Here is a 57,671-nt window from a genome sequence, read left to right as displayed (position 1 = left end):
CAGAAGGTAATAATTGCCTAAAAGATTGAATACCATAAAACAATCCTGTATTTGTAGCTCCTTGTATTATAATATTGTTAGTAGTTGAAGACAATAGATATCCTTCCCTTCCTATTTCATTTTCAAGTTTAGGATTTAAAATTAATGTAATTCCATTCCCTTTTTCTTTAAATTTAATTTTCTTTTGAAAACCTTTTTGAAGAATTGCTGATAAAAACAGAGCATTATTTTCACTTGCCTGGTTGAATATAATTTTTGTTTTATTGTTAAGTTTAAAAAATCCATCAGAGACTGAGACCTCCATTGGTCGAGGAATAATATTTATTTGAGCATTTACAGTTCTTATCAAAAGGAATAAAAATAGAGTGGTTAATTTAATGTTTAATGTATTCATATTTTTAAGTTATACTATTTAGTTATTATCATAAACTAGAAAAAACAAGTCTTCCTGACTTTATTGTTTTTAAAATATTTAAGGTTTTTCCTTCTTTTTTAAAAATAACTAGATCGGCAGGGTACTTATTTTGCAATAAATTAGTAGAATAGCCTACTATAGATTCAGTAGGCTTTATAGAAGCCAAGTTCCAAGCTTCATGAAGCGACAATATCTCTTTGTTTACTAATTGATTAACACACCAAAGTAAAGATTGAGCAGAACCTGCAAGCATTTTTGGACTATTTTTCATAAACAATCGCCCATTTGAATCTAAGATAACATCACCTCCAATATGGGCTTTATAAGTTCCAGGTAAAAGACCTGCATATGAGGTTGCATCACTAACTAAAATACTTTTACTTGATTTGGCTCTTAAAAAAACTTTTAGTAGAGCATCCGGCAAATGAAAACCATCAGCAATCAAGGATGACCACAATGAATCAGACGCTAATTGTTCTATAACATAATTAGAATGCCGTGGCAACATAGCATGTGAAGCATTTCCTAAATGAGTTGACATACTTGCACCCGCTTCAATAGCCTCATTTATTTGCTTTGTTGTTGCTGCGGTATGGCCTATAGAAACAACAACGTTGTTATGTACACAACTTTTTATAAACTCAGTAGATTCTGGCCATTCTGGAGACAACGTAATAATTTTTATTCTATTACCAGAAGCTTTTTGCCATTTTGAAAACAAATCCCAATTAGGAGCCTTAATAAAGTCTTTTGAGTGTGCTCCTCTTGGCCCATCTTCAAGAGATATAAACGGACCTTCAAGATGAATACCAGAAATACAGTCATCCACTTCAGGAAAAGTATTACAAGCTTCTGCAATGATATTTAATAAAGATTCAATAGCGTTATCACTATTTGTAATAACAGTAGGGAAATAACTTGTTACTCCTTGTTTTAAAAGTTGTTGTGTCACCTTTTTAACCTCAGAGATTGTTAACCCTTTTGTATTGAAATCTATACCGTTGAAGCCATTAATTTGCAAATCTACTAAACCAGGAGCTATATAATACAATTCCTCTGAACTTGCATGACATTCCGATATGAGATTTATATAACCTTTATCTATGTGAACACTTATAGGGTTGTTCGTTCTATAATCTAATCCTTCAATCTTCATTTTTAAGCATTTGAACTTTTAATTAAGTTTTGATGTAAATCCTTTACTTTTTGCGGTACACCTCCTCTATTAAAAAACCCTATAACAATAAAAAGAATTAAAGAAGCTAGTATTGGAGCCCCTAATTCTAGAGCTAGAGATTTTTGCTCAACACCTTTTAAGATAGCAAATACAGCTAAACCACCAATTATGGAACCAATAGCTGCTTTACTTCCACTTTTTTGGAATATAGGTAAAAGACCAAGTATCATTGGAACTGACATTGGTCCTAATAACGCTGCAAACCAAGTCACTATTAAACCGAAAACTCCACCAAATTTACTGGCGTTCAATCCTACAATTATAGTTATTAAAGTAAAACAAAAAGTGGTTATCCTGGCTAGTTTTAATTCTCTTTTTTTAGAAAGGTTACGGAATTTAGGAAATAGCTTAGGTAAAATATCTCGACAAATAACAGAAGAAATAGTATTTGAATCTGATGAAGTCATGGATAAAGTATTTGCAAACATCGAAGCAAGTACAAGACCTAATAAACCGGCAGGTAAAAATTTGCGTGCCATTAATCCATAAGACAATGTTGGGTCTTCTAAATTACTAAAAAACAATGGGGCCGCAAACATTGGATATAATAATATTAACGGCCAAATTAAGTATAAAATTGAAGATAAAACTCCCGCTTTTTTTGCCACATTTGGTGATGAAGATGATATAAATCTTGTCGCTAAATTCCAAGTACCACCACTGTAACTAAAAAAATTAATCAATAGCATTGTAAAAGCAAAAGCAACAGTATATGGATCATTAAAAAAATTAGCATTTCCCTCAGGTAATTTTTCCCACATGGTGAAAATACTAGCCGCCCCATCATCTAAATTCATTAGAATAATAACAAACATTGTTATTCCTGCTAGAAGTTGAACGAGAAACTGGGCGAAATCATTCCATACATCTGCCCATAACCCCCCAATGGTAATATAAATAAGCGAAACAACACCTACCAGTATAATTCCGAATGATATTGAAGTACCACTAAAAACATTTAATAAAACAGCAATTGCAGCTAATTTACCTCCTGTGTCAAAAACTTTAATGATTGAACCTACCCAAGCAATAAGTTGCTGTGTTGGTAAATTGTATCTAACTAGTAAGTATTCTGTAGGAGATTGTATGTTCGCAAATTTTCTTAACCTAGCCCATTTAGGAGCGATATAAAAAGCTGCAAGTAAAGTAGCTATAGAAACAGTAAAGGCCCACCAAACATACAATGTAAAACCATGAGTGTAAGCAATACCAGCATATGCAACAAAAACTGCTCCACTGTAACCAGAAACATGGTGAGAAACTCCAGACAGCCACCAAGGTAATTTACCTCCTGCGGTATAAAAATCAGCAGAGTTTTTTACTCGTGCATACGCCCATAACCCAATTGAAATAAGCATTAAGAAATAAAAAGATAAAACTAACCAATCAAGTAATTGCATAAATATCTAAATTAGATGTAAATTAATATAAAATACTATAATAAACTTCATATTACTATTTTTTTGATTAATAGAGAATTAGCTTATCTAAAATAAAGGCTAACAAGTTATATAATATGTAATTGTATAAACGTTGTAAACAAAAATAATTAAATTAAAATAGTTATGCAAACGTTTGCATAACTATTTTAATTTAATAAAGTATTAGTGAACATTTTTTTTTAATTTGCATTATTAAAATTTATAACTTATACTTTTGCAATCGTTATATCTAATAAAAGTGTTAAATACTAATTTTTTAGATGCAAACGTTTGTATATATTGTTATGAAAAATCGTAGAATTACATTAAAAGACTTAGCAAAAGATTTAAATCTATCTGCATCAACTATATCTAGAGCCTTAGACAACCATCCTGCCATTAGCGATGCAACAAAGAAAAAAGTAAGACAAAAAGCAGAAGAATTAGGTTTTATACCTAATTCAATAGCTTCGAGCTTTAGAACAAAAAAAACAAAATCAATTGGTATAATTGTTCCTAGGATTGATATTCATTTCCATTCATTAGTAATTAGTGGAATAGAAAATTATGCATATAAAAACGGATATAATGTTACTATTTTTCAATCAAAAGATTCTTTAAAAAGAGAAAAAGAGATTACCAAAATATTACAAAACAGAATGGTAGATGGCATAATAATTTGTTTAAGTATTGAAACAGAAAAATGCGATCACTTTAAAAAATTTAATAAATTAGGAGTTCCAATGGTTTTTTACGACAGAGTTCCTACAGATTTTGATGCTAATAAAGTAGTAATTAATGACTTTGAATCAGCCTTTACAGCAACAGAACATTTAATAAAAAAAGGATGTAAAAGAATTGGACACATTGCAGGAAATCAAAAAACCAATATATTTAAAGCTAGGCTTGAAGGATTTAAGGCCGCATTAGAAAAGTATAAGTTACCAATAGATAAAAATTTAATTCTATACACAAAAAATTTAGGCTATGAAGAAGGTGTTACTTGTGCAAAAAAATATTTACAGCTTCCCAAATTACCTGATGGTGTTTTTTGTGCTAATGACTATACCGCAGTAAGTGTTATTCAAGTATTTAGAAAACAAGGTATAAAAATTCCACATGACGCAGCAATTGTCGGTTTTAGTAATTATCCTATTTCTAAAATAATTGAACCTAATTTAACAACGGTTAACGATTGTGCTTTTCAAATGGGAGAATCATCTGCCAAATTATTAATTAGACACATTGAAGACAAAGATGATTTTATAAACTCAGAATCTATAACAATTAGAACTGAATTAATAGTCAGAGAATCAACAAAATAAAAACAATATTTAAACAAACTCGGTTTACTTTAATTTAGTTAACCTATTGTACAAAACTTGCATTTGTTTTGTTCTTAAATAATTTTGCTCCGCTAATTCAGAATCATAAAGAAATCCCTTATTTAATTTTATAAATCTTTTATCAAGATCTTTGGCTTGTTCTAATAATTGATTTAAAACTTCAATTAATTTTGGAACCTCAGAACTTACAAAGTCTTTAGAGTTATATACAGATTCAACCTCTTTAAAGGTTAAGTAATGCATTCTTAAATCTGCCATTAATTTAAAATGATTAAATTCTTCTATATTTTTTTTAGGATTTATTAGAACTAGTTGATCTCTTACCTTTCCAAAAGTATTTTTCATTATGGCAATACTTGAACTTCTATCCGGTTTTCCATTTGTGATCAACTCTTTAGGAAAAAATATAAACTCAAGTAACTTTTGAGCATCTTGTTTATTAAGTTCAAATTGCCTTTTAGCATATTTTAAAACAAATTCTTCAGGCTCAATTGGAGTCTTTGATTTTAATGCCTCAGCATAACTGGTAATTAAGATATTAAAACCAGATAGAGGATATGTATTTCTTATTTGAACCATATCAACCACATCGTAATTAACATCCCAAGTAAAACCATATAAACCAGATGTAGACCAAGATGTCATAATAATACCTTCGTATCCAGCTTTTCTTGCATAAGGAATAAATTCTTTTTGATTTTTAAAATGCGTAGCCCAATCGGTAATAAACCAATTGTCAGGATGAGATCTTATGGCTGGTGAACCCCAAAACGTAAAACCTAACTTTTGTAAATTAGGAATATCTCCAAAATGATTAATTTTCCAACCATAATTCCAATCCACAAAAATAGTTTCTTTTGGCAATTCAGCTGCCGCTTCAGGATGTTTTAGAATAATGTCTGCCCACATGACAGGTTTTTTTCCTAAAGAAATAACAATATCTGCAATCATTTTCATGTGATCTACAAATAGTTTTGATTTACCTACTTCAGCAACTTTCTTTTTACATTTTTCACAATGTCCTAATAAATAAGTTTCATCACCTCCAATATGTATATAATCTGAATTATGAGTACCAACCAAGTCGGTAAATAAATCAGTAAATAAAGCAACATTATCAGTAACTTCCATAGGGCATAACTGAGAAATATCTTTTCTATCTTCTTTTAAATTACTATATCTAGGATTTCGTAAGATATATTCCACATGTCCTAAAGTTTGTTGAAGAGGTATTACATCAATTCCAATACTTTCACAGTGAGAAATAATTTTTTTCACTTCCTCTCTTGTAAATGAATATTTATTAGAAATAGGTACATGTTTTTTAAATGGGTAAGTACCCTCCCATTCTAACACCAACGTATTCATTCCAATTTCGGCAAGTTTATCTGCAAATTCCATTATTGCTTTTGGCGTCATTACTTGAATTCGTAAGTCTAAATGAAATCCTTTTATTTTGAAATCACCTTGACTAATTTTTGCTTTTTGCTGTGCTTCAATATGAGATGACTTAAACATTATAACAAATAACAGTAAAATTAAACTTACTAAACCCTTATAATTCATATTAATATTTTTAATGTTATTAAAACGCATAGTGGATATTAAGATATTGATTTAATTGAAATAAACATTATGAAATGAAATAATTTACACCTTTTCAAGCTTCAAAGTTTCCATATATGCATCACTATCAAAATAAAATTTACAATTTTTATGTGTTGTAAGAATAGATGCAGGACATGATGTAGATATTGGTCCAGTGAGCGTATTTTTTACAGCTAAACTTTTATTTTTTCCTATAACAATACAAAACAAATTATTACCTTTTAAAAGTGTTGGTATTGTTAATGTAATTGCTGTTTTTGGAACATCATCTAAAGACTTAAAACATCCATCATGTACTTGTTGGGTACGACAAGCTTTGTCTAATTGAACCACCTTGACTACTTCTGGGTCATTAAAATCAGCCACAGGAGGATCATTAAAAGCAATATGACCATTTTCTCCAATACCTAAACACACAATATCTATGGGTTCTTTTTCCAATAAATATGCATATCTATTTAATTCATTTGCGACACCGTTTTGAACATTAATTATATTTTTACTTTTAATATTTACTTTTGAAAACAGATGATTTTCAAGATAAGCTGAAAATAACTCTGGAGCATTAGAATTTAATCCAATATACTCATCCATATGAAAAGCAATTACTCTACTCCAATCAATACTATTTGACTTGGATAAATAATCCAACATCGTATCTTGAGAAGGAGCTGCTGCAAAAACTATTCGTACAGAACTTTGTTTGCTTAATAAATTTACAATGCACGCCTCTATGGCTTTTCCTGCTGCATGTCCAGTAGTTTTTTTATCAGAAAAAACATTAACATCTTGCTTTATATCAGACATTATTATAACTTTTTATTAATTAATTTGTAAAAACAGGATTTTAAATTATTGTGAGTTTATAGTATTTCAACATGATCAATAATCATTTCTGCTGACTGTTTATTGCTTGGACTATTACCCCTAAATAACCAAAGATTTATTTTTAATCGTTCATCATTTAATGGCGGAATATTATCGCCAGTGTACGTCCAAGTATTGATTATTTTACTTTCTTCAGGGTCTAATGTATGCCCCTTATAACTACCAAATTCTATTTTATCTGATTGCCAATCAAAAAAATGAGTTGATAGGTTACTATTTAAACTCATATCAAAACGAGTCTTGTTTCCTGTTATGTAAGAAGGTTGTATTGCGTATTGTGAGTTTTTATCATTTGTATTTGACCATCTAGAAAATTCTATATCAATTTCTTCTTCATCATTTTTATAAGTAAATAAACCAGCAACAACATTTTCATCTAATAAATCTACCCTACTAGACAAATAAAACACATATTTTTTATATCCCTGAGAATGACGTAAAGTAATGCCTGAACAATACCAATTACCACCTCTTTCAACTATTTTTAAGTGCAACTTTCCTTCATTATCTACCCAAACATTGTCTTCAGAATCAGAAAAAAGATTAGGTCCTGGTCCTTGTTTTTCTTCTTTTGAAGTCCGTACAACCCATTCATATCCAGAAAATTTAATAATTCTGGTTGTAGTAATTGGTGTTTCATCATCGTCTCCATTAGAATCGTCACAAGACCCTACTACAAATATTGAACATAATAGAAGGTAAAAAAATGGTGAATTTATTGGTAAAGTCATAAAAAATTTCCCTACTGGATTGTTATATTAACATCAAAACTATCTACTGTAGCCCCAACTTTGTCAGCGGCCGATAAAACAATTATATCTGAAGATCCTGAACCATTACTTATAAAAATAAGATTTTTAACATCTATATCTTCTTGTGTAAATGTGTCACCTGTTTGCAATATACTTGCACCTCTAACCAACCAACCATACTCTGGTGCTTGTTCTATAGTAAAAGTAATATCTTCAGGTGCAGAACCTGTAACTCTTAAAACATTATTATCAAAAGCAAATGTTTCTCCGCTGTCTACTGAAAAACCAGTATTAGCTTCTGTTACCAGAACACTGTTTTTAGATGAAAGTCGGGCAATAAGCATTGGAGGGTTAAAACCTAAGACATTTTCTTTAGAATAAAATTCGTCTGTTTCATTACTTCCTGATTCACCATCAAGCATAAATGATACTTTTCCGTTGTGTGACAAATTTTTATAATAATCAATTAAATCAAATTCGAAAGAGCTTAATTTAGCTGTTGTTATACTAGCTATAGGATCTTCTGTTGGAAAGGTAGCATTATCAAAAGTTAAACTAAGTTCACTCCATAAAGTATCTTTTACCTCATAAACATTAAAATCAACTTCTTTACCATGTGTAAATTTAATTGGTAACTCTAACTTAAAATCGATAATTACACCTTCTTGACTTAACTGATTTAAATCAAACATTAAAAATCCTTTTCTATCATAAAGTCCATTACCCGAAACATTTTTAACTTTAATTAGAACATCAGTACCAAAATTTCTTCCAGATTGGCTGCCTCCATTAACATATGTATCATGTATTGGAAAAATTGTATCCATAGTAACGGATGGGTCAGGCTCATTGTTACTAGTTGTAAGAGCTGAAAAATAAACAATTGAAGACAAAACGTGAATTACACCTGTAGTTGATTTTAAATTGGATGTAACTATTTCCCATTGTTTACTAGTACCTTCATTTACAATTCCAGTAAATTGACTATTATGCGACAAATAAATTGTTTGACCATTTTCAGTAGTATATGGTAACGGATTATTACGCTCCATTAAATCAGGATCATCAAAAGAAACATAAGCATTTACAATGTGATATTTTAGTACATTTCGTAATATTGGCACAGGAACTTCTGATAAACTTTCATACGAATTATCTTGTAAATACTTTTCAAAAGCCTCATTGGTAGGAGCAATAAAAGTTTTATCAGCACCGCTATCGTAAAAACTCTGAGTGTTTGTAATAAGTATAGCTTCTTCTAATAAATTTAAAGAGTCATGTTTTTGAATATACTCCCATGCCGTAATACCTAATTCAGCATTTGAATTTGATTTGGTGTATGAAAAATCATCTTGTATTTCACAATTGTAAAAAAGAGTTACAATCATTAAAACAAAAACTAGAATATATTGATGTCTAATAATTTTTTTGTTTTTCATTTTTTTGGATTTAAAAATTTAGAATAATTCTAATTATAGAATGGATTTTGTACTAACTTAGGGTTTTTGTTAAGAGCATCTTCATGAAGTGGCCATACCAAATTTGCTTCATCACTTAATCCGTTTATTGGATTCATAACTTCTATAGCTTTCCCTGTTCGTACTAAATCAAACCAACGATGTCCTTCAAAAGATAGTTCAATTAATCTTTCATGTAATATTGCAGATTCCACATCTCCATACATATCAATTGCTTCTGTTTCACTTAATGCTTCAATACCTGCTCTAGTTCTAATTAAGTTAAGTAGCCTAATTGCTTCGTCTACCTCATTAAGTTTATTGTGAGCTTCTGCTTTTAAGAGAATAATATCTGCTAAACGCAAAAGCACAATATTATTAGATGATGGTTCTGGACTTTCATCATTAAAACCTTCTCCAAAGAATTTCCATATTTTTTTAGGATTTTCTTTTGTTGTATCATATATTAAGTTTTTCCTTAAATCATTATCTTCAAATGCATCTCTAAATGATTCACTAGGAAAATAATCACTATCAGAGCCTACCGCATAAAGTGTTCTTAGTCCATTCGTTTGTGTTTCATCATAACCAATTTCAAAAATGCTCTCATTAGAATAACCTGAAGTAAAGATTTTAGACCAATCATCTATTGATACTAATGAATATAAATTATTATCTAAAACCTCTTCTGCACTAGCTATTGCATTTTCGTAATCTTTTTGCCACATATAAACATGTGTTAATAGTGCATTTGCTGCTCCTTGAGTAAATAATATTCTTGTATCTTCTCCAGAAAAAGTTTCTCTACAATTTTCTGAAGCAAAAATTAAATCTGCTATTACTTGATTTAACACCTCATCTTTATTTGTTTTCTCAATAAAAAATTCCTGCTCAACACTTTCATAAGGTTCTGTAATTAATGGAACATCTCCCCATACTCGTACAGCATAAAAATAAGATAATGCTCTTAAAGCTCTGGCTTGAGCTATTAATTGTAAGCTAAATTCACTTTCAGTCTCAAACACTTCTGGAATATATTTTATAGCATAATTAGCTCGGCTAATAGTTTCATAAATATTATTCCATCTTGCAGATGTTATTGTTTTACTTAATGTGTTCTGTTGTAAAGCCAATGGGTCTCCTGAATGATTGGTATTAACTGCATCAGCTCTCCCTTCTCCCCAATACGAAAAGTTAACTCTAAAGGTAGACTGAACAGCATCATAAATACCATAAACCCCGGCTTGAGCATCGGCTGATGTCTGGTAGAAACCTTGAGCAGAAAAACTACTAACAGGGTCATTTTCTAAAATATCATCTGAACAAGACAGTGCAAATAATACAACTAATCCGGTAATAATTTTCTTAAAATTTTTCATGTTTTTAATTTTTAAAATCCAATATTCAAACCTAACATTACTGTACGACTTTGAGGGTATGACCCTTCGTCTATACCTTCTCTTAATCCGCTATAGGAATTAACATCAGGATCAAATCCGGTGTAATGCGTCCAAGTAATCAAGTTAAGAGCGGAAGCATAAACCTCTAATTTTCTAAGGCCTAATTTTGTAACAACACTATTAGGTATGTTATAGCTAAGATTAATATTTTTAAGTTTTATATAAGAACCATCCTCAACCCAACGACTTTGAATTCTACTATCTGACTGCAAAGGATCGTCTCTAACTGGCTTTGGAAAATCAGTCACATCTCCCTGCTCTCTCCATCTATCTAAAGCATCAGTTGACAGGTTATTATATCTAACAACTGAATTTCTTTGGTGATTAATTTCACTATAGATATCATTACCATATGAGAATTGGAAGAAAACACTTAAACTAAGTCCTTTGTAAGAAAAATTATTTGTTATTCCACCAAAGAAATCTGGTGTAGCATCTCCTATTACTTGCCTATCATCTTCATTGATAATATGATCTCCATTTATATCATCCCAAATAGGATCACCTCCTTTATAAACTTGTCCAAGAGCTCCATTAGTTACTCCATTAACATTGTCTTCATCTCTAGAATATACACCATTAAATTTCCAGCCGTAAAATGTACCAATTGGCAAACCTTCTTTTAAAATATGATAGTTACCATTTTGGATAAAACCATTAGTTAATAAATCGTCTGGCAAGTCAGTTATTTTATTTTTATTTGAACTAATATTAAAGCTTGTATTCCATTTGAAATCACCAACAAGATTTCTAGAATTTAAAGAAAACTCAATTCCTTTATTTTCAATACTACCAATATTTTGTGTTACATACGCAAAACCTGTTGTTCTTGGTATAGGTACATTATAAAGTAAATCTTCAGTTCTTTTTAAATAAACATCTGCGTTAAATGTTATTCTATTATTTAAGAGAGCAATATCTAAACCAGCATTATATTGAGTTGTTGTCTCCCATGACAACCCTGAGTTCGGCATAACTGAAGGTGCTGCACCCGAATTATCTAAATAATTAGCACCTACAACAAATTCACCTTGAGAAGTGTAATTACCTATTGCCTCATTACCAGTTTGACCAATACTAAATCTTAATTTTGCATCATTTACAATACTTAAATTTTCAAATAAGGGTTCTTCAGAAAAACGCCATCCTACAGATGCTGATGGGAAATAACCAAAACGCTTGTCCTTACCAAATCTTGAAGATCCGTCTGCTCTTAAATTAGCTTCGAACAGATATTTTTCTTTAAAATTATAAGAGATTCTTCCGAAATAAGATAACATTGAGTGCTCTGTAACAATATTTACCTCTTGGTTAGAGATTGTACCCGCCCCATTTAAGGTTGTTATATTATCACTAGCAAAAAACATACCGTCTAAACCAGTTCTTTCATATTTCCATTTTTGAAAACTCATACCTGCAAGTGCAGACAAATTATGGTTTTTATTTAATGATGTATTATAACTTAAAAAAGTTTCATTACCCCAAGTTAAATTGTTAATAGCACGCACTGAACCGCTATTATAACCCTCTCTATAATCGAGTGTGGAAGGAATAAATTCATCTTCTTTCATAGAAATATAATCCAAATTAAGATTACTTCTTAATTTTAATCCATCTAGTATTTCGTACTCAAAGTATTGACTTCCAATAATTCGATTATTCTGGTTTGTTCGTGTAGCCAACTCAGCAAGACCAACAGGGTTTCTCCTACCAAATTGATATCCATTATAAGAACCATCAGGCAAATACATTGCAAAAATTGGAGGACGAACTAGCAGCTCACGAATTATGCTTAAATTATTGGTACCTCCTGCATTTATTCTATTATTTAAACCATGAGTATAAGAAATACTTTGCCCGAAAGTTAATTTATCAGATGCTTTATAATCAACATTTAATCTAGATGTTACCCTTTTATAATTTGAGTTCAAAATAATACCATCCTGATTTAGAAACGAAGAACTCCAAGCATATTTAATATCTTCCGAACCACCTCTTACAGCCAAGTTTACTTTATATTGAGGTGCTGTTCTAAGCAATTCTTTTTGCCAATTAACATCTCCGTTATTTTTAGGATTTAATGAATCTAAAACAATACCATTTGGTGTAGTTGGATTGTCCATATTCATATAAGAATCAATAATAACTTGCCTATATTGAGAAGCATTTAACACACTAAGTGTTCTAGTAATTTCACTAACACCAGTATTAACATTTACATCTATTTGTGCTTTACCTGCAGCCCCTCTTTTAGTAGTTATCATAATTACTCCATTGGCAGCACGCGAACCATATATTGCTGTTGACGCCGCATCTTTAAGAATTTCTACAGATTCAATATCACCAGGATTTATATCTGCTAACGGGTTCAATCCAAAATTTTCAGTGCCGTTTAAAGAAGAAAGCATACTTGATTCTACAGGTACACCATCTATTACATAAAGAGGAGAGTTACCAGAATTTAAAGATGAATTACCTCTCACTTTTATAGACATCCCTCCACCAGGAGCTCCTGAATTAGAGATTACCTGAACACCAGCTGCCCTACCTTGCAAAACAGAAATAGGATCTTGCAAACTTGATTTATCAATATCTTCACTTTTTACAGAAACAACAGACCCTGTAATGTTAATTTTCTTTTTAACCCCATAAGCAACCACAACTACCTCATCCAATTCATCAGTTAAAGATTCAAGCCTAACATCTATACTGTTTTCAGTTTCAACTATAATCTCTTTCTGTTTATAGCCAATATAAGAAAACACTAAAACATCACCAGGAGAAACATTCTCAAAACTATAAGTTCCGTCCATTTCAGAAGTAACACCTCTAACAGAACCTTTAAGAACTATACTAACCCCGAATAAAGGTTCTCCAGTAGCTCCATCAGTAACTTTTCCAGAAACATCTTTACTTTGTGAAAAAGCTGTGGTAACCGAAAAAAGAAATATTAAGGAGAAAAAAAATGACACATTTACAGTTGTCTTTTTTCTAAAAATCGCGAAGGAATTTTCAATTTGTTTTTTCATAAATTAAAATTTACAGGAGTATCTATTTCTTACAAAGATAAATATATTTTTTATTTATGCAAACGTTTGCGTTAAAAATCAAATTTTACCAATCTATAATTCATTGAATTTATGAGTGTTTAAATCTAATAGTGATTGCTAAATTTTATCAACACAAAAAGAAACACTTATTTCATGCAAACGATTGAATGCCTGTTTAAAAAAAGAGTAACTGACTAAAGAGTCAAAATAAACAAAACACATTAATGAATTTATTATAATATTCTGGTCACAATTAACAATAAAGATTTAATTTTATCATATATCACCAAAGTAGACCTTAAAACAACAGAACATAATTGACTTAACAATAATAATTACACCTAAGAACTCACTATATTATATTAACAAAAGTAACTTTTTGAAAACTCTATTTTATTCTTGAAATTTGTATATTTGTCACCCGCGAAGAGAGAAATCTCATTAACTGAAAAGCACAATATGCAATACAAAAGAATTCTATTAAAATTAAGTGGAGAAGCCTTAATGGGTGATAAACAATTTGGAATTGACTCTGCAAGGTTAACTCAATATGCCCAGGACATAAAAGCCGCTGTGGACCAAGGTATCGAAGTAGCAATAGTAATTGGTGGTGGAAATATATTTAGGGGCTTATCCGCTGCAGGAAATGGAATGGATAGAGTTCAGGGAGATTACATGGGCATGCTAGCAACGGTAATTAATGGGTTAGCCTTACAAAGTGCACTGGAAGATATTGATATTCAAACACGTTTATTAACAGCAATAAAAATGGAACAAATTGCTGAACCCTACATAAAACGAAGAGCTGTAAGACACTTAGAAAAAGGAAGAGTTGTTATTTTTGGAGCAGGGACTGGCAACCCATACTTTACAACTGATACCGCTGCTGTTTTAAGGGCTATTGAAATTGATTCTGATGTAATTCTAAAAGGCACTCGTGTTGATGGTGTATACACTTCAGATCCTGAAAAAAACACCAATGCAGTTAAGTTTGAAAATATTACATTTAAAGATGTTATGAACAAAGGCCTAAAAGTAATGGACATGACAGCTTTTACCTTAAGTGAAGAAAATGAATTGCCAATTATTATATTTGATATGAATAAAGAAGGCAATTTAATGAAATTACTTTCTGGAGAAAATATTGGAACAAAAGTTGATATAGAAATTTAGAATTGTTTAGTTATGAACGAAGAATTACAATTTATCATTGATACTGCCAAAGAGCAAATGGAGAATGCAGTAGAACATCTGAATAAAGAATTAGCAAACATAAGAGCAGGTAAAGCTTCTCCCGTTATGCTTAGAAGTGTTATGGTTGATTACTACGGTTCTCAAACGCCTTTAAACCAAGTAGCCAATATTAATACCCCAGATGCCCGTACACTGAGTGTGCAACCATGGGAAAAAGGAATGTTGCAAGAAATTGAAAAAGGCATAATGCTTGCAAATTTAGGGTTCAACCCGATGAATAATGGTGAAAATATTATTATCAATGTTCCAGTATTAACAGAAGAACGTCGTAAAAGCTTAGCAAAACAAGCTAAAGCCGAAACTGAAAATGACAAAATTAGTATCAGAAATGCTCGAAGAGATGCCAATCATGAAATAAAAAAATTAGACATTTCTGAAGATTTAGAAAAAACTGCAATTGCAGATATTCAAGAATTAACGGATAAGTATATTAAAATTGTTGATAACCTTTATGAGGTGAAAGAAAAAGAGATTATGACAATTTAACTTACTGTCGTAAAAAATAAAAAAGCACTTCCTTTATACGAAGTGCTTTTTTTTTTACAAATTAGCTGTTTTTGAAAACTTTAAGATTTAAAACCGAACAATTTCTGAGAGTTTTCTTCAATGCCGTTAATAAATTATTACCTTTGCTCGCATTATAAATTTACATACTTTTTTAATGACATTTTGGGCCTATATTTCTCGTTTTATTATTAAAGGAAGAATTCCAATATTAATAGTTCTCGCTGTTATTACATATTTGCTGGCAACGCAAATGAAAAATATTCGTTTTTCTCATACCGAAGCCAATTTACTCCCAAAAAATCACGAAGTTAATTTAGAGTATAATAAATTTTTAAAAATCTTTGGAGAAGAAGGCAATTTAATAATCTTAGCTACTAAGGATTCTACAATTTTTACTGCAGAAAAGTTTAATAATTGGAATGCTCTTTCAAAACAGTTAGATACCTTACCTCAAATTGATTTTACAGTATCAATAGGCGATGTTAAAAAATTATATAAAGACACAGAAAATCAACGTTTTGACGTTAAACCTATTTACAACAATAAACCAACTAGTGATAAAGAAGTAAAAGAAATAAAAAAAGACCTTTTCGAAAATTTACCTTTTTTTGATAATTTTCTGTTTAATAAAAATACTGGAACTATTAGAACAGTTATCTATGTAAAAAAAGATATCGTAAATACAGCAGAGCGTGAAAAATTTATTTTAAAAGTTTTAAATCCTGCAATAGAAAAGTTTGAACAAGATAACAATATTGATGTAAAGGTATCAGGTATGCCATACATCAGAACAATGAATTCAAAGAGCATAACTGATGAAATTGGTATTTTTGTTATTCTGGCTCTTGCAGTAACTTCAATTCTTTTCTTTTTCTTTTTTAGATCACACAGAGCTACTCTAATTACTATGCTTGTAGTTAGCATTGGCGTAGTTTGGGCTTTTGGTTTTATAGGATTATTTGGTTATGAAATTACTGTACTAACAGCACTAATTCCTCCTCTTATTATTGTAATAGGTGTTCCTAATTGTATATTCCTAATTAATAAATATCAGCAAGAAATTCGAGAACACGGCAATCAAGCAAAGTCTTTACAACGTGTAATTTCCAAAATTGGTAATGCTACATTAATGACTAATGTTACAACAGCTTCTGGTTTTGCCACTTTTATATTTACTAAAAGTAAATTACTAAATGAATTTGGTATTATCGCTTCAGTAAATATACTTGCCATTTTTATTCTGTCTTTATTAATAATTCCTATTATATATAGTTTTTTACCCAAACCAAAATATAAACACTTAAAACATCTGGAAAAACGCTGGGTAGACAAAATCGTAAGTTGGATGGAACGTACTGTTCGTCATAAACGCATCACCGTTTTTATTACTACAGTTGTAATAATTATTTTTAGTATTATAGGTGTTTATATGATTCGTGTATCAGGCAGTTTAATTGAAGATATGCCCAAAGGAAAACCTTTCTATAAAGACATCGTATTTTTTGAAAAAGAATTTGGCGGTATTATGCCTTTGGAAATCATTATTGATACCAAACGAAAAAAAGGAGTAATGAAACTTTCTACACTAAAACGAATGGATGAACTTGTAGAGATTATAGATGAAATCCCAGAACTTTCTCCTACGGTTTCTATACTAAATGTAGTTAAGTATTCTAAACAAGCTTATTATAATGGTAATCCTAAATACTATCAGTTACCAACGTCACAAGAACAAAATTTTATATTATCATACGCAAAAAACTCTAATTCCAATGCTGATTTATTAAATAATTTTGTTGATTCTACCGGACAATATGCTAGAATAACTACCTTTATGAAAGATATTGGCACGGATAAAATGGAACGAATTGAAGAACGCTTACAAGCTAGAATTGATAAAGTTTTACCTGCAGAAAAATATACGGTAACCATAACAGGAAAAGCATTAGTATTTTTAAAAGGTACTAATTACCTAATTAGAAATTTAGTCGTATCATTATCTTTGGCAATTCTTATTATTTCTATTTTTATGGCTTGGATGTTTAAATCATTTAAAATGATTGTAATATCATTACTTCCAAACATTTTACCACTGTTAGTTACCGCTGGTCTTATGGGATATTTAGGTGTACCTATAAAACCTTCAACCATTTTAGTTTTTAGTATCGCTTTCGGAATTTCTGTCGATGATACTATACATTTTTTAGCAAAATACAGACAAGAATTACAAGCCAATAACTGGAAAATAAAAAAATCCGTTTTTAACGCTTTACGAGAAACCGGAATTAGTATGTTCTACACTTCCATTGTTTTATTTTTTGGATTTTTAGTATTTATCGTATCCAGCTTTGGAGGTACCATTGCTCTTGGTGGACTGGTTTCTGTAACATTATTATTTGCTATGGTATCTAATTTATTATTACTTCCTTCGTTATTATTAGCATTAGAAAATCGCATTGCAAATAAAAAAGAGTTTAAAAAGCCACCTATTCAAATTTTAACCGATGAAGAAGGTGACGACATCACTCAAAATTTAAAAGAAAAAAATTAAATTATCATGAAGGGAATTATTTTAGCAGGAGGAAGCGGTACTAGGTTACATCCACTAACATTAGCAGTAAGCAAACAGTTAATGCCTATTTACGACAAGCCCATGATATATTATCCATTATCTACGCTTATGTTAGCAGGCATCAAAGATATTTTAATTATTTCTACACCTCATGACTTACCGTTATTTGAAAGATTATTAGGAGATGGTAAACAATTAGGTTGTAATTTTCAATACAAAGTTCAAGAAGTTCCAAATGGTTTGGCTCAAGCATTTGTTATCGGCAAAGAATTTATAGGAAATGATAGCGTGGCCTTAGTTTTAGGTGATAACATTTTTTATGGAACAGGATTTCATAAAGCGTTAATGGATGCTACAAAAAATGAAGGAGGAACCATTTTTGCCTACCATGTTAATGATCCAAAACGCTATGGTGTTGTAGAATTTGACAGTAATAATAAAGCTCTTTCTATAGAAGAAAAACCAGAGCATCCAAAATCTAATTTTGCCGTTCCTGGAATTTATTTTTATGACAACAGTGTTGTAGATATTGCTCAAAAATTAAAACCCTCGGCACGAGGAGAATACGAAATAACTGACGTAAATAAGGTTTATTTAAAACAAAATAATTTAAATGTAAGTATCCTTAACAGAGGAACTGCATGGTTAGATACAGGCACCTTTCAATCCTTAATGCAAGCCCAACAATTTGTACAAGTTATTGAGGAGAGACAAGGCTTAAAAATAGGTTGCATTGAAGAAGTTGCCTATAAAAAAAGATTTATTTCTGCCAACCAGCTCAAGAAAATAGCTGAACCTCTTTTAAAAAGTGGTTATGGAGAATATTTAATGAATATTCTTACTCATAAGCAACACGATTAAATTAATTTTTACTTCATTCTAATTTCTAAAATCTATCGTTATCTTTGCATCTCATTAATTTTTAAGAAAATGCAAAAGAGTATTGCTGAGTTATTACAAGAAGAAACATTTTTACAAGAAGTAACAGTTAAAGGTTGGGTTCGCACATTCAGAGCAAATAGATTTATTGCGTTAAATGACGGCTCTACAATAAATAACATTCAATGCGTAGTAGATTTTGAAAATACGGATGAAAACATCCTAAAACGTATTACTACTGGTGCTGCAATTAGCATCTCTGGTATATTAAAAGAAAGTCTAGGTAAAGGACAACGTATTGAAATTGAAGTAAAAAATATTGAAATTTTAGGAGATTCTAATCCTGAAGAATATCCTATTCAACCAAAAAAACATAGTTTCGAGTTTTTACGTGAAAATGCTCACCTAAGAGTAAGAACTAATACATTTAGTGCTGTAATGCGTGTACGTTCTGCACTATCTTTTGCTGTTCATAAATACTTCACTGAAAACGGATTCTATAATTTCCATGCTCCAATAATTACCGGATCTGACGCCGAAGGTGCAGGAGAAATGTTTAGGGTAACCACTATGAATCCTGAAAAAATACAAAAGGACGAAAATGGAAATGTAGATTATACTAGAGATTTTTTTGGAAAAGAAACTAATTTAACCGTATCTGGTCAATTAGAAGCAGAAACCTATGCAATGGCATTAGGTAAAGTATATACTTTTGGTCCTACTTTTAGAGCAGAAAATTCAAATACTACTCGTCATTTAGCTGAATTTTGGATGATTGAACCAGAAATGGCATTCTATGATTTAGATGCTAATATGGATTTAGCTGAAGATTTTATAAAAAACGTTATTAAATATGTTTTAGAAAACTGTAAAGACGATTTAGAATTTTTAGACCAACGTTATACAAAAGAAGAACAATCTAAACCGCAACAACAACGTAGTGAAATGACACTACTTGAAAAGTTGAATTTTGTTGTTGACAACAATTTTAAACGTGTTACTTATACAGAAGCAATTGATATTTTAAGAAATTGTAAACCTAACAAAAAGAAAAAATTTCAATTTATTATTAATGAATGGGGAGCAGACTTACAAAGTGAACATGAAAGATATCTGGTTGAAAAACATTTTAAATGTCCAGTTATACTTTTTGATTACCCTGCAAACATAAAAGCATTTTATATGCGTTTAAATGATGATGGTAAAACTGTTAGGGCCATGGATGTACTATTTCCTGGTATTGGAGAAATTGTAGGTGGTTCACAGCGTGAAGAACGTTTAGATGTGCTTAAAGAAAAAATTAAAACTCTAGGTATTGACGAAAAGGAATTGTGGTGGTATTTAGATTTACGTAAATTTGGAACAGCTGTCCATTCAGGTTTCGGACTTGGTTTTGAACGTTTGGTACAATTTACAACGGGTATGGGTAATATAAGAGATGTTATTCCGTTTCCTAGAACACCACAGAATGCCGAATTTTAAATTTAAATCGAGTTTTACTTAAATTAAATATATGAAAAAAACAATCTTTGTCATTACACTATTCAGTTCCATTATTGGTTTCTCACAAGAAGAAGTAATTGAAGTAATAGAAGTGGAAGAAACCGTTATAGAAAGTACTGATGTTGAAAACGTAAATCAGTACTATCAAAAAAATACAGCTGATATTGTGACTGGCGAAATAGATAATAGTCTTTTAATTTTTAAAGGTAAAAACTCGTCAAAATATGGTCTGAAAGATAAAGCTGGTAACGTTTTAGTAAAACCAATTTTCTATTCAATTAATTCTTACGGCTCTACAAGAGATAGAATAAAAGCTTCCCTAGGCTACAACGAACAAGGTGTTATAGATTCTAAAGGAAATATATTAATCCCTTTTGAATACTCTAATTTATATTACAATAGTAATTACAATATTTACACAGCTAGCAAAAATGGTAAATATTATCTTTTTGATTATTATGGCAATAAGCTATTGAAAGAATCTTATGATGAAATTACTATTGAAGACATTTATTTTAAAGTTAAAGAGAATGGTTTTTATGGTATTCTTAGTAGTGATGGCGAAGTGCTTTTACCCATAAAATACGACCAAATAAATTATTACCAACAATACAATTGGTTTTTAGTAAGTAAAAATGGAGTAGATAATATAATCTATAGTGATGGTAAAAAGGTTTTTGGAAATAAATATACTTCAACCTCTAAATTAGATTACTACTTTAAATATATTTTAGTCGAAAAAAATGGAAAATTCGGTATTATTGATAAAAATGGTAATAGCATTACCCCTATTACGTTTGATGCTATAGATAAAAATTATAATGGCAATTTTTTTATTATAAAGCAAAATGGGAAATGGGGTTTATACAACATTATATTTAAGAAATATTTAATTAAACCTGCCTACGATGCCATAAAATTGCTATCAAACAATTATTATTTACTAACATCAGGTACAAAAAAAACATTTATTGATATTCTTTATAATAAACAATTTGACTTTACACCTTATGATGAAGTAAACAGTTACATTACTAAAAACGTAACAGTAGTTAAAATAAACGATTTAAGAGGAGCTGTAAACACCGAATCTGGAAAATTAATGATTCCCGCAAAGTATAAATATTTAGACTTAAACTCAAATTATATAAAAGGAAATTTACCAGATAGTAGATTTTCTGATATATATAATTATAAAGGCGATCTTATTTATAGTAACGTTAGTTTTATTCAGAATTTGAATTACAATTATAATTATAATAAAATAACTTCAAATGGTATGATGGGCTTAATGTATAAAGGTACAAAGTTTATACCTACAGAATATGATCAAATTAAAGATTACAATAAATCTATATTTGTTCTTGCAAAAAAAGACAACAAAACTGCTTTAATTAGTTTAATTGATGGTAGTTTTTTAATACCTTTAAGTCCAAATACTATAAACATAGATAATAATATAATTACTTATAAAAATAAAAAATACAATATTAGATTAAACAAACTAGTTGAAATAAAATAATCAATGTTAAAACAGAGTCTTCAATATAAATTATTACAAAAATTATCTCCACAGCAAATTCAGCTGATGAAGATGATTCAATTGCCTACGCAAGCTTTTGAACAAAAAGTAAAACAAGAAATTGAAGAAAACCCTGCATTAAATAGTGGTAAAGATGAAGGCGATGAATATGATAGCGATCTACAAAATGATGATTACGACGATACAGGAACTGAAACCATTGAAACAGATATAAACATTGACGAGTATTTGAGTGATGATGAAATGCCCAGTTATAAATTACGAAGTAATAACTACAGTAGTGATGATGATGAGAAAAGCATTCCTTATGCCGCTGGAACTTCATTCAACCAATTTTTAACCAACCAACTTAATACCTTTAGACTTAATGATCAAGAATATCAAATTGCAGAATTCTTGGTGGGTAGTATTGATGAAAGTGGTTATATTAGAAGAGACATAGATGATATTGTAGATGATTTAGCTTTTTCTGAAAATATATTTACAGAAGCCTCAGAAGTTAAAAGAATGTTAGGTTATGTTCAAAGGTTAGACCCTGCTGGAGTTGGAGCTCAAAGCTTAGAAGAATGCTTATTAATTCAACTAAAACGTAAATCTGTAACAAAAGAAAGAGCTCTTGCTATAAAAATACTAGAAAATGCCTTTGAGCATTTTGTAAAAAAACATTACAAAAAATTAATTCAAAAATTTGATATTACCGAGAGCGAACTGAAAGGAGCTATAGATGAAATAGAAAAATTAAACCCAAAACCAGGAGGCTCTTATGCTAATAATAATAAAATAGTAGAGCAAATAGTTCCAGATTTTTCTATACGCATTATTGAAGGAGAACTTGATTTAACATTAAATTCAAGAAACGCCCCTGAATTGCATATTTCTAACGAATATAACAATATGTTAAAAGGGTATGCTGCATCTAAAAACAAATCTAAGTCACAAAAGGATGCAGTTCAATTTATTAAACAGAAACTAGATGCAGCCAAATGGTTTATTGATGCTATTAAACAGCGACAACAAACACTTTTACTCACTATGAATGCCATTATGCATATGCAAAAGGAATATTTTTTAACTGGAGATGAACGTAAACTCAAACCCATGATTTTAAAAGATATTGCTGATAGAATTCATATGGATGTATCAACAGTTTCTAGAGTTGCCAATAGTAAATATGTAGACACTCCTTACGGCACAAAATTAATTAAAGATTTTTTCTCGGAATCTATGATGACTGACCAAGGAGAAGAAGTATCAACACGAGAAATTAAAAAAATATTAGATACAGTTATAAAAGAAGAAAACAAGAAAAAACCTTTAACTGACGAAAAACTGGCTAAAATTTTAAAAGATAAAGGCTACATAATTGCTCGTAGAACAGTTGCAAAATACCGAGAGCAATTGAACATTCCTGTGGCTAGATTACGAAAGGAAATTTAAAATAAACAAATGCAGCTTGCTAAACTTATTTCTTTCGTTTTTCATCCAATAATTGTCCCTATTGCTAGTGTATTATTATATTTTATAATCATTCCTAATCATATACCTAAAGAAATAGCTTATCGCATTTTATTATTAGTTTTTGTTTCTACGTATATCCTACCAATATTTTTACTGTTTATTTTACGAAAGATAAAGTTGATTGATAACTTTTATATGGATAGTATAAAAGAACGTAAGTTTCCAGTTATTTTTTATACTGTTCTTTGTTACTTAATAGGAAATTTACTTCTAAAATTTAACATTGTAGATATATTAGGATATTCATTTATGGCTTCTAGTCTATCCTTAGCTTTAGTATATATATTGTTTATTTTTAATTTTAAAACAAGTTTACATTCCTTAGCTATTGCTGGTCAGATTGGATTTATAATAATAATTTCTTTTCAGTATAAAATTAACCTTTTACCATTAATTATGGCTCTTTTTATATTATTAGGCGTTATAAGTACTGCCAGATTACAATTAAAAGCTCACACTCTTCAAGAAATAATTATTGGTTTTTTTATTGGAATAGTATCTCAGGTAGCCGTATATTTTACTTTTATGCTCTAAAGTATATAAAAAATTAATCCTACTCTAAAATCTTTAATATTTAAAGGTTTCGAATTCAAATAAGATGAATTAGAAAACAAATCTGATAATCCATAATAAGCATTCAAATTAAATGTACCATATCCCATTGAAAGTGTTAAACCATACTGTAACTTATTAAGTTTATCAATTCCATTTATTTTAATAGTATTATCATCTCCCTTAAATTTAGCATTGGTAGCAAATGCATAACTTATTTTACCTCCAAAATAAATTCTATAGAATTTATACCTATCCACAGTAGAAGTACGCCATCTAAGTTCTATAGGCACTTCAATAGCATGCATCGAAAATTTATTACTTTTAAAATCATTTGCTACACCAAATTGTATAACATCGTTAATCTTAGTAATTTTCAAATTTTGATAATAGGTATGCCGTCCATAACCTAGACCAACACCAAATGCAATATTTCTACGATTATTTAGTGGAATATCTTTAATAAACCCCAAAGTTAAACTATTAGAAAATCCATTACTAGAAATGCTATCTGGCATTTTATCCATTAAAATATATGATAATCCTACATAGATTTGATCCTCTAAATAGTTATTATCCTTAATAGAATCATAACTTAGAGAATTTGACGTTTGTGCTGAAGTAATACCACAGGACATAAAGAAAAACAAAACAAACCGGATCATATATACAAATATATAAAAACAAAAGGCAACCCTTCCAGATTGCCTTTTTTATAATTTTATAAAATAAAATATTTATTTAATATTATCCATTGCACTTCCTTTTACAGTAGAGTAATTAACTTTTAATGCATTAACATCTCTTAACTCTAATTTAATATCTGTAATAGTACCTACACTAGACTCACTATCTGCTTTAATTGAAGTTGTTAACAAGGGAATTTCAGCTTCAGAACGCTGTGCTCTTTCAGCATAAATAAAACTTCTAATTTCATCTATACTAGAAATTCTATCATTAAGTTGAATTTTATCTCCTGGTGTACCATCTTTAGCCTTACCAACATAAATATAGCTAACCAAACTCTTTTTTTCTAATTTTTTAACCTGATCAGCAGATGGTAGTTTAGGGGTTAAAATTTTCAATTCAGTTTCACGCATTACCGTAGTTACCATAAAAAAGAATAACAACATAAATACAATATCCGGCAAAGCCGCAGTATTTACAGCAGGCATTCCTTTTTTCTTTTTTCCAAATTTTGCCATATCTTAATTATATTTATTAGGTTCTAGGTTCTGCCTCAGAAATAATTTGAGGATAGATATTTTTTGTAATTTCTTGTTGCTGTGATGAAGATAATTGGTCGAAAAGACGTCCATATTTCTTTTCAGCATATCTATTCCTAAGTTCTGTATATGCAGCTACCAATTCATTTTGAACTGCTATATACATTTTATAAGATGTTCCTCTATCACTCTGTAACGAAATAACCGCTTTTTTAGGATGATCAGAAGATTCAGGGTCTTTATCCCCTTCACACCAAGTACAAGGTGTTAAACCTTCTTTTTGCAAATCTGCAGCAGTACCACCACCATTATCTATAAATTTAATAGCAGCCTCTTTAAGCTCATCTATTTGCATATAAGTATCACCTTCAACCAAAATTTCATCATTTCGGTTAACGTTTACTTCAAATACATTTTTTTCTTTTAAGACAGGCGGTTTTATATTAGGGTCTTGCTTTTCTGGTAACTTACGTGAAATACCCATATCGGTATCCATAGTTGTTGTTACTAAAAAGAAAATTAATAACAAGAATGCAATATCCGCCATAGATCCTGCATTAATTTCAGGTGTGTCTCTTCTTGCCATAGTTTTATTATTTACCTAGTGATTTCACAAACCCCCATGCTATAGTAATTAAACCAATCAATCCTAAAATACCAGTAAAATTGATTAAACCTGTTACCTTTTTTGTAAGAGCATGAGCTGCATCTCCTGTCAATATTTTATCTGACATATCTTTTATTACAATGGCATTACCTTGTGCATCAGTAGCTAACTCATCAGATGCTGTAAAATATGCAATTAAAAATAAACCGATAAATATTCCAAAAGTGATTAATGTCTTTTTTAATGATTCTGGATGCCTTAACATATTCCAAATTGAAAATCCAATGGCAAGTATTGCCGTTGCAATTAATAAATATGTAGCAAAACCGATTAGTGGATCCACTATATTACCTTGTAAGGCTGCATCAGTCTCAATAGCATCATCTCCAGCCATTATAATTCTGACCAAGAAAAAAACACCAACCAATCCTAAAACAGCAGTTACAATAGTTACTATTTTTGATTTATTCATGGTTTATTATTTTTTATGTCTAATTAATAAATCTACTAAAGAAATAGAAGCATCTTCCATACTATTTACAATGCTATCTACTTTAGAGATAATGTAGTTGTAAAATATTTGAAGAATAATTGCAACAATTAAACCAAATACTGTTGTTAATAAAGCTACTTTAATACCACCAGCCACAACACCAGGAGAAATATCATTTGCTGCTTCAATAGCATCAAACGCTCCAATCATACCAATTACAGTACCCATGAAACCAAGCATTGGAGCTAAGGCAATAAATAATGATATCCATGAAATGTTTTTCTCTAACAAGCCCATCTGCACGCCACCGTAACTTACAACAGCTTTTTCTGCTTGTTCTACACCTTCGTCCATTCTATCAAGACCTTGATAAAAAATTGAAGCAACAGGCCCTTTTGTATTTCTACAAACTTCCTTTGCAGCTTCCACACCACCCGAAGATAATGCCTCTTCTATATTGCCAACCAATTTATTAGTATTGGTACTAGCCATGTTGAGGTAAATGATTCTTTCAATAGCAATTGCTAAACCTAATATTAAGGTAATTAACACAATTCCCATAAAGAAAGGTCCACCTTCTATGAAGCGTTGTTTTAAGATTTGGTGAAATGTTTTACTCTCTGTTGCAGTTTCTGCTGCTTGCTCAGTTTGAACAGTAGTTATTGCATAACTGTTTTGAACTGTACCTAGAAATAATAATCCTGTGATTGCAAGGATGGTAAGTAATTTTCTCATTGTTTGATTCTTAATTATTAATTTAGTTAACGGGGTTAAAGATATAAATTTTTTTATTATATACAATATTATTTGCGGAGAGAAAGGGATTCGAACCCTTGTTACAATTTCTTGTAAACACGCTTTCCAGGCGTGCACCTTCAGCCACTCGGTCACCTCTCCTCAAAATTAAGTATTTTTTTTAGAGAACGTCAAATAAAAACATTTTTTTTAGTAGAAAAAATTTTCTAACTACTTATTCACTCAATTCTCCTCTTAAAGATTTTTCAAAAATCAATTTAAAATTTTCAGAAGCTATATTTTCACCTAACATATACATCATCTTAGCCACGGCAGATTCTACAGTAATATCCTTCCCACTTATTATATTTAACGCTTGTAATTTTATACTTGTATCATATTGTCCCAAAAGTACACCTCCACCCACACATTGCGAAACATCAACTATATAAATACCTTTGTCAATTGCTTTTTTTAATAATAATAAAAACCATGTGCTAGTAGGTGCGTTACCAGAACCATAAGTTTCTAAAATAACACCTCTAAGACCTGGAATGTTTAATATAGCTTTTACAACTTCCTTAGTAATGCCAGGAAACAGCTTCAAAATTACAATATTATTATTTAATTTTTTTCTGAAAAAAGTTTTTTTATTCTTATCAGGTCTAAAAAGAAGATGGTGTTCAAACTTTAAATGAACACCACTTTCTGCTATTGGAGGATAGTTTGATGATGTAAAAGCCTCAAATTGTTCTGCATTTATTTTTGAAGTTCTATTGGCTCTATATAATTTGTATTCGAAATACAAACCTACTTCTGTGATAACAGGTCTATCATTTTGTCTTGAAGATGCAATTTGTATAGCTGTAATCAAATTCTCTTTTGCATCAGTTCGTAAATCTCCAATAGGCAATTGAGAGCCTGTAAAAATTATAGGTTTTGTAAGGTTCTCTACCATAAAACTTATTGCTGAAGATGTATATGACATCGTATCTGAACCTGTCAACACCACAAACCCATCTTTATTATTATAATACTTTTCAATTATTTCAAGTATTTGGATATAATAGGAAGTATTCATATTTGAAGAATCAATAGGCTCTTCAAATGAAATCGTTTCTACATTGCAATGCAACTGTTTTAACTCCGGTATTTTATCAAAAAGATACTCAAAATCAAAAGCTTTAAGTGCACCTGAATCATAATCTTTTACCATTCCAATAGTACCTCCAGTATAAATAAGTAGAATATCAGGTATCTTTGTCATTTTGTCATAAGTATTTGTTGATGCATAGTTTTATCTTTGGTAAGTAAGGAAAATTAAATGTTTTAACTTAAATTTTAACATCATAAAATTATTTGGAATAGTTTATGCTATTAATTTACCAAGATTATTTATTTTTAACCAAATTTAGTTTCTTATTTTGAACTGAATTATATTTCGTTAAAAATAAAAATTATAAACAAAAATAAAATAAATTTAAAAGTATAATAACTATGATAGGATTCTATGTATTAATAGGAGTAATTTCTTTAGTAAGCTGGCTAATTAGTAATAAACTCAAAAGTAAATTTAAGTATTACTCTAAAGTACAATTAAGAAATGGAATGAGTGGTGCAGAGATTGCGACCAAAATGTTAGCAGATCATGGCATAACCAATGTTCAAGTTATTTCCACACCAGGAATGCTCACTGACCATTATAACCCTCTAAAAAAAACAGTGAATTTAAGTGAAGGTGTTTACAACCAACGCAATGCCGCTGCAGCAGCTGTTGCTGCTCATGAAGTTGGACATGCCGTGCAACATGCTCAAGCTTATCAATGGCTTACAATGCGTTCTAAACTAGTTCCTATTGTTAGCATTACTTCAAAATTTTCACAATATATGGTTATTGGAGGTATAATTTTAGGTGCTGCAACTAGTGGAAGTACTGGAGGACTTGGCTTTTATATTGCCTTAGCTGGCTTAGTGTTTATGGCTTTAGGTACCCTCTTTAGTTTTATAACTTTACCTGTTGAATATGATGCTAGCAATCGTGCATTAGCCTGGTTAAAAAATAAAAATATAGTTAGCCCAGAAGAATATAAAGGTTCAGAAGATGCTTTAAAGTGGGCAGCTAGAACATATTTAGTTGCAGCACTAGGTTCTTTAGCTATGCTTTTATATTGGGGTATTAGAATTTTAGGTAGTAGAGATTAAATTAAAGTATAAAAAAGGTGAATTTAATTATAAATTCACCTTTTTTATACTTTAATAAATAATGATAACGGTTTATAAAAATTAAAAACCTAGATTTTTAATTGCCTATCTATTTGTTGATCTAATGAAATAAAAGTTTCAGTTCTTGAAACTCCTTTAATACCTTGAATTTGTTTATTCAATACTTGCATTAAATGCTCATTATCTTTACATAAAATTTTTACAAAGATAGCGTAGTTACCCGTGGTGTAATGACTTTCTATTACCTCATCAATTTCTTTTAATCGTTTTAATGCTTCTTTATAGGTACTTGCAGCATCTAAAAAAATTCCAACAAAAGCTAATGTTTTAAATCCAAGAACTTTAGGATTTACAACAAATTTAGAACCAACTATTAATCCAGATTTTTCTAATTTTCTTAATCTCTGATGAATTGCAGCTCCAGAAATTCCAACTTCTCTAGCTATGCTTAAAATAGGAGCTCTAGCATCTTCCATTAAATTTTTAAGAATAATCTTATCTATTCCATCAATATGCAAGTCCTTTTCCTTCATTTGATTATAATTTTAAACAAAAATAGGTAAAATCAGTAATGAAATAAAAAAATCCCGATTATAATTGGGATTTTTATTCTTTTTAAACTATTCTTGATTCATTTTAAAGTCTTCCATAAACTTGGTAGTATAATTTCCTGCCAAATAATCTGGATGATCCATTAATTGCCTATGGAAAGGTATTGTAGTTTTAATTCCTTCAATAACAAATTCATCCAATGCTCTTTTCATTTTATTAATAGCCTCTTCTCTGGTCTGAGCTGTAGTTATTAACTTAGCAATCATAGAATCGTAATGAGGAGGTATTACATAATCAGCATAAACATGTGTATCTAATCTTACACCATGTCCGCCTGGCGAATGCAAGGTAGTTATTCTACCTGGTGAAGGTCTAAAATCATTATATGGATCTTCTGCATTTATTCTACATTCAATAGAATGCAATTTTGGTGTATAATTTTTACCTGAAATTGGCACTCCAGCAGCTACTAAAATTTGTTCTTGAATTAAATCAAAATCTATTACTTGTTCAGTAATTGGATGCTCTACTTGAATTCGAGTATTCATTTCCATAAAATAGAAATTTTTATGTTTATCAACTAAAAACTCTATTGTACCAGCACCTTCATATTTAATAAATTCGGCAGCTTTTACAGCAGCTTCTCCCATTTTTTTACGTAATGGTTTAGTCATAAAAGGAGATGGAGTTTCTTCTGTAAGTTTTTGATGTCGACGTTGTATTGAACAATCTCTTTCAGATAAATGACAAGCTTTTCCATATGAATCACCAACAATTTGTATTTCAATATGTCTAGGCTCTTCAATCAATTTTTCCATATACATGCCATCATTACCAAAAGATGCAGCAGCTTCTTGTCTTGCAGAATCCCAAGCTTTCTTCAAATCTTCCTCTTTCCAAACAGCTCGCATTCCTTTTCCTCCACCACCAGCAGTTGCTTTTAGCATTACAGGATAACCTGTTTCTAAAGCTATTTTTTTACATTCTTCAAAATCTTTGATAACACCATCGCTACCGGGAACACATGGTACACCTGCCGCTTTCATAGTTGCTTTAGCAGAAGCTTTATCTCCCATTCTATCAATCATCTCTGGAGAAGCACCGATGAACTTTATATCATGCTCTGCACACATTTTAGAAAACTTAGAGTTTTCTGATAAAAATCCATATCCAGGATGTATGGCATCAGCATTAGTAATTTCAGCTGCAGCCATAATATTTGACATCTTCAAATAAGATTCACTACTAGGAGGAGGTCCAATACATACAGCTTCATCAGCAAATCTTACATGTAAACTCTCAGCATCTGCAGTGGAATACACAGCTACCGTTTTTATGCCCATTTCCTTACAGGTCCGTATAATTCGAAGAGCTATTTCTCCTCTATTTGCAATAAGCACTTTTTTAAACATAACTTTTCTTTTTAAAAAATTCTCCCAATGTTACTTGGGTTTTTACACGCCAAATTCAAATCAATTGAAATTTGGAATTTTAAAGATTGGAATTTTTAATTGTTATGATGGATCAACTAAAAATAAAGGTTGATCAAATTCTACAGGAGAAGCATCTTCAACTAAAACCTTTACTATTTTACCAGAAATTTCAGATTCAATTTCATTAAAAAGCTTCATGGCTTCAATAATACAAACAGTATCACCAGGATTAATTGTACTTCCAACCTCAACAAAAATTGGTTTGTCAGGAGAAGGTCTTCTGTAAAAAGTACCTATAATGGGTGATTTTATTGTAACATATTTAGATTCTTCTTTAGCAGAATCAGCTGTACTATCTGCAGTTGTTATAGCTGGTTGCACTGGAGCTGGAGCCATATGAACTGGTGCGGTTGGTGCCTGCTGAACAATTGTAGTTTCAGTTTTTTCAGCACCTGTTTTAATGGTTATTTTAACATCCTCCATTTCTAATTTAACTTCGTTTGCACCAGATTTAGCAACGAACTTAATTAAGTTTTGTATCTCTTTTAAATCCATTAGTTTAGATTTTATTAGGTTAATTATCTGAATTGTATGCCCATTTAAAATAGATGGCTCCCCATGTGAAACCTCCACCAAATGCTGCAAAAATTATATTATCTCCTTTATGGAGTTGGTTTTCATATTCAGCTAGCAAAAGAGGTAAAGTAGCAGAAGTTGTATTTCCATATTTATGGATATTTACCATTACTTTTTCCATATCTAACCCAATTCTATTGGCTGTTGCCTCTATAATTCGATTATTTGCTTGGTGTGGTGCTAGCCAAGATATATCATCTTTGGTTAAATTATTTCTTTCTAAAATTTTTTCACTTACATCAGCCATATTGGAAACTGCAAATTTAAAAACAGTTCTACCATCTTGTTTAACATAGTGTAATCCTTGTTTTACGGTATCTTCAGTTGCTGGCATTAACGAACCTCCAGCAGCAACTTTTAAATATTCTCTTCCGTTACCATCACTTCTTAAATATTCATCTTGTAAACCAAAACCATCAGTATTAGGTTCAAACAATACTGCTCCTGCCCCATCACCAAAAATTATACAAGTTACTCTGTCTGTATAATCAATCATTGAAGAGTTCATATCTGCCCCAATCAACAATACTTTTTTATATCTACCTGATTCTATATATCTAGCAGCTGTTGACATGCCAAAAAGAAAACTAGAACAAGCAGATTCTAAATCAAATGAAAAAGCTTCTGTGGCTCCAATTTGTGAAGCTACAAAAGCTGATGTTGATGCTGCTTGCATATCTGGCGTAGCTGTTCCTACAATTACTAAATCAATATCTTTAGGGTCTAAATTAGATTTTGATAATAAATCTTCAGCAGCTTTGATAGCCAAGAAAGAAGTTCCTTTACCAGGTTCTTTTAAAATTCTTCGTTCTTTAATTCCTGTCCGTGTAGTAATCCATTCGTCATTAGTCTCCACCATACTTTCTAACATCTGATTTGTTAGTACATGGTCAGGAACATATTTTCCAACAGCTGTTATGGCAGCAGTAATTTTAGTCATATGTTTTTTTTAGTAGGTATTGATAAATTAATTAAACTTTTCCATTTAAAGTTGATATTCAACTCATAAAGACATTAGTTAGTCACAAAATGACCATGCTTTAAAATGTAAAAAGATAGAATCAATTCAATAAAATAGATTTCAAATGTAATGAATTTTATTTCGTTTTTTCAATAAAAAGATGTAGTTTTCCCTTAAATTAACGACAAAACGCAAAAAAACCCTCAAAAAAGAGGGTTTTTTTGCAGTAATAAGTTTTGGGTTATGCAATAGCTTCTTCACTATCAATAACTACTTGACCACGGTAATATAATTTACCTTCATGCCAATGAGCTCTATGATATAAATGTGCTTCACCTGTAGTAGGATCTTTTGCTATTTGAGGAGTTGTTGCTTTATAATGAGTTCTTCTCTTATCTCTTCTTTGTTTAGAAATTTTTCTTTTAGGATGTGCCATTTTATACTTATTTATCTGTTAACAGTCCTTTTAATTTATCCCATCTAGGATCAGAACTTTTATTATTTTTAATTTCTTCTTTAGGTTTTAATTCTTCTAATTTATCTAATATTTCAGACTTTAACGTACCATCCTTTACTCCAGGATGAACTTTTTTTATTGGTATTGCTAATACAATCATTTCATAAATGTACTGAGAAAGATCCACTTCATATGCTTCATGAGGTAGAATTAAAATATCTGTATCCTCATTATTAAACTCTTCACCGAATTTAATTACTAAATCTAACTTAGCATCTATGGGCTGCTGAAAAGGTTCGTTTGTTAAATCACAAATAACCTCAACCGAACCTGTCACCTTAAAACTAGCCTCTATTAATGTACTTTTTTTATTAAAATCTAATTGTACTAATAGATTGGCATCGCAAACATCCTCATATTGATAAAACTCAAAGAACTCTCTTTTTATTTCATACTCAAACTGATGATTTTTTTCTTTTAATCCCCTAAAAGGAATTACAAACATTTTCTTTTTCATAGCGTCCATCAAAATTGAGCGTGCAAATGTAATAAAAATTTTATAAAAATTATTTTCTTATGCGTAATTTATTTTCAGTTAGCTCTTTATATTCCTTTCTATTCTTAAAAACATCAATTGCTGTGTATAATGCTTCCTTAAATGAGTTGTGATTTGCCTTTCCTTTCCCTGCTATTTCATAAGCGGTACCATGATCTGGAGAAGTTCTAATTTTATTCAGCCCAGCAGTAAAATTTACACCATTTCCAAAAGACAACGCTTTAAATGGTGCCAAACCCTGATCGTGATACATCGCTAAAATACCATCAAAATTTTTATAGGCTTCTGACCCAAAAAAACTATCGGCTGAATATGGTCCATAAACCAACTTACCTTCTGATTGAATTTTTTCTAAAGTAGGTCTGATTAGTTGATCTTCCTCATCTCCTATTACACCGTTATCACCACAATGTGGATTTAAACCTAAAACTGCAATTTTTGGCTTACTAATTTTAAAATCTTGAATTAATGAGTTATACATTAAGTTGACCTTTTTTTCAATAAGTTCAGCATCTATTGTTTCTACAATTTTATGAACAGGTATATGACCTGTTATCAAACCAATTTTAAGTTCATCAGTCATTAAAATCATTAAACTTTCTCCTTCTAAGTTAGCTTCTAAATATTCTGTATGCCCACTAAAATTAAATTTTTTAGACTGGATATTGTGCTTATTAATAGGTGCAGTTACTAAAACATCAATTTCATCATCTTTTAAAGCTTTTACTGCTGCCTGCAATGATAAAAAAGCATATTTACCACCTTCTTTAGTTTCTTTTCCAAAGTCAACCTCTACTTGTTCTTTCCACACATTAAGTAGATTTATTTTATTATTAACACATTTAGAAACTGAATCTACTCCATAGGTTTGCGTGTGAATATTAAGTTGTTTTTTATGAACAGAAAGTATCTTATTTGAAGCAAAAATTATAGGAGTACATAACTCTAACATTCTAGAATCTTCAAATGTTTTTAAAATAATTTCTATTCCAACACCATTAATATCACCTACTGAAATTCCAACCCTTATGGTTTCATTTTTTTTCATACAACAATTAAATTCGTATTTTTGAAGTTACAAAAGTACTGATTTAAATTGATTTATATGTTTACAGGAATAATAGAAAACATTGGAGAAGTTATCGCTTTAGATAAAGACAGAACCAACCTCCAAATCACAATAAAAAGCTCATTAACTAACGAATTAAAAATTGACCAGAGCATATCACATAACGGAGTGTGTTTAACTGTAGTTGATATTAATAAAAATAATTATACCGTAACTGCAATAGACGAAACACTATCTAAAACCAACTTAAAATCACTTAAAATAAGTGATAAAGTAAATTTAGAAAGAGCGATGAAATTAGGCGACCGCCTTGATGGACATATAGTTCAAGGTCACGTTGACCAAACTGGTAAATGTATTGCTATAGAAGAGAAAAATGGAAGTTGGATATTTACTTTTAGCTATGACAAAAACTCAGAAAACATTACAATAGAAAAAGGTTCCATTACAGTAAATGGAGTGAGCTTAACGGTATTAAACTCGAACATTAATAAGTTTAGTGTGGCTATAATTCCTTACACCTATGCACACACAAACTTTAATTCGATAAAAATAAATGATTTGGTAAATTTAGAATTTGATGTAATAGGGAAATACGTATCTAGACTAACAAAAGCATATAAGAGTTAGTCTACTTTTTTTATTTTTCTGACTGCATAACCAACACCAACAGCTAATAAAATACCCAAACCACCGTCTATTGGATTTGGCGGAGGCACTATTGGCCCGTCACCAGGTGCTCCTCCCGGAGCAGGCGGTCCATCTCCACCTATCTGTGCAAATGCATTACCTGACATAAAAAACAGCACCGTAAAAGATAGAAATAACAAATATTTTCTTAACATAAACTTCCCCTTTTTGCAAGTACTAACGAAAAACTCGTTAATTAATTGCAAATATATAAATTCTTTTTTAGGATATATGAGTTCTTTAGCTTTTATTTTCACTTTAAAAATTTTAAAACGCCTTAATAATCATGCTATAAAACACATTTAATCTTTATAGAAATAGTAAAATAAATAATTCGATTATTTAATTTTACTATAATTTTAGGCAAAACTCTCATTTCCTAAATTAAAAGTGGACCCAGAAGGGCTCGAACCTTCGACCCCCTGATTATGAGTCAGGTGCTCTAACCAGCTGAGCTATGGGTCCAATTTTGGAGTGCAATATTAATACTTATTTAGAAACTGAACAATTTTTTTTGATATTATATTTTTCTTTCCATTAACTGTTCTGCAAAAATAACTAAACTTTCCTTTTTTTGTGCACTAATCGATAAATTTTCAATATTTTGAATCGCCTGTGATGTATACTTTTTAATTTCTAATTGAATTAATTCTGAAACTTTATACTTATTAAAAAGCGTAATTACATTTTCAATTTTTTTATCAGAACCTCCTTTTACGCCATATAACTTTATTAATTCTTCTCTATCCTGGTCATTCATCAATTCAAAAGATTTTAACACCAAAAAGGTTTTTTTATTCTCAATAATATCTCCTGCCCTTTGCTTTCCAAAATCTTCTTTACCATAAATATCTAAATAATCATCTTGCAATTGAAAAGCAATTCCTAAATTTAACCCATATTGATAAATATTGTCAGAATCTTCTTGGTTTGCTCCTGCAATTATCGCACCAAACTTTAATGATGCCGCTAACAATACCGCAGTTTTTTGAGTAATCATTTTTATATAATTACTAACATCAACATCAAAAGTTGTTTCAAAATCAAAATCATATTGTTGTCCTTCACAAACTTCTAACGCAGTCTTTGTAAATAGGGTATTTAACCTTTTATACTTATCGCCATCATAAGACTCTAACAACTGCTTTGCCCAAACTAACAATGCATCGCCCGATAAAATTCCAGTATTTAAACTCCACTTTTCATGTACCGTGACTTTTCCCCTTCTTAGCGGAGCTGCATCCATTATATCATCATGTATTAATGAAAAATTATGAAACATTTCAATGGCCAAAGCAGCATCTAATGCATCATTGACTTTACCTCCAAAAATTTCACAACTCATTAATGCCAATACTGGCCTGATACGTTTACCTTCTAAATTTAATATGTAAACAATTGGTTCATATAAACTTGCAGGCTCTTTAACCTTTATTTTTTTAGCCAGATGCTCTAAAAATACTGCTTTGTAATTTTTTAAAATCAAAACTTAAATTTTTTTGTAAAAATAACGTTATTCAACTGCATAAGAAAAAAGATTTTAAAAAAAAATAAAACTAAGGAAACTATTTTTGTTTATTAAGTTTCCTTTTTTTACTTTTGCCGCCATTATGAAGGATAAAATATTAGATACAGCAACAAATTTATTCTTAAACTATGGTTTTAAAAGTGTAACCATGGATGATATTGCTCATAATATGGGAATTTCAAAAAAAACGATATACCAACATTATCCAAATAAGACAAAACTTATTGAAGCCTCAACAATCTACACTTCTAATGTTATAAATAACGGAATAAACCAAATTTGTAAATTAAACAAAAACCCAATAGAAGAAGTGTATGAAATAAAAAGATTTGTAATGAAGTATCTTAAAAATGAAAAAACTTCACCCCAATACCAGTTGCAAAAGTATTATCCTAAAATTTTTGAAAAACTTAAAAAAAATAAATTTAACATAATGATTTCATGTGTTAAGGAAAATTTAATGAGAGGAATATCTGAAAACTTATACAGAGATTCTATCAACATTAATTTTATTGCAACGATATACTTTCACAATGTATTAATTTTAAAAGATCAAGAATATTTTTCAGCCAAAGAATTTTCTATCTCAGAATTAATGGATCATTATTTAGAATATCACTTAAGAGGATTGTGTACTCCAAAAGGTTTAAAAATATTAAATAAAATTATTGACAAAAAACAATTAAACTAAATGTATAAATTACAAATTATAATCGTTTGTTTACTTTTTTCTATCTCTGGATTTTCACAAGAAGTGCCTTCTAGTTTTAGTCTACAAGAAGCTATTAATTTTGCATTAAAAAATAATAGAGCAGTAAAAAATGCCAATTTAGATATAGAAGCTGCCAAAAAACAAAAATGGGAAACTACCGCTATTGGTTTGCCTCAAATTAACGCCTCAATAGATTACCAAAATTGGCTTAAACAACAAGTATCTCTTCTACCGGCCGCAGCGTTTGATAACACTCAAAGTGTAATTGAAGTAGTAAATGATTATTTTGATGCAAACCAAACCAATTTTAATGTTGCAACTCCAGAAGGCTTTATTCCTTTGAGTTTTGGAACCAAACAAAATATGACGGCAACAGCTACTTTAAGCCAATTAATTTTTGATGGCTCTTATTTAGTAGGACTGCAATCTGCAAAAGTATTTTTAGAAATTTCAAAGAATGCTAAAGAAAAGACAGACTTAGAAATCAGAAAGGCTGTTATTAATGCCTATGGAAACGTTTTATTAGCAGAAGAGAGTGTCAATATTTTAGAAAAGAATAAAACTGTTCTAGAAAAAAATCTTTATGAAGTTACCAAACTCTATGAAAATGGATTAGATGAACAGGAAAGTGTTGAACAACTTCAAATAACATTGTCAAGCATAGAAAGTAATTTAAACAATGCTAATCGTTTAAAAACTTTAGCTTATCAAATGCTTAACATTACAATGGGAATTGACATTTACAACAATACTACAGTAACCGAAAATTTGGAAGATTTAACGCAGCAACATATAACACTAGCTCTATTAGAAGCAAATAACGATGTTAAAAACACTGTCGATTTCAAAATTGCTGCTAACGAAAAGGCTTCTAAAGAATTGTTATTAAAATTAGAAAAAAGTAAGGCCTTACCAACCTTAACCGCTTTTGTAAATGGAGGTTATAATGGCAATAGTGAAACATTTTCATTTGCTGATAAAAATCAACAATGGTATGGGTCATCACTTTTGGGTTTAAGTCTAAACATACCAATATTTAGTTCTGGCATGCGAAGTGCCGCTACACAACGTGCAAAAATAAATTTAGAAAAATCAAAAAATGATCTTACTGAAATAGAACAACAATTAAAATTAAAATTAGAATCTGCTAAAAGTGATTATCAATTTGCAATAGAAGAATACAACAATAAAAAACAAAATCTAAACTTAGCTGAACGTATTGAAAAAAAGAATCAAACAAAATATTTTGAAGGAATAGGTTCAAGCTTTGAGCTACGTCAGGCACAAACGCAATTATATACAGCTCAACAAGAACTTTTAAAATCTATGTTAGATGTAATTACAAAGAAAGCAGAATTAGAAACAATTTTAAACACCACAACAGAAAATTAAATGTTAATAGGTTAAAAGAAAGATGCTTAAAATAATGAAACTAGATAGCTCAAAAAAATAACCTACATATCTACTAATATAATTAATATGAAAATGAAAAATATAACATTAATAGCAATACTAATCTATATCATATCATCTTGCGGTAGCAATAAAGAACAAACTGTGGAGGAAGTTATTGCTAGCAGTAATTTAGATAAAATACGTACCAAACGTACCGAAATTGCATCAAAACGACAAGAGCTTGATGAACAAATAAAATTGCTAGATGATAAAATATCTACCATAGATACGGTTAAACACATCCCTTTAATCACAACCTTTTCAGCAAAACAAGAACCTTTTAACCATTATTTAGAATTACAAGGTAATGTTACCACAAAAAATTTATTGGTATTATATCCAGAATTTTCTGGAATTTTAGCTAAAGTTTATGTAAAAAAAGGTCAAAAAGTTTCTGCTGGACAAATATTAGCTAAAATTGATGATGGTGGACTAGGACAACAAAAAGCACAATTACAGATTAATGCTGACTTGGCTAAAACAACTTTTGAACGTCAAGAAAGATTATGGAAACAAAATATAGGCAGTGAAATACAGTACCTACAAGCCAAGTCTAATTATGAAGCTCAAATGAAAGCCATTAAACAATTAGATTCACAATTAGAAAAAACTATAATTAGAGCTCCGTTTTCAGGTACAATTGATGATATAATAACTGAGCAAGGAAGTGTTGTAGCAGCAGGACAATCACAAATTATGCGTATTGTTAATCTTAATAATATGTATATAGAAACCGAGGTTCCTGAACGATATATAAAAGATGTAATCAAAAACAAATATGTAAAAGTTGAAATTCCTGTTATTGGAAAATCAATTGATTCAAAAATTAGACAAACATCTGATTATATAAATCCTAGTAATCGTACTTATAAAATTGAAGTTGCTGTACCTAATAAAGACAAAGCCATAAAACCAAATTTAACCGCGAAATTAAAAATTAACGATTATACTAATAAAAATGCTTATTTAGTTCCTCAAAGTATAATTTCTGAAAATGCTCAAGGTGAACAATACTTATACATAGTTAAAAATATTAATGGAAATAATGAAGGTATTATTAAAAAAGTGATTATAGAAACTGGTAAAACACAAGGTGATATCATTGAGGTTTTAAGTGGTTTAGAAACAGGCACTCAAGTTGTTCAAGAAGGTGCTAGAAGTGTTAAAGATGGACAGACGGTAAAAATATTAGAAAACGATTCATCTTCAACCGCTAATAAACAATAGTTTATTGGTTCATTACATATGAATTAAAATTGAACCATAATAACTAATATTAAAACATAAATTCTTAAAAATAGAACGATTTTTCAACTTTTAAAAGTTGCATTCTCCGATTCGTGAATAAAAAAATATGGCTAAACAACAAAAAAAGAACATTGACAAAGAATTTGGTTTTGCTTCTTGGGCAATAGACAATAGCACTACAATTTATGTAATGATTCTGGTGATATTATTTTTAGGTATTTCCGCCTATTTTGCTATGCCTAGAGAAAGTTTTCCTGAAGTAAAAGAGACTAAAATTTACGTAAGTTCAATCTATCCTGGAAACACAGCTGAGGATATAGAAAAATTAATTACAGATCCTTTAGAAGACAAACTAAAAACTGTTAGTAATGTTGTTGAAATAACTTCAACCTCTCAAGAAGACTACTCCATGATTGTTGTAGAGTTTGACGAAAACATTACTGTAGAAGAAGCTAAGCAAAAAGTAAAAGATGAAATTGACTCAGAAACTTCTGGAGAAGATTGGCCAACCTTTAACGATGCTAAAGTAGAACCTAATGTTTTTGAATTAAGTATATCAGAAGAATTTCCAATACTAAATATTAGTATCTCTGGAGATTACACCATAGAAAAACTGAAGGAATTTGCTGAAGTTTTACAAGAAAAAATTGAAGATTTAACAGAAATCAAAAAAGCAGACATCCGTGGGGCTCAAGAAAAAGAAGTGGAAGTTGCAGTAGATATCTATAAAATGATGGCAGCTAAAGTAAGCTTTAACGATGTAATCGGTGCTATAAATGGTGGTAACGTTACTATGTCTGCAGGTAACTTAATTGCAAGTGGTCAACGCAGAACAGTTCGTATTTTAGGGGAAGTGGAATCTCCTGAAGAACTCAATAATTTTGTAGTAAAGTCTGACAATAACAACCCCATATACTTAAAAGATATTGCCGAAGTTAGTTTTAAAGAAAAAGATAGAACTACGTATGCAAGAGATTTTGGTAACCCTGTAGTAATGCTTGATGTAAAAAAACGAGCAGGAAAAAATATGGTTGAAGCTATTGAACAAATTAAAGAAATAGTAAAAGATACTCAAGAAAATCAATTCCCTGCCAATTTAAATATTACTCTTAATAACGATCAATCTTCTATTACCACAGGTATGGTTGACGATTTAGTGAACAACATTATTTTTGGTATTATACTAGTAGTTACCGTATTAATGTTCTTCTTAGGATTTAAAAACGCCATATTTGTTGGTTTTGCTATCCCTATGTCTATGTTTATGTCTTTAATGATTTTAAATATGTTAGGATACACTCTTAACACTATGATTTTATTTGGACTAATTATGGGCTTAGGTATGTTGGTAGATAATGGTATTGTTGTAGTAGAAAATGTATATCGCCTTATGGACGAAGAAGGTATGAGTCGCATAGAAGCTGCTAAAAAAGGTATTGGAGAAATTGCATTTCCTATAATTATATCAACAGCAACTACTGTTGCGGCTTTTATTCCATTAGGCTTATGGCCAGGTGTTATGGGTGAATTTATGAAATATTTCCCAATAACCCTTTCTGTGGTATTAGGTTCTTCTCTGTTTGTCGCTATTTTCTTTAATTCGGTATTAGTTTCAAAATTTATGACTACTGAAGACAAAAACATGCCTTTAAAAAGTATTATTAGTATAACAGGCATTTTGTCAGTAATAGGTATTTTAATTATTATTTTTGGTGGCACTTATCGTGGGTTGGGCTCATTAATGGTGATTACTGCTATCTTATTATGGATCTACAGGTTATTTTTAAGAAAATGGGCTAACAACTTTCAAACCAAAGCCTTAGTTAAACTAGAAAATTTTTACGAAAATCAAGTTAGATGGGCTTTAACAAAATGGAGACCTTATGCAATTACACTGGTAACATTTCTATTGTTAATTGCTGCATTTATGGCATTTGGATGGTCACTAAGTGACGCAAGCGGACACCGAACTAAAGTTGAGTTTTTCCCAGATAACAAACCCAATCAGATAATTGTTTATATAGAATACCCACAAGGTACAGACATTGAAAAAACAAATAAGATTACCAAAGAAATTGAAAACCGTGTTTATGCCGAACTTAATAACAGTCAGTATAAAGATGGTGATTACAATTTTATGGTAGAAAGTGCGGTAGCACAAGTAGGTGAAGGTGCTGGAAATCCAATGACAGATGGTGGTTCTGCTTCTGAAATGCCTCATAGAGCAAAAATTACTGCTACTATGAGAGAATTTAAATATAGACGTGGCCAAGATAGTGAACTACTACGTCAAAAAGTACAAGAAGCTTTAGTTGGCATTTACCCAGGTGTACTAATCTCTGTTGAAAAGGATCAAAATGGACCTCCTGTTGGTTCTCCAATAAATATTGAAATTTCTGGAAATGATTATAACGAATTAATAACTACCGCAGAAAGAATGCGTGATTTTATTAATTCTAGAAATATTGCAGGTATTGACGAACTTAAAATTGACGTAAATAAAGATAAACCGACCACTCAAGTAATTGTTGATAGAAAAAAAGCTGGAGAATTAGGTGTTAGTTCTGGTCAAGTTGGCCAACAGCTACGAAACTCTATTTTTGGATCAAAAGCAGGAGTATATAAAGAAGGTGGTGATAATTATGATATATACGTACGATTCAATGAAGAGAACCGATATAACACAAGTGCTATTTTTAACCAGAATATAATATTTAGAGATGCTTCTTCTGGTCAAATAAAAGAAATTCCTGTTTCTACTGTTGCTAAGTATAGTAACAGTTCAGGTTTTAGTGCAATAAAGCATAAAAAAATGAAAAGAGTTGTAACCGTTTACTCTGCATTATCTCCAGGATATACTGATGCTGGAGCCATAGTTGCACAAATAGAAAAGGAAATGAAGAGTTTTAAAAAACCTTCTGATGATATAGAATTTGATTTTACTGGACAAATAGAAGAGCAAGAAAAACAAATGTCTTTCTTGATGACTGCCCTTTTTACAGGATTAGGATTAATTTTCTTTATTCTTATTTTTCAATTTAATTCAGTTTCAAAACCTGGAATTATTATGATAGCTATCTTTTTAAGCCTTATTGGTGTATTTGGAGGATTAGTTATTACCGGAGCTTCTTTTGTTATTATGATGACTATGATGGGTATAATTTCTTTGGCTGGTATTGTAGTAAATAATGGTGTAGTTCTACTTGACTATGCTCAATTACTTATTGACAGAAAAATAGTTGAAAAAGATTTAGCCGAAGATGAACATCTTCAAATAGATGAAATTTTTGAGTGTATCGTTAGAGCTGGTAAGGCACGTTTAAGACCAGTATTGCTTACGGCTATTACAACAATTTTAGGACTAATACCTTTAGCTATAGGATTGAATATTAATTTCTTTACATTTTTAAGTGAATTTGATGCTAATATCTATATGGGTGGAGACAATGTTGTTTTCTGGGGACCTTTAGCATGGACCGTAATTTATGGATTGGTAGTAGCCACTTTTTTGACTTTAATTGTTGTACCTATATTATTCTTTTTAACTACTAAATTTAAATTTAGAATTTTTGATAGAAAAAATAAAGTGAAAGAAAATACAAATGATGCCTTAGCCCAAAGCTAATGAAACACTTTACAATAAAAAATATGACCTATTTTATAAAATAGGTCATATTTTATTCCTACTTAAATTGGATAACGTTAACCTAAATTAAAACCAAAATCCAACATTAAAAAGCCAATAGTTTCTCTGTGTATCTGGAGACCAAGTATATTTTACCTCTATCGGACCTAAAAAAGATTCAATACCATAACCAGCAGCAAAACCTGTTTTTGTATTTTCAAAAATATCTCCTTCATTAAACAAGTTCTTATCCACTCTAGCTGCATTAGCTATAAAAGAAATATGATGTTTTTCAAATAATTCATACCTTAATGTTACTGCGGTTTTAATAAAAGAACTTTCGCCCAAATCTGCTATATCGTATCCATAAAAATTATAAAAGTTATTGATAAAATTTTTGTTTGCACCACCTAAAAAATAATTAAATATTCTTGGCCCATCTCCAATTGTTATACCTGCCTGAGAAGCAATATTTGTGGTAAATTTATTACCAATGGTAAAAGCTCCAGACAATTCTCCTTTTAACTGAGAAAAAGGTTGAAAATTTTCATCAAAATTAGATGCTACAAAATAAGTATGAAAATCAGCAAAAAAGTAAAGCCCTTTTTTAGGAAAATCATTATGATCATAAGTGTCTAACATTAAATTTGTATAAGCACTTACATAGGATGTATTATCTACAAAATTTTTAACAGGTTGATTATTTTCTAACGTTTCAAAAAGCGTTCTAATATACTTATTTTCGGCACCTAATCTAATTGCAATTTTCTGAGTAAATGCATTTTGAACATAAAGTTGTGTAGTAAAATCATTATAATTCATTGGAATTTTACCTACAGTGACACCGGCTGCTTCATCACTAATAATATTTTCAAAAAACGATCTCTTAAATTTATTATATCTAGTTTTAACTCCATAACTCCAATGAAAACCATTATCAATAAAATAATCTAAATTATACCTGATATTATCTCCTAAAACTAAATCTGCCGATAACACATCGTTTTTAAAAATAGCATGTTTTCCTGTTAAATTTATTAAAACACCGGTTTTATACAAATCATCATAATGTACTCCAAATTGTAAAAAAGTAGAAAGCTCTTCTTCTCTAAGCTTTAATTGAATTTTAGTTCGACCATTATTAGGTACAAACTGATATTGAATATTTCTAAAGTTACCGGTAGCTGACAAGGTATTTATCCCCTCAACAAATTTTTCATTATTAATGGTGTCTTTGTCTTTAAAATTTAATTTACCTATTATATACTCATCAGTATAATTTTCATTTCCCGATATTTCAATTCCATTAATATACAACTCACTATTGGTAAATTTTATAGGCCTTTTATGATTATTTTTTCTCTCTATTTGATTTGCGGCTATCTTTTTTAAAGCATTGAATTGCTTTTTAGTAGCTCGTTCGCCCCTTTCTACGATTGTTTTTGTTAGATCAAAAGATATTACATTAAAACCACTTACATCTGGATGTACATAAATATCTGCTTCGTTTCTTTTACTTTCACCGTCATTATACATTTGAAAACTTACAATTTGCATCACAATTTCCACGGCAGAATTTAATCCTTGTTGTCCTTTTAATTTATCTTGTACATCTATCCCAATAATTATATCAACACCTTTTTCCCTCATAATATCAACTGGAAAATTATTGGTAACTCCACCATCAGTTAATAGTTTTCCATTAACCTCAACAGGATCTAACAATGTAGGAAATGAACCACTTGCCCTAACTGCATTTGGAAGAAACCCATTCTCTAATATTTCTGCATTACCATCTTCTAAATTTGTAGCAACGCAAAAAAATGGAATTGGTAATTTTGAAAAATCATATACATCATGGACATGTTCTGTTAATTGAGACAACAAATTAAACACGTTTTGCCCTTTTGAAAGGGCAGAAGGCAATTGAACTCCTCTATTTTTTATGGGAAGTGTTAAAGCATACTTTTCTGTATTCTCCTTTTGATAAATTGATTTTGATCTTCTTGGTAAGTTATCTTTAATCAATTCAATAAAATCATATTGATTTACAATAGAATCCAATTCTTTGGCAGAATATCCAGATGCATATAATGCTCCTACAATTGCTCCCATACTAGTTCCTCCAATATAATCTATTCTAACTCCTGCCTCTTCAATTACTTTTAAGGCTCCAATATGTGCAAAACCTTTTGCTCCTCCTCCACTTAACACTAAACCAACTTTTAAATCACTTTGAGACTTAATATTATCCTGTCCAAGTATGCCTTGCACTTGAATGAGAAATAGTATGATTAGTATATTTTTTAGCATAAAAACTATTCTTATTTCTTATTGTAATAACTATACACTTTGGTTGCTCTAGATAATCCAATTATTTTCTCTATATCTTTTAACGATGCTTGAGAAACTCTTTTAGCTGATTTAAAATGTTTTAACAAGTTTTCTACTGTTTGTTTACCAATACCAGGAATTTGCTCTAATTCCGTTTGAATTGCACTTTTACTTCGCTTATTTCTATGAAAAGTTATTGCAAAACGATGAGCCTCATTTCTTAATTGTTGAATAATTTTAAGCGTCTCAGATTTTTTATCTAAATATAATGGAATTGGATCATCAGGATAAAAAATTTCTTCTAAACGTTTGGCTATTCCAATAATGGCAATTTTTTTCCTAAGTCCTAAAACATTTAAACTTTTTAAAGCAGAAGACAATTGCCCCTTACCACCATCAATTACAATTAGTTGAGGCAATTCTTGCTCTTCATCTAACAAGCGTTTATACCTTCTATGAACCACCTCTTCCATAGAACTAAAATCATCGGGACCTACTACTGTTTTAATATTATATTTACGATAATCTTTCTTACTTGGTTTTCCATCTTTAAAAACCACACAAGCCGCTACAGGATTTGTTCCTTGTATATTTGAATTATCAAAACACTCAATGTGTCTAGGTTCATTAGGTAAACGTAAATCTTTTTGCATTTGAGCCATAATTCTTTTCGTATGCCTACCTGGATCAACAATTTTGATTTGCTTAAAGCGTTCTTGTCGATAATATTTTGCATTTCTTAAAGACAAGTCTACAATATGCTTTTTATCACCTTGTTTAGGAATTGTTACTTTAATTTCGTCACCAACATTTACCTTAAAAGGTACATATATTTCTTTAGATTCTGAGTTAAATCGTTGTCTTATTTCGATAATAGACAATTCTAACAAATGCTTATCAGACTCATCTAATTTCTTTTTAATTTCAGAAGTATGAGATTGAATAATAGCACCATTCATTATTTTAAAAAAGTTTACGTATGCAAAACTCTCATCAGAAATAATAGAAAAAACATCAACATTAGAAATGGATGGATTTACAACAGTAGATTTTGCCTGATAATTAGATAACAAATCTATTTTCTCTTTTATTTTATGAGCCTCTTCAAATTCATAATTATCAGCATACCTCATCATTAGCCCTTTAAAATGCTGTAAAGCATCTTTAAAATTACCTTTTATAATGTTTCTAATTGCATTAATATCTTGTAAATAATCGACTTCATGTTGTAAGCCCTCACATGCCCCTTTACAATTTTTTATATGATATTCTAAACAAACTTTATATTTACCTGATTCAATATTTTTTTGCGATAAATCATATACACATGTTCGCAATTGATACAATTCTTTAACTAAAGAAAGAAGTGCTTTGGCAGTTCTAACTGAGGTATATGGTCCAAAATATTCTGACCCATCCTTAATAACTTTTCTAGTTAAAAAAACTCTAGGAAAAGCCTCTTTTTTAATACAAATCCATGGATACGTTTTATCATCTTTTAATAAAATATTATAACGTGGTTTGTATTTTTTTATCAGATTATTCTCTAGTAAAAGGGCATCCATTTCAGTGGCAACCACAATATGTTTTATAGAAGAAATTTTTTTTACTAGAACTTTAGTTTTACCATAATCATGGTTCTTGGTAAAATAAGAACTTACCCTTTTTTTAAGATTTTTTGCTTTACCAATATATAAAATAGTATCGTTTTTATCAAAATATTGATAAACACCTGGTGTATTGGGTAACGTTTTTAGTTGCAGTTCTAAATCATTGGTAACCATTGAGCGAAGTTAAGAAATTAACTTCATTTTTATTTTATGATTTCGGCTTTTCATAATGTCTAACCACTACAGGTGGTTCAATATGATTTTTAGGGTCTTCCTCTTTTTCTTTTTTAGGAAAAACTCTTTTATTAAAAACCAACAATAGACCTACTCCAGTAGTAATAGCTGCATCTGCAACATTAAAAACATATTGAAAAAATGTGAAATTTCTATTTACAAATAATGAAAAGTTTTTACCACCAATACCTGGTATCCAATCTGGCCAATTAAAATTAATGGTAGGTATCCAAGAAGGTAACTGAGCATTTTCTATAATAGGAAAATAAAATAAATCTACCACTTTACCATGAAAAAGCGTACCATAACCTCCTCCCTCAGGCATAAATGTGGCTACTGTATTGTAACTATCTCCAAATAGAACACCATAAAAAACAGAATCTATAATATTGCCTAGTGCTCCAGCAAAAATAAAAGCTATGGCAACAATTAATATTTTGTGTCCATTAGTTTTTACTGCAGAATATAACCAATAACCTATACCTACAATGGCTATAAGTCTAAAAAAAGTTAAAAACAACTTACCATTAGAACCGCCAAACTCAGTACCCCAAGCCATTCCATAATTTTCTATAAAATGAATTCTAAACCAATCTAAACCCATTACATTAAAACCTTCACCTAGAACAAAGTGAGTTTTTATATAAATTTTACTCCATTGGTCTATTAACAAAATGATAATAATTATAATAATGGCTTTTTTCATTAGCATGGTCTTTAACCGTAAGTATTGCAAAAATAAGAATATTATCGAGTTGTAGAATTGTTTAACATAATATTTGCATTGATAGACTTTACTGATAATAGATTTTTTTTACTGCCCAATGTCCCGATTAATGAATTTTCTGTTTTTTGCCAAGTTCTTGTATTAAAAGTAGTTAATATTTTTCCATGATTAGACTGTACAATAGCTTGCGTATTGATTATAGTGGCTTCAACATTTCCTGAAAACAGTTGTACATTTACACTTCCTTGAAACTTATCAATTACTACATCTCCTGTGTTTAACATAAGGTTCAAATTCCCTTTAAAGTTATTGGTAGAAAAATTTCCGTTTTTAAAAGTAATTGATACATCACATTTTGTTGGCACTATTAATGTATATGAAGGGAATAAAGGCTGTTCGTAACAATTTTTTTCAGTTTCTAAATGAACTAAAGGCATAATCTTTAAAGAAGAAATTGAAATTATTTTTTCAGTATTTATCACGTCTAATTTTGATGGATTTTCTTCATAGTCATTCATTGAAATTTTAACTATATTTTGATTAGTGTGAACAATTTCTAACAAATCAATATCCTCTAATTGAACTTCAATTTTTTGATTTTTAAAATCAATTTGTTTTACAACTGTTTTTTGAGCTAATAAAGGCTGTGTAAAGAGATAAATAAATATATATATTGATAGATTTGATTTCATTATAATAGTCAAATAACATTTATTAGCTTTCGAAGTTACTATTACTAAGCTAAATCACGTTTATAAGCAGATAAATAATAAATATTCTTAAAAAAAAGTAAAATAAAAAAGGCTTCCTTTTTGGAAGCCTTGTATATTCTTTACTTATTGTTGCATGTTTTTAGCTTCAATGCTAAGTGTAGCGTGTGGTACTAACTTTAAACGCTCCTTTTTAATTAACTTCCCAGTTACACGGCAAATACCGTATGTTTTATTTTCTATTCGCAATAGAGCATTCTTTAAATCTCGAATAAATTTTTCTTGACGAATAGCCAATTGCACATTAGATTCTTTAGACATGGTTTCTGAACCTTCTTCAAAAGCTTTAAAGGTAGGAGAAGTATCATCTGTACCATTATTACTATCATTTTTATACGAACTTTTTATTAGTCTTAAATCCTCTTCTGCTCTTTCAATCTTTTTTAAAATAATCTCTTTGAATTCTTGCAATTCAGCATCCGTATATTTTTCTTTATTCTCAGTCATTTTTTTAATTTTTTTGAATTAATAATTTAGTATTTACATTATCAAAAGCAATTTCTATACCACCATTTACGTTGTCTTCTAATAACAATTCATTAGTTAAAGTTTCATTTTTAATATATGTGGCATTATCATTAATTGCTAAATCTACTATACCATCTTTTTCAACATGTAATTTAATTTTATCTGTTACTTCTAAACCAGACTCTTTTCTTAAATTTTGAATTCGATTTACTAATTCTCTAGCAATCCCTTCTTTACGTAACGCATCTGAAATAGTAACGTCTAAAGCTACAGTTAAATTGCCTTGATTCAGAACCAACCATCCTTCAATATCTTGTGAAGTAATTTCTACTTCATCTATGGTTAAATTTACAAAATTTTCGCCAATTTTCAACTGAATTTCACCTTGTTTTTCAATGGTTGAAATATCTTCTTTTGTTAGTTTTCCAATTTCAGCCGCTACTAAACGCATGTCTTTTCCAAATTTAGGACCCAACACTTTGAAGTTTGGCTTGATGGTTTTAACTAAAATACCTGAAGCATCATCTATCAATTCAATTTGCTTAACATTTACCTCTGATTTTATTAATTCAGCTACAGCTTCGATATCTTCTTTATCTTGATTATCTAAAATAGGAATCATGATACGTTGTAATGGTTGACGTACTTTTATCATTTCCTTTTTTCTCAATGACAATACCATAGAAGATATGGTCTGAGCTTTTTGCATTTTACGCTCTAAAGCGGAATCAATTAACTCATTATTATACTTAGGGAAGTTAGCCAAATGAATAGATTCTTCAAAGTTACCTTCAGTAACACTTGTTAAATCTCTATACAATTGATCCATATAAAATGGAGCTACTGGAGAGCCTAACTTAGCAATAGTTAACAAGCAAGTATAAAGTGTTTGATATGCCGAAATTTTATCTTGTTGATAATCTCCCTTCCAAAAACGTCTTCTACTTAAACGCACATACCAATTGCTCAAATTTTCGGTTACAAAATTTTGAATGGCTCTTGTTGCCTTTGTAGGTTCGTAATCATTATAATACTCTTCAACATTTTTGATTAATGTATTCAACTCAGAAAGTATCCAACGATCAATTTCTGGTCTTTTATCAATGTCTATATCTGCTTCAGAATAAGAAAAATTATCAATATTGGCATATAAGGTAAAAAATGAATAGGTATTGTAAAGTGTACCAAAAAATTTACGTCTGACTTCTTCTATACCTTCAATATCAAATTTTAAATTATCCCAGGGGTTTGCATTGGAAATCATATACCAACGAGTGGCATCTGCTCCATATTTTTTCATTGTTTCAAACGGATCAACCGCATTGCCCAAACGTTTGGACATTTTTTTACCTTCTTTATCTAAAACCAGTCCATTAGATACTACATTTTTATATGCATTTGTATCAAAAATTAAAGTACCTATGGCATGCAAAGTATAAAACCAACCTCTAGTTTGGTCAACTCCTTCTGCAATAAAATCAGCTGGATAAAATTTATTTTTATCTATTAAATCTTTGTTTTCAAAAGGATAATGCCATTGTGCATAAGGCATAGATCCAGAATCAAACCACACATCAATTAAGTCTGGCTCTCGATACATAGTTTTTCCTGAAGGTGAAACCAATGTAATTTTATCTACAATGTTTTTATGTAAATCTAATAAATTATAATTGTCTTCACTCATATTGCCTACTTCAAAATCGGCAAATATATCTTCTTGCATAATTCCAACTTCAACGGCACGTTGCATCTCCTTTTTTAACTCTTCAACTGAACCAATTATAATTTCTTCTTTTCCATCTTCGGTTCTCCAAATTGGTAATGGAATTCCCCAAAAACGTGAACGAGATAAATTCCAATCATTAGCATTTTTAAGCCAATTTCCAAAACGACCTTCTCCTGTTGATTTTGGTTTCCAATTGATTTTTTTATTCAATTGATACATTCTATCTTTCTTATCAGAAACTTTTATAAACCAAGAATCTAATGGATAGTATAAAATCGGCTTATCTGTACGCCAACAATTAGGATAGCTGTGTTTGTATTTTTCGACTTTAAATGCCTTGTTCTCTTCCTTTAGTTTAATAGCAAGTTCCACATCAACAGAGCGTTCTGGAGCTTCTCCATCATCATAGTATTCATTTTTTACATATTTACCTGAAAATTCTTTCATTTCAGGCCTGAATTTACCTTGTAAATCAACAAGAGGAACAGGGTTTCCATTTTCATCTAACACCAACATTGGTGGTATTTCAGGGTTTGCTTGTTTGGCTACCAAGGCATCATCAGCACCAAACGTAGGTGCAGTATGTACAATACCTGTACCATCTTCTGTAGTTACAAAATCACCAGAAATAACTCTAAATGCATTTTCAGGGTTTTGGTAAGGTAACGCATAAGGTAGTAGTTGTTGGTATTTAATTCCAACAAGGTCTTTGCCTAAAAATTCAGAAATAACTTTATACGGTATTTTTTTATCACTTTCTTTATAGTTTTTCAAATCGTCTTCTGACTCTACTTGAATAAACTTACCTGAAAATTGTTCTCCAACTAAATTTTTTGCTAAAACTACATTAATAGGTTCAAAAGTATATTGATTATACGTTGACACCAATACATACTCTATTTTATTACCAACTGTTAGTGCCGTGTTAGATGGTAATGTCCAAGGTGTTGTTGTCCAAGCTAAAAGGTATATATCATCTTCAATAGTAGTAAAGATACTTGGTAAAGTTTCTTTTATTGCTTTGAACTGAGCTACCACAGTTGTATCAGTAACATCTTGATATGTACCAGGTTGATTTAGCTCATGAGAACTTAATCCTGTTCCTGCCTTTGGAGAATAAGGTTGGATAGTATATCCTTTATATAATAAATCTTTATTATAAATTTGTTTAAGTAACCACCAAACAGATTCTATATATTTTGGTTTGTAAGTAACATATGGGTCTTTCATATCTACCCAATGTCCCATTTTTCTAGTTAACTCTTCCCAAACATCTGTATAACGCATAACAGCTTTTTTACAAGCTTCGTTATACTCTTCAACCGATATTTTTTTACCTATATCTTCTTTAGTAATTCCTAACTCTTTTTCAACACCTAGTTCAATGGGTAATCCATGAGTATCCCATCCGGCTTTACGTTTTACCTGAAAGCCTTGTAGTGTTTTATACCTACAAAAAATATCTTTAATTGTACGAGCCATAACATGATGTATTCCTGGTAAACCATTGGCAGAAGGTGGGCCTTCATAAAAAACAAAGGGTTTATTGGCATCACGTGTAGTAATACTTTTTTGGAATATATCATTTTCTTCCCAAAATTGTTGGGTTTCATCTGCTACTTTTGTAAGGTCTAAACCGTTATATTCTCTAAATTTCGTACTCATTTTTTTTCTTAATTCTATCGAATCGCGAAATTACGTATTTTATTGAAAATATTGATTTTATCTAAACAAAAAAAAGCATCTTATATATATTTAAGATGCTTTAAGTCATAGATATAGTTGTTATTTTATTTCTTAATAACTACAAATTCTGTTCTTTTATTTTCTAAATGTTCTAATTCTGTACATTTTACACCATTAGCACATTTATTTAGTAATTGTGTTTCACCATATCCTTTTCCTGTTATTCTTCTAGGATCAAGACCTTTTTCAATAAGATTATTTACAGTGGCAGCAGCCCTTCGTTTTGTAAGACTTAAATTATAAGCATCTGGACCTCTTGAATCTGTATGAGCACCAAATTCTACAATCATATTTGGATACTTATTCATTAATCGCATAACTTTTTCTAAAGCTTTTTCAGAAGCTTCAGTAATTTCAGCAGTATTTATAGTGAATGTAATACTAGGTACATTTAAAATTTCATAATTCTTTCTATTCATAAATTCTTTTTCTTCAATAAAAATAACTTCATTATTATCATAGCCATTTTTATTTGAAGTTTTTAAATCAACTGATGTACTAAAATATCCATTTTTGGTCACTTCTAAAGTATAATTTGTACCACATTTTACCCCAAAATAATAAGTGCCATCAAATGAAGTTTCAATTCTACGGATACGGTTACCGTTTTCGTCAATTAAAGCCACAAAAGCATTTCCTACTCTGGTACCTGTAACCTTATCTTTTATAATTCCAGTAGCAATTTGGTCACAAATAGTTATAGGTGTTATTTGCTTAAACGAATAAATATCGTCATCACCAACACCTCCATATCTATTGGATGAAAAATAGCCTTGCAATTTATCACTATCTATAATAAATGAGATATCATCACCTTTACTATTCATAGGTTCTCCAAGATTAATAGGTTCAGGAATTGAACCGTCTAATTTGGTCATATAAATGTCAAAACCACCTTTACCGCCAGGTCTATTAGATGAAAAATAAATTACATCACCATCTACGTATGGAGAATATTCTTTGTATTTAGAATTAACTGTTTCTCCTAGGTTTATAACTTTACCATAATGTCCTTGATTTAAATCAACCACAAATATATCTGTATCTCCTATAGTGCCTGGCATGTTAGAAACAAAGTATAATTTTGAACCATCTGCACTAATCATGGGGTGTCCTGTATCATAATCATCATCATTAAAGGGCAAAGAAGTAAAATCTTTCCAGTGTCCTTTTTCACCTACTGTTGCTTTAAAAATTTTAAGCCCCTCAGATTTTAATTTGCCCCCCATATAGTTATTTGAGGTAAAATAAACCTCTTTCAAATCAGGAGTAAAGGCTACAAATGCATCATGATATTTAGAATTTACATCGTCAGAAAACGGTTTTACATTAATTATTTCACCATTTTCAGCAACATCTCCAATATATAAGTTTAAAAAAGGTTGATTATTTTTATCCCACTTTCTATTGGATAACCCAGCTGTTTTTCTACTTGAAGAAAAAACAATTTTATCTTTTCCCATAAAAGTAGAGCCAAAATCTTGATACTTCGTATTTACTTTGAGGTTTTTTATACTGTATTCCGCTTCTTTTATAGAATCAGCTCTTTCTATTTGGGCAATAGAAAAAAAAGAATTTAAAATAAAAATTATTACAATTAAGCTTCTCATTGGGGTTGTTCTTTGCTCTAATAATTTCAAAAAATTAGGTAGCTGTAATAAGTATGTTAACAAAAAGACCCTCAGGTTACCTGAAGGTCTTTTGTTTGTTTTGTTTACTACATTCTGATAATTACAAATTCAGACCTTCTATTTTGCTGATGCTGAGCTTCAGTACATTTAGTATTATCATCACAACCATTAATTAGTTGAGTCTCTCCATAACCTTTACCTGTTATTCTAGAAGCATCAATTCCTTTTCCAATTATATAATCTACAGTTCTTTTAGCTCTTTTGTCAGACAACCAAAGGTTATATCCGGCAGGTGCTCTTGAATCAGTATGAGATGCTGCTTCAATAATCATTTTAGGATATTTATTCATTAAATCAACTACCTTTTGTAATTCTTTTTTAGCTTGTTCATTTAGGTATGAAGAATCTAAATCAAAATAAATTGGGTCTACATTTACACCATAATCTCCTCCTGGTAACTTCACAATTTCATCAGGCAAAACATCAGGCAAACCTTCAGGTTTTTTATCTTCAACTTCTCCCTGTGTACCATTGTTACCATTTACGGCATAATTAATATTACCTGCACCTAATAAAAGCGGCATTTCTATTTCTTTATCAGCTTCGCTAGAAGTAATAAAAGAAATTGATTGAGGCTTAAATCCAATCTTTTTACCTTCTAATCTATACTCTGTTTCACAAGAAATTTTAAAAGAAAAAGTAGCATCTTCTTTAACAATAGTAGTTTCTATTACATTACCATCTTTGTCGCTTAAAATAACTTCAGAACCTGGCAATAAACTTGTAGAAATTTGATCTCTTACATCTCCAGTAACTAACTGTAGGCATTTAAAATCAACTTCTTCTTCTTCAATAAAAGAGTAAATATCATCATCACCTTTACCTCCTTCTCTATTTGAAGAAAAATACCCCTTTCTAGTTTCGCTATTTATAATGAAAGCAAAATCGTCACTTGCAGAGTTTAAACTCAAATTTACAGGTTCAGCAACATATCCTTTTAACTTTGTTGCATAAATATCAACGCCTCCTTTACCTCCACTTCTAGTAGAAGAAAAATAAAGTACATCTCCATCAACATACGGAAACCAATCTTTAGCTGTTGAGTTAACATTAGGTCCTAAATTTACAGGATTGCCAAAACCACTCTCGTTTACCTCCACCTTGTATATGTCGGTTTCACCTAAACTTCCTGGCATATCAGAAGTAAAATATAATGTCTTTTCGTCTTCACTTAATGTTGGATGTCCTACCGAATATTCAACATTATTAAAAGGCATTGGAATAATATTTATCCATTCTCCTTTATTATTAACAGTAGCTTTAAACATCGCTAAATTAGTATATCCTTGATTGTCTATACCTAACTTTTTGTTATAATAATTATCACGGGTAAAGTAAACGGTTTTACCATCTTTTGAAAAAGTAACACTAGCCTCATGATATCTAGAATTTACTTCTCCTTTAAGTCTTCTTTTATTAGCAACAGAACCGTCTTCACTAATATCTGCTTCATATAAATCTAAAAATCTTTGCCCATTAGGTTCCCAAACATCACGAATTACTCTGAATCCTCTTCTTGGAGCAGCAAAAATTAATTTATCGTCACCATGATAGGCTGTTCCAAATTCAGATTGTTCTGTATTTACTTCTAAATTCTTTATGACATATTTTCCTCCACCATCTTGAGCATAAAGACATACTACACTTAGCAATAAAACTATTACAAGATATTTTTTCATTATTAGGTTATTTATTTACATTTAATTCCTCTACTTATTCATTTACAATTTTATAATTTATTGTAAAACGAATTTGCCTTTTAACTATTGATATAAAATCATAGGTTACTAAGGCTGATTTTGTAGTTTTTACACAATTGTAACAATTATGTAAGTTAGAATTCTATTTAATTCTAATTATTACCTCTAATAACGTCATCTAATGTAATTATAGTATTATTAAGGCAAAAAAATTATTTTAATTAACCTAATAAAGAACTATAAAATTAAAAAATGATGGAAATACCGTAAACAAATTATGGTTGTTATAGAGTTATTTTAATTACTTTTCCCTTTAATAAGATTATTTGTTAAAGATCCCAACAAATAATCTAATTATACTGTTTTAAAATTTTATACTGCTTAAAAGAATCTAGGTGATTTTAAGTTTTTCTTTGAAAAATCTATGTCCCATTGTAAAAATACTTCATGGGTGCCATCATTATAATTTCCTAAATTTGTTGTAGTATAATCATACG

The 57,671-nt window shown here is 30.1% G+C and carries 47 protein-coding genes and 2 tRNA genes (1 of these 49 running past the window's edge); 15 read left to right on the top strand and 34 right to left on the bottom strand.

Features of this window, described 5'->3' with window-relative positions; genetic code table 11:
• The 3 genes in view from EGM88_RS11520 to EGM88_RS11510 are tightly spaced (at most 28 nt apart) and all read right to left on the bottom strand, a layout consistent with a single transcriptional unit that may run on beyond the window.
• Positions 1-394, bottom strand: partial view of a beta-N-acetylhexosaminidase gene (locus EGM88_RS11520; protein ID WP_123898440.1) — the 5' end (the start) only. The gene continues 1,217 nt to the left of window position 1, outside the view; only the first 394 of its 1,611 coding nucleotides appear in the window; its start codon is at positions 392-394; its stop codon lies off the left edge, out of view.
• A gap of 28 nt (positions 395-422) precedes the next feature.
• Positions 423-1,571: an N-acetylglucosamine-6-phosphate deacetylase gene (locus EGM88_RS11515; protein ID WP_123898439.1), complete on the bottom strand. Its 1,149-nt coding sequence runs from the start codon at positions 1,569-1,571 to the stop codon at positions 423-425.
• Positions 1,572-1,573: 2 nt separating this feature from the next.
• Positions 1,574-3,052: a sodium:solute symporter family protein gene (locus tag EGM88_RS11510; protein ID WP_123898438.1), complete on the bottom strand. Its 1,479-nt coding sequence runs from the start codon at positions 3,050-3,052 to the stop codon at positions 1,574-1,576.
• A 302-nt stretch (positions 3,053-3,354) separates the two neighbouring features.
• Between EGM88_RS11510 and EGM88_RS11505 the strand changes: the two genes are divergently transcribed.
• Positions 3,355-4,398, top strand: a complete 1,044-nt coding sequence (locus EGM88_RS11505) for a LacI family DNA-binding transcriptional regulator (protein WP_203229459.1) — start codon at positions 3,355-3,357, stop codon at positions 4,396-4,398.
• Between the two features lie 24 nt (positions 4,399-4,422).
• Here the strand turns inward: EGM88_RS11505 and EGM88_RS11500 are convergent, their stop codons facing one another.
• From EGM88_RS11500 to EGM88_RS11475, 6 genes are all read right to left on the bottom strand, one after another.
• Positions 4,423-5,985, bottom strand: a complete 1,563-nt coding sequence (locus tag EGM88_RS11500) for a family 20 glycosylhydrolase (RefSeq protein WP_203229458.1) — start codon at positions 5,983-5,985, stop codon at positions 4,423-4,425.
• An 84-nt stretch (positions 5,986-6,069) separates the two neighbouring features.
• On the bottom strand, positions 6,070-6,834 hold the full coding sequence (locus tag EGM88_RS11495; RefSeq protein ID WP_123898437.1) for a glucosamine-6-phosphate deaminase: 765 nt from the start codon (positions 6,832-6,834) through the stop codon (positions 6,070-6,072).
• A gap of 56 nt (positions 6,835-6,890) precedes the next feature.
• On the bottom strand, positions 6,891-7,646 hold the full coding sequence (locus EGM88_RS11490; protein ID WP_123898436.1) for a glycoside hydrolase family 16 protein: 756 nt from the start codon (positions 7,644-7,646) through the stop codon (positions 6,891-6,893).
• 11 nt (positions 7,647-7,657) lie between these two features.
• Entirely contained in the window at positions 7,658-9,106 is a 1,449-nt protein-coding gene (locus EGM88_RS11485) for a CBM96 family carbohydrate-binding protein (protein ID WP_123898435.1), read from the bottom strand.
• 29 nt (positions 9,107-9,135) lie between these two features.
• A complete protein-coding gene (locus EGM88_RS11480) occupies positions 9,136-10,503 on the bottom strand; it encodes a RagB/SusD family nutrient uptake outer membrane protein (protein ID WP_123898434.1) in 1,368 nt (455 codons plus the stop codon).
• 11 nt (positions 10,504-10,514) lie between these two features.
• Positions 10,515-13,613 (bottom strand): SusC/RagA family TonB-linked outer membrane protein, encoded by a 3,099-nt coding sequence (locus EGM88_RS11475; protein ID WP_123898433.1) that lies wholly within the window; start codon positions 13,611-13,613, stop codon positions 10,515-10,517.
• 480 nt (positions 13,614-14,093) lie between these two features.
• Here EGM88_RS11475 and pyrH point away from each other — a divergent pair, with 480 nt between their 5' ends.
• From pyrH to EGM88_RS11435, 8 genes are all read left to right on the top strand, one after another.
• Positions 14,094-14,807: a UMP kinase gene (gene pyrH, locus EGM88_RS11470; RefSeq protein ID WP_123898432.1), complete on the top strand. Its 714-nt coding sequence runs from the start codon at positions 14,094-14,096 to the stop codon at positions 14,805-14,807.
• A gap of 12 nt (positions 14,808-14,819) precedes the next feature.
• Positions 14,820-15,374: a ribosome recycling factor gene (gene frr, locus EGM88_RS11465; protein WP_123898431.1), complete on the top strand. Its 555-nt coding sequence runs from the start codon at positions 14,820-14,822 to the stop codon at positions 15,372-15,374.
• 175 nt (positions 15,375-15,549) lie between these two features.
• Positions 15,550-17,946: an efflux RND transporter permease subunit gene (locus EGM88_RS11460; RefSeq protein ID WP_123898430.1), complete on the top strand. Its 2,397-nt coding sequence runs from the start codon at positions 15,550-15,552 to the stop codon at positions 17,944-17,946.
• 6 nt (positions 17,947-17,952) lie between these two features.
• Complete coding sequence (gene rfbA / locus EGM88_RS11455; protein ID WP_123898429.1) at positions 17,953-18,828, top strand: glucose-1-phosphate thymidylyltransferase RfbA; 876 nt, start codon at positions 17,953-17,955, stop codon at positions 18,826-18,828.
• A gap of 69 nt (positions 18,829-18,897) precedes the next feature.
• Positions 18,898-20,328, top strand: a complete 1,431-nt coding sequence (gene asnS, locus EGM88_RS11450; RefSeq protein WP_123898428.1) for an asparagine--tRNA ligase — start codon at positions 18,898-18,900, stop codon at positions 20,326-20,328.
• Positions 20,329-20,359: 31 nt separating this feature from the next.
• Positions 20,360-21,871 carry a WG repeat-containing protein gene (locus EGM88_RS11445; protein ID WP_123898427.1) on the top strand — a complete coding sequence of 504 codons (1,512 nt, stop codon included), beginning with the start codon at positions 20,360-20,362 and terminating at the stop codon, positions 21,869-21,871.
• Between the two features lie 3 nt (positions 21,872-21,874).
• Entirely contained in the window at positions 21,875-23,329 is a 1,455-nt protein-coding gene (gene rpoN / locus EGM88_RS11440) for an RNA polymerase factor sigma-54 (protein ID WP_123898426.1), read from the top strand.
• Positions 23,330-23,338: 9 nt separating this feature from the next.
• Positions 23,339-23,944 (top strand): hypothetical protein, encoded by a 606-nt coding sequence (locus tag EGM88_RS11435; RefSeq protein ID WP_123898425.1) that lies wholly within the window; start codon positions 23,339-23,341, stop codon positions 23,942-23,944.
• Here EGM88_RS11435 and EGM88_RS11430 read toward each other — a convergent pair.
• From EGM88_RS11430 to EGM88_RS11400, 7 genes are all read right to left on the bottom strand, one after another.
• Entirely contained in the window at positions 23,941-24,600 is a 660-nt protein-coding gene (locus EGM88_RS11430) for a porin family protein (protein WP_162497572.1), read from the bottom strand. The two genes, EGM88_RS11435 and EGM88_RS11430, sit on opposite strands and share 4 nt — an antisense overlap.
• A gap of 99 nt (positions 24,601-24,699) precedes the next feature.
• On the bottom strand, positions 24,700-25,167 hold the full coding sequence (locus EGM88_RS11425) for an ExbD/TolR family protein (protein ID WP_123898423.1): 468 nt from the start codon (positions 25,165-25,167) through the stop codon (positions 24,700-24,702).
• A gap of 16 nt (positions 25,168-25,183) precedes the next feature.
• Positions 25,184-25,774: an ExbD/TolR family protein gene (locus EGM88_RS11420; RefSeq protein WP_123898422.1), complete on the bottom strand. Its 591-nt coding sequence runs from the start codon at positions 25,772-25,774 to the stop codon at positions 25,184-25,186.
• A 7-nt stretch (positions 25,775-25,781) separates the two neighbouring features.
• Positions 25,782-26,267, bottom strand: coding sequence for a hypothetical protein (locus EGM88_RS11415; RefSeq protein ID WP_123898421.1), 486 nt, complete (start codon positions 26,265-26,267; stop codon positions 25,782-25,784).
• 6 nt (positions 26,268-26,273) lie between these two features.
• Positions 26,274-27,023 (bottom strand): MotA/TolQ/ExbB proton channel family protein, encoded by a 750-nt coding sequence (locus tag EGM88_RS11410; RefSeq protein ID WP_123898420.1) that lies wholly within the window; start codon positions 27,021-27,023, stop codon positions 26,274-26,276.
• Between the two features lie 75 nt (positions 27,024-27,098).
• Positions 27,099-27,185: transfer RNA gene (locus EGM88_RS11405), tRNA-Ser, on the bottom strand.
• 73 nt (positions 27,186-27,258) lie between these two features.
• Positions 27,259-28,290, bottom strand: coding sequence for an asparaginase (locus EGM88_RS11400; protein ID WP_123898419.1), 1,032 nt, complete (start codon positions 28,288-28,290; stop codon positions 27,259-27,261).
• A 230-nt stretch (positions 28,291-28,520) separates the two neighbouring features.
• Here EGM88_RS11400 and EGM88_RS11395 point away from each other — a divergent pair, with 230 nt between their 5' ends.
• Positions 28,521-29,225, top strand: coding sequence for a zinc metallopeptidase (locus EGM88_RS11395; protein WP_123898418.1), 705 nt, complete (start codon positions 28,521-28,523; stop codon positions 29,223-29,225).
• An 89-nt stretch (positions 29,226-29,314) separates the two neighbouring features.
• Here EGM88_RS11395 and EGM88_RS11390 read toward each other — a convergent pair whose 3' ends face one another.
• The 7 genes from EGM88_RS11390 to pdxA all read right to left on the bottom strand — a co-directional run bounded on the left by EGM88_RS11390 (position 29,315) and on the right by pdxA (position 34,889).
• Positions 29,315-29,779, bottom strand: coding sequence for an Lrp/AsnC ligand binding domain-containing protein (locus EGM88_RS11390; RefSeq protein ID WP_203229457.1), 465 nt, complete (start codon positions 29,777-29,779; stop codon positions 29,315-29,317).
• An 87-nt stretch (positions 29,780-29,866) separates the two neighbouring features.
• The gene (accC, locus tag EGM88_RS11385; RefSeq protein ID WP_123898417.1) at positions 29,867-31,210 is read right to left on the bottom strand and encodes an acetyl-CoA carboxylase biotin carboxylase subunit; all 1,344 of its coding nucleotides are present in this window, start codon (positions 31,208-31,210) and stop codon (positions 29,867-29,869) included.
• A gap of 102 nt (positions 31,211-31,312) precedes the next feature.
• The gene (gene accB / locus EGM88_RS11380) at positions 31,313-31,786 is read right to left on the bottom strand and encodes an acetyl-CoA carboxylase biotin carboxyl carrier protein (RefSeq protein ID WP_123898416.1); all 474 of its coding nucleotides are present in this window, start codon (positions 31,784-31,786) and stop codon (positions 31,313-31,315) included.
• Between the two features lie 19 nt (positions 31,787-31,805).
• Entirely contained in the window at positions 31,806-32,807 is a 1,002-nt protein-coding gene (locus EGM88_RS11375) for a beta-ketoacyl-ACP synthase III (RefSeq protein ID WP_123898415.1), read from the bottom strand.
• A 262-nt stretch (positions 32,808-33,069) separates the two neighbouring features.
• Positions 33,070-33,264, bottom strand: a complete 195-nt coding sequence (gene rpmF / locus EGM88_RS11370; RefSeq protein ID WP_123898414.1) for a 50S ribosomal protein L32 — start codon at positions 33,262-33,264, stop codon at positions 33,070-33,072.
• A 7-nt stretch (positions 33,265-33,271) separates the two neighbouring features.
• On the bottom strand, positions 33,272-33,802 hold the full coding sequence (locus tag EGM88_RS11365; RefSeq protein WP_123898413.1) for a YceD family protein: 531 nt from the start codon (positions 33,800-33,802) through the stop codon (positions 33,272-33,274).
• Between the two features lie 49 nt (positions 33,803-33,851).
• Positions 33,852-34,889: a 4-hydroxythreonine-4-phosphate dehydrogenase PdxA gene (gene pdxA / locus EGM88_RS11360; RefSeq protein WP_123898412.1), complete on the bottom strand. Its 1,038-nt coding sequence runs from the start codon at positions 34,887-34,889 to the stop codon at positions 33,852-33,854.
• A gap of 57 nt (positions 34,890-34,946) precedes the next feature.
• Here pdxA and EGM88_RS11355 point away from each other — a divergent pair, with 57 nt between their 5' ends.
• Positions 34,947-35,540, top strand: coding sequence for a riboflavin synthase (locus EGM88_RS11355; protein ID WP_123898411.1), 594 nt, complete (start codon positions 34,947-34,949; stop codon positions 35,538-35,540).
• Here EGM88_RS11355 and EGM88_RS11350 read toward each other — a convergent pair.
• From EGM88_RS11350 to EGM88_RS11340, 3 genes are all read right to left on the bottom strand, one after another.
• Positions 35,537-35,755 carry a PID-CTERM protein-sorting domain-containing protein gene (locus tag EGM88_RS11350; RefSeq protein WP_123898410.1) on the bottom strand — a complete coding sequence of 73 codons (219 nt, stop codon included), beginning with the start codon at positions 35,753-35,755 and terminating at the stop codon, positions 35,537-35,539. The genes EGM88_RS11355 and EGM88_RS11350 overlap by 4 nt on opposite strands.
• 236 nt (positions 35,756-35,991) lie before the next feature.
• Positions 35,992-36,065: transfer RNA gene (locus tag EGM88_RS11345), tRNA-Ile, on the bottom strand.
• Positions 36,066-36,120: 55 nt separating this feature from the next.
• Positions 36,121-37,086 (bottom strand): polyprenyl synthetase family protein, encoded by a 966-nt coding sequence (locus EGM88_RS11340; protein WP_123898409.1) that lies wholly within the window; start codon positions 37,084-37,086, stop codon positions 36,121-36,123.
• Between the two features lie 124 nt (positions 37,087-37,210).
• Here EGM88_RS11340 and EGM88_RS11335 point away from each other — a divergent pair, with 124 nt between their 5' ends.
• The 4 genes from EGM88_RS11335 (at position 37,211) to EGM88_RS11320 (ending at position 44,168) form a co-directional block, all read left to right on the top strand.
• Positions 37,211-37,819, top strand: a complete 609-nt coding sequence (locus EGM88_RS11335) for a TetR/AcrR family transcriptional regulator (protein ID WP_123898408.1) — start codon at positions 37,211-37,213, stop codon at positions 37,817-37,819.
• A complete protein-coding gene (locus EGM88_RS11330) occupies positions 37,820-39,232 on the top strand; it encodes a TolC family protein (RefSeq protein ID WP_123898407.1) in 1,413 nt (470 codons plus the stop codon).
• A gap of 93 nt (positions 39,233-39,325) precedes the next feature.
• A complete protein-coding gene (locus EGM88_RS11325; protein WP_123898406.1) occupies positions 39,326-40,522 on the top strand; it encodes an efflux RND transporter periplasmic adaptor subunit in 1,197 nt (398 codons plus the stop codon).
• 127 nt (positions 40,523-40,649) lie between these two features.
• Positions 40,650-44,168 carry an efflux RND transporter permease subunit gene (locus EGM88_RS11320; protein ID WP_123898405.1) on the top strand — a complete coding sequence of 1,173 codons (3,519 nt, stop codon included), beginning with the start codon at positions 40,650-40,652 and terminating at the stop codon, positions 44,166-44,168.
• 87 nt (positions 44,169-44,255) lie between these two features.
• Here the strand turns inward: EGM88_RS11320 and EGM88_RS11315 are convergent, their stop codons facing one another.
• From EGM88_RS11315 to EGM88_RS11280, 8 genes are all read right to left on the bottom strand, one after another.
• Positions 44,256-46,481: a patatin-like phospholipase family protein gene (locus EGM88_RS11315; RefSeq protein ID WP_123898404.1), complete on the bottom strand. Its 2,226-nt coding sequence runs from the start codon at positions 46,479-46,481 to the stop codon at positions 44,256-44,258.
• Positions 46,482-46,492: 11 nt separating this feature from the next.
• A complete protein-coding gene (gene uvrC / locus EGM88_RS11310) occupies positions 46,493-48,286 on the bottom strand; it encodes an excinuclease ABC subunit UvrC (protein WP_123898403.1) in 1,794 nt (597 codons plus the stop codon).
• Between the two features lie 34 nt (positions 48,287-48,320).
• A complete protein-coding gene (locus EGM88_RS11305) occupies positions 48,321-49,058 on the bottom strand; it encodes a lipoprotein signal peptidase (protein WP_123898402.1) in 738 nt (245 codons plus the stop codon).
• A gap of 35 nt (positions 49,059-49,093) precedes the next feature.
• Positions 49,094-49,765, bottom strand: coding sequence for a DUF4097 family beta strand repeat-containing protein (locus tag EGM88_RS11300; protein ID WP_123898401.1), 672 nt, complete (start codon positions 49,763-49,765; stop codon positions 49,094-49,096).
• A 144-nt stretch (positions 49,766-49,909) separates the two neighbouring features.
• Entirely contained in the window at positions 49,910-50,290 is a 381-nt protein-coding gene (locus EGM88_RS11295; RefSeq protein WP_123898400.1) for a TraR/DksA family transcriptional regulator, read from the bottom strand.
• Positions 50,291-50,294: 4 nt separating this feature from the next.
• Entirely contained in the window at positions 50,295-53,702 is a 3,408-nt protein-coding gene (gene ileS, locus EGM88_RS11290; RefSeq protein WP_123898399.1) for an isoleucine--tRNA ligase, read from the bottom strand.
• A gap of 125 nt (positions 53,703-53,827) precedes the next feature.
• A complete protein-coding gene (locus EGM88_RS11285) occupies positions 53,828-55,393 on the bottom strand; it encodes an OmpA family protein (RefSeq protein WP_123898398.1) in 1,566 nt (521 codons plus the stop codon).
• Positions 55,394-55,500: 107 nt separating this feature from the next.
• Positions 55,501-57,153 carry an OmpA family protein gene (locus EGM88_RS11280; RefSeq protein ID WP_123898397.1) on the bottom strand — a complete coding sequence of 551 codons (1,653 nt, stop codon included), beginning with the start codon at positions 57,151-57,153 and terminating at the stop codon, positions 55,501-55,503.
• Positions 57,154-57,671 lie beyond the last annotated feature (518 nt).

The sequence above is a fragment of the Aureibaculum marinum genome (assembly GCF_003813905.1).
Classification (GTDB): domain Bacteria; phylum Bacteroidota; class Bacteroidia; order Flavobacteriales; family Flavobacteriaceae; genus Aureibaculum; species Aureibaculum marinum.
This window is presented reverse-complemented; position numbering and strand designations above follow the sequence as displayed.

Bases quoted from the DNA above. Each gene is read 5' to 3' on its own strand.
- EGM88_RS11515 (WP_123898439.1), bottom strand. From the start codon at position 1,571: ATGAAGATTGAAGGATTAGATTATAGAACGAACAACCCTATAAGTGTT.
- EGM88_RS11510 (WP_123898438.1), bottom strand. From the start codon at position 3,052: ATGCAATTACTTGATTGGTTAGTTTTATCTTTTTATTTCTTAATGCTT.
- EGM88_RS11505 (WP_203229459.1), top strand. From the start codon at position 3,355: ATGCAAACGTTTGTATATATTGTTATGAAAAATCGTAGAATTACATTA.
- EGM88_RS11500 (WP_203229458.1), bottom strand. From the start codon at position 5,985: ATGAATTATAAGGGTTTAGTAAGTTTAATTTTACTGTTATTTGTTATA.
- EGM88_RS11495 (WP_123898437.1), bottom strand. From the start codon at position 6,834: ATGTCTGATATAAAGCAAGATGTTAATGTTTTTTCTGATAAAAAAACT.
- EGM88_RS11490 (WP_123898436.1), bottom strand. From the start codon at position 7,646: ATGACTTTACCAATAAATTCACCATTTTTTTACCTTCTATTATGTTCA.
- EGM88_RS11485 (WP_123898435.1), bottom strand. From the start codon at position 9,106: ATGAAAAACAAAAAAATTATTAGACATCAATATATTCTAGTTTTTGTT.
- EGM88_RS11480 (WP_123898434.1), bottom strand. From the start codon at position 10,503: ATGAAAAATTTTAAGAAAATTATTACCGGATTAGTTGTATTATTTGCA.
- EGM88_RS11475 (WP_123898433.1), bottom strand. From the start codon at position 13,613: ATGAAAAAACAAATTGAAAATTCCTTCGCGATTTTTAGAAAAAAGACA.
- pyrH (WP_123898432.1), top strand. From the start codon at position 14,094: ATGCAATACAAAAGAATTCTATTAAAATTAAGTGGAGAAGCCTTAATG.
- frr (WP_123898431.1), top strand. From the start codon at position 14,820: ATGAACGAAGAATTACAATTTATCATTGATACTGCCAAAGAGCAAATG.
- EGM88_RS11460 (WP_123898430.1), top strand. From the start codon at position 15,550: ATGACATTTTGGGCCTATATTTCTCGTTTTATTATTAAAGGAAGAATT.
- rfbA (WP_123898429.1), top strand. From the start codon at position 17,953: ATGAAGGGAATTATTTTAGCAGGAGGAAGCGGTACTAGGTTACATCCA.
- asnS (WP_123898428.1), top strand. From the start codon at position 18,898: ATGCAAAAGAGTATTGCTGAGTTATTACAAGAAGAAACATTTTTACAA.
- EGM88_RS11445 (WP_123898427.1), top strand. From the start codon at position 20,360: ATGAAAAAAACAATCTTTGTCATTACACTATTCAGTTCCATTATTGGT.
- rpoN (WP_123898426.1), top strand. From the start codon at position 21,875: ATGTTAAAACAGAGTCTTCAATATAAATTATTACAAAAATTATCTCCA.
- EGM88_RS11435 (WP_123898425.1), top strand. From the start codon at position 23,339: ATGCAGCTTGCTAAACTTATTTCTTTCGTTTTTCATCCAATAATTGTC.
- EGM88_RS11430 (WP_162497572.1), bottom strand. From the start codon at position 24,600: ATGTCCTGTGGTATTACTTCAGCACAAACGTCAAATTCTCTAAGTTAT.
- EGM88_RS11425 (WP_123898423.1), bottom strand. From the start codon at position 25,167: ATGGCAAAATTTGGAAAAAAGAAAAAAGGAATGCCTGCTGTAAATACT.
- EGM88_RS11420 (WP_123898422.1), bottom strand. From the start codon at position 25,774: ATGGCAAGAAGAGACACACCTGAAATTAATGCAGGATCTATGGCGGAT.
- EGM88_RS11415 (WP_123898421.1), bottom strand. From the start codon at position 26,267: ATGAATAAATCAAAAATAGTAACTATTGTAACTGCTGTTTTAGGATTG.
- EGM88_RS11410 (WP_123898420.1), bottom strand. From the start codon at position 27,023: ATGAGAAAATTACTTACCATCCTTGCAATCACAGGATTATTATTTCTA.
- EGM88_RS11400 (WP_123898419.1), bottom strand. From the start codon at position 28,290: ATGACAAAGATACCTGATATTCTACTTATTTATACTGGAGGTACTATT.
- EGM88_RS11395 (WP_123898418.1), top strand. From the start codon at position 28,521: ATGATAGGATTCTATGTATTAATAGGAGTAATTTCTTTAGTAAGCTGG.
- EGM88_RS11390 (WP_203229457.1), bottom strand. From the start codon at position 29,779: ATGAAGGAAAAGGACTTGCATATTGATGGAATAGATAAGATTATTCTT.
- accC (WP_123898417.1), bottom strand. From the start codon at position 31,210: ATGTTTAAAAAAGTGCTTATTGCAAATAGAGGAGAAATAGCTCTTCGA.
- accB (WP_123898416.1), bottom strand. From the start codon at position 31,786: ATGGATTTAAAAGAGATACAAAACTTAATTAAGTTCGTTGCTAAATCT.
- EGM88_RS11375 (WP_123898415.1), bottom strand. From the start codon at position 32,807: ATGACTAAAATTACTGCTGCCATAACAGCTGTTGGAAAATATGTTCCT.
- rpmF (WP_123898414.1), bottom strand. From the start codon at position 33,264: ATGGCACATCCTAAAAGAAAAATTTCTAAACAAAGAAGAGATAAGAGA.
- EGM88_RS11365 (WP_123898413.1), bottom strand. From the start codon at position 33,802: ATGAAAAAGAAAATGTTTGTAATTCCTTTTAGGGGATTAAAAGAAAAA.
- pdxA (WP_123898412.1), bottom strand. From the start codon at position 34,889: ATGAAAAAAAATGAAACCATAAGGGTTGGAATTTCAGTAGGTGATATT.
- EGM88_RS11355 (WP_123898411.1), top strand. From the start codon at position 34,947: ATGTTTACAGGAATAATAGAAAACATTGGAGAAGTTATCGCTTTAGAT.
- EGM88_RS11350 (WP_123898410.1), bottom strand. From the start codon at position 35,755: ATGTTAAGAAAATATTTGTTATTTCTATCTTTTACGGTGCTGTTTTTT.
- EGM88_RS11335 (WP_123898408.1), top strand. From the start codon at position 37,211: ATGAAGGATAAAATATTAGATACAGCAACAAATTTATTCTTAAACTAT.
- EGM88_RS11330 (WP_123898407.1), top strand. From the start codon at position 37,820: ATGTATAAATTACAAATTATAATCGTTTGTTTACTTTTTTCTATCTCT.
- EGM88_RS11325 (WP_123898406.1), top strand. From the start codon at position 39,326: ATGAAAAATATAACATTAATAGCAATACTAATCTATATCATATCATCT.
- EGM88_RS11320 (WP_123898405.1), top strand. From the start codon at position 40,650: ATGGCTAAACAACAAAAAAAGAACATTGACAAAGAATTTGGTTTTGCT.
- EGM88_RS11315 (WP_123898404.1), bottom strand. From the start codon at position 46,481: ATGCTAAAAAATATACTAATCATACTATTTCTCATTCAAGTGCAAGGC.
- uvrC (WP_123898403.1), bottom strand. From the start codon at position 48,286: ATGGTTACCAATGATTTAGAACTGCAACTAAAAACGTTACCCAATACA.
- EGM88_RS11305 (WP_123898402.1), bottom strand. From the start codon at position 49,058: ATGCTAATGAAAAAAGCCATTATTATAATTATTATCATTTTGTTAATA.
- EGM88_RS11300 (WP_123898401.1), bottom strand. From the start codon at position 49,765: ATGAAATCAAATCTATCAATATATATATTTATTTATCTCTTTACACAG.
- EGM88_RS11295 (WP_123898400.1), bottom strand. From the start codon at position 50,290: ATGACTGAGAATAAAGAAAAATATACGGATGCTGAATTGCAAGAATTC.
- ileS (WP_123898399.1), bottom strand. From the start codon at position 53,702: ATGAGTACGAAATTTAGAGAATATAACGGTTTAGACCTTACAAAAGTA.
- EGM88_RS11285 (WP_123898398.1), bottom strand. From the start codon at position 55,393: ATGAGAAGCTTAATTGTAATAATTTTTATTTTAAATTCTTTTTTTTCT.
- EGM88_RS11280 (WP_123898397.1), bottom strand. From the start codon at position 57,153: ATGAAAAAATATCTTGTAATAGTTTTATTGCTAAGTGTAGTATGTCTT.